48 protein-coding genes and 1 tRNA gene (1 of these 49 cut by a window edge) are annotated in these 55,131 nt (G+C 68.1%); 31 read left to right on the forward strand and 18 right to left on the reverse strand.

The features are described from left to right. From FHS74_RS26755 to FHS74_RS26775, 5 genes are all read right to left on the reverse strand, one after another. A protein-coding gene (locus FHS74_RS26755) for an ABC transporter permease (RefSeq protein WP_211106577.1) crosses the window boundary here: on the reverse strand, positions 1-1,026 show its 5' end (the start). Its footprint begins 1,431 nt before the window's first position; only the first 1,026 of its 2,457 coding nucleotides appear in the window; its start codon is at positions 1,024-1,026; the stop codon falls past the left edge of the window. Positions 1,027-1,039: 13 nt separating this feature from the next. Continuing rightward, entirely contained in the window at positions 1,040-3,496 is a 2,457-nt protein-coding gene (locus FHS74_RS26760) for an ABC transporter permease (RefSeq protein ID WP_184807321.1), read from the reverse strand. Between the two features lie 81 nt (positions 3,497-3,577). Next, positions 3,578-4,258, reverse strand: a complete 681-nt coding sequence (locus FHS74_RS26765; protein ID WP_184807322.1) for an ABC transporter ATP-binding protein — start codon at positions 4,256-4,258, stop codon at positions 3,578-3,580. A 52-nt stretch (positions 4,259-4,310) separates the two neighbouring features. Then, complete coding sequence (locus tag FHS74_RS26770; RefSeq protein ID WP_184807323.1) at positions 4,311-5,708, reverse strand: efflux RND transporter periplasmic adaptor subunit; 1,398 nt, start codon at positions 5,706-5,708, stop codon at positions 4,311-4,313. Beyond that, positions 5,708-5,896: a hypothetical protein gene (locus FHS74_RS26775; protein WP_184807324.1), complete on the reverse strand. Its 189-nt coding sequence runs from the start codon at positions 5,894-5,896 to the stop codon at positions 5,708-5,710. The genes FHS74_RS26770 and FHS74_RS26775 overlap by 1 nt, the downstream gene beginning before the upstream one ends. A gap of 315 nt (positions 5,897-6,211) precedes the next feature. Between FHS74_RS26775 and FHS74_RS26780 the strand changes: the two genes are divergently transcribed. The 4 genes from FHS74_RS26780 (at position 6,212) to FHS74_RS26795 (ending at position 10,529) form a co-directional block, all read left to right on the forward strand. Continuing rightward, positions 6,212-6,955: a 2OG-Fe(II) oxygenase gene (locus FHS74_RS26780; RefSeq protein WP_184807325.1), complete on the forward strand. Its 744-nt coding sequence runs from the start codon at positions 6,212-6,214 to the stop codon at positions 6,953-6,955. Continuing rightward, positions 6,955-7,683, forward strand: coding sequence for a 2OG-Fe(II) oxygenase (locus FHS74_RS26785; protein WP_246463393.1), 729 nt, complete (start codon positions 6,955-6,957; stop codon positions 7,681-7,683). Before FHS74_RS26780 ends, FHS74_RS26785 begins: the two co-directional genes overlap by 1 nt. 106 nt (positions 7,684-7,789) lie before the next feature. Then, positions 7,790-10,039 carry an ATP-binding protein gene (locus FHS74_RS31225; protein ID WP_184807326.1) on the forward strand — a complete coding sequence of 750 codons (2,250 nt, stop codon included), beginning with the start codon at positions 7,790-7,792 and terminating at the stop codon, positions 10,037-10,039. 127 nt (positions 10,040-10,166) lie between these two features. Further along, positions 10,167-10,529 carry a hypothetical protein gene (locus tag FHS74_RS26795; RefSeq protein ID WP_184807327.1) on the forward strand — a complete coding sequence of 121 codons (363 nt, stop codon included), beginning with the start codon at positions 10,167-10,169 and terminating at the stop codon, positions 10,527-10,529. A 73-nt stretch (positions 10,530-10,602) separates the two neighbouring features. Here FHS74_RS26795 and FHS74_RS26800 read toward each other — a convergent pair whose 3' ends face one another. Next, positions 10,603-11,100 (reverse strand): DUF6491 family protein, encoded by a 498-nt coding sequence (locus tag FHS74_RS26800; RefSeq protein WP_184807328.1) that lies wholly within the window; start codon positions 11,098-11,100, stop codon positions 10,603-10,605. A 247-nt stretch (positions 11,101-11,347) separates the two neighbouring features. Here FHS74_RS26800 and fliG point away from each other — a divergent pair, with 247 nt between their 5' ends. Further along, on the forward strand, positions 11,348-12,370 hold the full coding sequence (gene fliG, locus FHS74_RS26805; RefSeq protein ID WP_044563751.1) for a flagellar motor switch protein FliG: 1,023 nt from the start codon (positions 11,348-11,350) through the stop codon (positions 12,368-12,370). A 104-nt stretch (positions 12,371-12,474) separates the two neighbouring features. Next, positions 12,475-13,143: a DsbA family protein gene (locus FHS74_RS26810; RefSeq protein ID WP_184807329.1), complete on the forward strand. Its 669-nt coding sequence runs from the start codon at positions 12,475-12,477 to the stop codon at positions 13,141-13,143. A 32-nt stretch (positions 13,144-13,175) separates the two neighbouring features. Here FHS74_RS26810 and FHS74_RS26815 read toward each other — a convergent pair whose 3' ends face one another. After that, a complete protein-coding gene (locus tag FHS74_RS26815; protein WP_184807330.1) occupies positions 13,176-13,604 on the reverse strand; it encodes a hypothetical protein in 429 nt (142 codons plus the stop codon). 262 nt (positions 13,605-13,866) lie between these two features. Between FHS74_RS26815 and FHS74_RS26820 the strand changes: the two genes are divergently transcribed. The 12 genes from FHS74_RS26820 to FHS74_RS26875 all read left to right on the forward strand — a co-directional run bounded on the left by FHS74_RS26820 (position 13,867) and on the right by FHS74_RS26875 (position 28,046). Continuing rightward, the gene (locus FHS74_RS26820) at positions 13,867-14,646 is read left to right on the forward strand and encodes a fimbrial biogenesis chaperone (protein ID WP_184807331.1); all 780 of its coding nucleotides are present in this window, start codon (positions 13,867-13,869) and stop codon (positions 14,644-14,646) included. 13 nt (positions 14,647-14,659) lie between these two features. Further along, the gene (locus FHS74_RS26825) at positions 14,660-17,350 is read left to right on the forward strand and encodes a fimbria/pilus outer membrane usher protein (RefSeq protein ID WP_246463394.1); all 2,691 of its coding nucleotides are present in this window, start codon (positions 14,660-14,662) and stop codon (positions 17,348-17,350) included. Between the two features lie 131 nt (positions 17,351-17,481). After that, on the forward strand, positions 17,482-18,468 hold the full coding sequence (locus FHS74_RS26830; protein ID WP_184807332.1) for a spore coat protein U domain-containing protein: 987 nt from the start codon (positions 17,482-17,484) through the stop codon (positions 18,466-18,468). A gap of 124 nt (positions 18,469-18,592) precedes the next feature. Further along, on the forward strand, positions 18,593-19,111 hold the full coding sequence (locus tag FHS74_RS26835; RefSeq protein WP_184807333.1) for a spore coat protein U domain-containing protein: 519 nt from the start codon (positions 18,593-18,595) through the stop codon (positions 19,109-19,111). A 101-nt stretch (positions 19,112-19,212) separates the two neighbouring features. Next, on the forward strand, positions 19,213-20,175 hold the full coding sequence (locus FHS74_RS26840) for a peptidylprolyl isomerase (RefSeq protein ID WP_246463395.1): 963 nt from the start codon (positions 19,213-19,215) through the stop codon (positions 20,173-20,175). 187 nt (positions 20,176-20,362) lie between these two features. Continuing rightward, entirely contained in the window at positions 20,363-22,009 is a 1,647-nt protein-coding gene (locus FHS74_RS31045; protein ID WP_184807334.1) for a sigma 54-interacting transcriptional regulator, read from the forward strand. A 17-nt stretch (positions 22,010-22,026) separates the two neighbouring features. Further along, the gene (locus tag FHS74_RS26850) at positions 22,027-22,350 is read left to right on the forward strand and encodes a hypothetical protein (protein WP_184807335.1); all 324 of its coding nucleotides are present in this window, start codon (positions 22,027-22,029) and stop codon (positions 22,348-22,350) included. A 144-nt stretch (positions 22,351-22,494) separates the two neighbouring features. Further along, on the forward strand, positions 22,495-22,686 hold the full coding sequence (locus FHS74_RS26855; RefSeq protein ID WP_184807336.1) for a hypothetical protein: 192 nt from the start codon (positions 22,495-22,497) through the stop codon (positions 22,684-22,686). 27 nt (positions 22,687-22,713) lie between these two features. Further along, positions 22,714-24,288, forward strand: a complete 1,575-nt coding sequence (locus FHS74_RS26860; protein ID WP_184807337.1) for a hypothetical protein — start codon at positions 22,714-22,716, stop codon at positions 24,286-24,288. Beyond that, entirely contained in the window at positions 24,285-25,247 is a 963-nt protein-coding gene (locus FHS74_RS26865; RefSeq protein ID WP_184807338.1) for a hypothetical protein, read from the forward strand. Before FHS74_RS26860 ends, FHS74_RS26865 begins: the two co-directional genes overlap by 4 nt. 123 nt (positions 25,248-25,370) lie before the next feature. After that, on the forward strand, positions 25,371-26,912 hold the full coding sequence (locus FHS74_RS26870; protein WP_184807339.1) for a tetratricopeptide repeat protein: 1,542 nt from the start codon (positions 25,371-25,373) through the stop codon (positions 26,910-26,912). Between the two features lie 81 nt (positions 26,913-26,993). After that, positions 26,994-28,046, forward strand: coding sequence for a glycosyltransferase family 4 protein (locus FHS74_RS26875; protein ID WP_184807340.1), 1,053 nt, complete (start codon positions 26,994-26,996; stop codon positions 28,044-28,046). Between the two features lie 4 nt (positions 28,047-28,050). Here the strand turns inward: FHS74_RS26875 and rfbC are convergent, their stop codons facing one another. The 3 genes from rfbC to FHS74_RS26890 all read right to left on the reverse strand — a co-directional run bounded on the left by rfbC (position 28,051) and on the right by FHS74_RS26890 (position 29,695). Then, positions 28,051-28,605, reverse strand: a complete 555-nt coding sequence (gene rfbC, locus FHS74_RS26880) for a dTDP-4-dehydrorhamnose 3,5-epimerase (RefSeq protein WP_184807341.1) — start codon at positions 28,603-28,605, stop codon at positions 28,051-28,053. A gap of 74 nt (positions 28,606-28,679) precedes the next feature. Then, the gene (locus tag FHS74_RS26885) at positions 28,680-29,477 is read right to left on the reverse strand and encodes a methyltransferase (RefSeq protein ID WP_184807342.1); all 798 of its coding nucleotides are present in this window, start codon (positions 29,475-29,477) and stop codon (positions 28,680-28,682) included. Continuing rightward, positions 29,474-29,695 (reverse strand): putative signal transducing protein, encoded by a 222-nt coding sequence (locus FHS74_RS26890; RefSeq protein WP_184807343.1) that lies wholly within the window; start codon positions 29,693-29,695, stop codon positions 29,474-29,476. Before FHS74_RS26890 ends, FHS74_RS26885 begins: the two co-directional genes overlap by 4 nt. A gap of 201 nt (positions 29,696-29,896) precedes the next feature. Here FHS74_RS26890 and FHS74_RS26895 point away from each other — a divergent pair, with 201 nt between their 5' ends. After that, the gene (locus FHS74_RS26895) at positions 29,897-30,919 is read left to right on the forward strand and encodes a polyprenyl synthetase family protein (protein WP_184807344.1); all 1,023 of its coding nucleotides are present in this window, start codon (positions 29,897-29,899) and stop codon (positions 30,917-30,919) included. A 205-nt stretch (positions 30,920-31,124) separates the two neighbouring features. Here FHS74_RS26895 and FHS74_RS26900 read toward each other — a convergent pair. Continuing rightward, positions 31,125-31,201: transfer RNA gene (locus tag FHS74_RS26900), tRNA-Pro, on the reverse strand. A gap of 286 nt (positions 31,202-31,487) precedes the next feature. Between FHS74_RS26900 and FHS74_RS26905 the strand changes: the two genes are divergently transcribed. Next, a complete protein-coding gene (locus FHS74_RS26905; RefSeq protein ID WP_184807345.1) occupies positions 31,488-31,781 on the forward strand; it encodes a hypothetical protein in 294 nt (97 codons plus the stop codon). A gap of 111 nt (positions 31,782-31,892) precedes the next feature. Here FHS74_RS26905 and FHS74_RS26910 read toward each other — a convergent pair whose 3' ends face one another. Continuing rightward, positions 31,893-33,146: a pyridoxal phosphate-dependent aminotransferase gene (locus FHS74_RS26910; protein WP_184807346.1), complete on the reverse strand. Its 1,254-nt coding sequence runs from the start codon at positions 33,144-33,146 to the stop codon at positions 31,893-31,895. 52 nt (positions 33,147-33,198) lie between these two features. Between FHS74_RS26910 and FHS74_RS26915 the strand changes: the two genes are divergently transcribed. Then, entirely contained in the window at positions 33,199-34,821 is a 1,623-nt protein-coding gene (locus tag FHS74_RS26915; protein WP_184807347.1) for a M48 family metalloprotease, read from the forward strand. Between the two features lie 46 nt (positions 34,822-34,867). Here FHS74_RS26915 and FHS74_RS26920 read toward each other — a convergent pair whose 3' ends face one another. After that, the gene (locus FHS74_RS26920; RefSeq protein ID WP_184807348.1) at positions 34,868-35,866 is read right to left on the reverse strand and encodes a DUF3369 domain-containing protein; all 999 of its coding nucleotides are present in this window, start codon (positions 35,864-35,866) and stop codon (positions 34,868-34,870) included. A 311-nt stretch (positions 35,867-36,177) separates the two neighbouring features. Here FHS74_RS26920 and FHS74_RS26925 point away from each other — a divergent pair, with 311 nt between their 5' ends. From FHS74_RS26925 to aat, 6 genes are all read left to right on the forward strand, one after another. Next, entirely contained in the window at positions 36,178-36,945 is a 768-nt protein-coding gene (locus FHS74_RS26925; protein WP_184807349.1) for a DsbA family protein, read from the forward strand. 192 nt (positions 36,946-37,137) lie between these two features. After that, positions 37,138-37,596, forward strand: coding sequence for a type II 3-dehydroquinate dehydratase (gene aroQ / locus FHS74_RS26930; protein ID WP_184807350.1), 459 nt, complete (start codon positions 37,138-37,140; stop codon positions 37,594-37,596). 95 nt (positions 37,597-37,691) lie between these two features. Next, positions 37,692-38,144: an acetyl-CoA carboxylase biotin carboxyl carrier protein gene (gene accB, locus FHS74_RS26935; protein ID WP_184807351.1), complete on the forward strand. Its 453-nt coding sequence runs from the start codon at positions 37,692-37,694 to the stop codon at positions 38,142-38,144. 19 nt (positions 38,145-38,163) lie between these two features. After that, on the forward strand, positions 38,164-39,513 hold the full coding sequence (gene accC, locus FHS74_RS26940) for an acetyl-CoA carboxylase biotin carboxylase subunit (protein WP_184807370.1): 1,350 nt from the start codon (positions 38,164-38,166) through the stop codon (positions 39,511-39,513). 170 nt (positions 39,514-39,683) lie between these two features. After that, entirely contained in the window at positions 39,684-42,290 is a 2,607-nt protein-coding gene (locus FHS74_RS26945; RefSeq protein ID WP_184807352.1) for a DUF2339 domain-containing protein, read from the forward strand. Beyond that, a complete protein-coding gene (aat, locus tag FHS74_RS26950; RefSeq protein WP_184807353.1) occupies positions 42,290-42,940 on the forward strand; it encodes a leucyl/phenylalanyl-tRNA--protein transferase in 651 nt (216 codons plus the stop codon). Before FHS74_RS26945 ends, aat begins: the two co-directional genes overlap by 1 nt. On the opposite strand, the gene FHS74_RS30695 is transcribed toward aat, so the two are convergent. The 3 genes from FHS74_RS30695 to FHS74_RS26965 form a co-directional block, all read right to left on the reverse strand. Then, positions 42,874-43,548: a DUF2155 domain-containing protein gene (locus tag FHS74_RS30695; protein WP_246463396.1), complete on the reverse strand. Its 675-nt coding sequence runs from the start codon at positions 43,546-43,548 to the stop codon at positions 42,874-42,876. The genes aat and FHS74_RS30695 overlap by 67 nt on opposite strands. Beyond that, the gene (mlaD, locus tag FHS74_RS26960) at positions 43,545-44,099 is read right to left on the reverse strand and encodes an outer membrane lipid asymmetry maintenance protein MlaD (RefSeq protein WP_184807354.1); all 555 of its coding nucleotides are present in this window, start codon (positions 44,097-44,099) and stop codon (positions 43,545-43,547) included. Before mlaD ends, FHS74_RS30695 begins: the two co-directional genes overlap by 4 nt. Before the next feature lie 201 nt (positions 44,100-44,300). Then, positions 44,301-44,690, reverse strand: a complete 390-nt coding sequence (locus FHS74_RS26965; RefSeq protein ID WP_184807355.1) for an NADH:ubiquinone oxidoreductase subunit NDUFA12 — start codon at positions 44,688-44,690, stop codon at positions 44,301-44,303. Between the two features lie 291 nt (positions 44,691-44,981). Between FHS74_RS26965 and FHS74_RS26970 the strand changes: the two genes are divergently transcribed. Beyond that, positions 44,982-47,519 (forward strand): sensor domain-containing protein, encoded by a 2,538-nt coding sequence (locus tag FHS74_RS26970; RefSeq protein WP_184807356.1) that lies wholly within the window; start codon positions 44,982-44,984, stop codon positions 47,517-47,519. A gap of 18 nt (positions 47,520-47,537) precedes the next feature. Here FHS74_RS26970 and FHS74_RS26975 read toward each other — a convergent pair whose 3' ends face one another. After that, on the reverse strand, positions 47,538-48,656 hold the full coding sequence (locus FHS74_RS26975) for a putative bifunctional lysylphosphatidylglycerol flippase/synthetase (protein WP_246463397.1): 1,119 nt from the start codon (positions 48,654-48,656) through the stop codon (positions 47,538-47,540). A gap of 502 nt (positions 48,657-49,158) precedes the next feature. Here FHS74_RS26975 and FHS74_RS26980 point away from each other — a divergent pair. Beyond that, positions 49,159-52,908 carry a vitamin B12-dependent ribonucleotide reductase gene (locus FHS74_RS26980; protein WP_184807357.1) on the forward strand — a complete coding sequence of 1,250 codons (3,750 nt, stop codon included), beginning with the start codon at positions 49,159-49,161 and terminating at the stop codon, positions 52,906-52,908. A gap of 174 nt (positions 52,909-53,082) precedes the next feature. On the opposite strand, the gene FHS74_RS26985 is transcribed toward FHS74_RS26980, so the two are convergent. Then, entirely contained in the window at positions 53,083-53,319 is a 237-nt protein-coding gene (locus tag FHS74_RS26985) for a division/cell wall cluster transcriptional repressor MraZ (RefSeq protein WP_184807358.1), read from the reverse strand. Positions 53,320-53,742: 423 nt separating this feature from the next. On the opposite strand from FHS74_RS26985, the gene FHS74_RS26990 reads away from it, so the two are divergent. Beyond that, a complete protein-coding gene (locus FHS74_RS26990; protein WP_184807359.1) occupies positions 53,743-54,531 on the forward strand; it encodes a hypothetical protein in 789 nt (262 codons plus the stop codon). 56 nt (positions 54,532-54,587) lie between these two features. Further along, positions 54,588-55,076, forward strand: coding sequence for a hypothetical protein (locus FHS74_RS26995; protein WP_184807360.1), 489 nt, complete (start codon positions 54,588-54,590; stop codon positions 55,074-55,076). Positions 55,077-55,131 lie beyond the last annotated feature (55 nt).

Here is a 55,131-nt window from a genome sequence, read left to right on the forward strand (position 1 = left end):
CACCAGGAACTGCGTCACCAGCATCCCCCGCGGCGCGCCCAGGGCCTTGCGCACCGCCACCTCGCGCACCCTGAGCGACGAGCGGGCGGTGGACAGGTTGATGAAATTGATGATGGCGATGCCCATCACCACCGCCGCCACGGCGATGAAGCCATGCAGGACACTGAGCAGCGTGACGGTGGCGCCCGTGGGGTCGGTGTGGACATGTGTCAGGGCCGTCAGCACCAGATCCAGGCTGCTCTTGCCCGATCCGGGCGGGACGTAATCGGGGACATGGGCGGCCAGGAAGCCCCGGAAGCGGGCCGTCAGGGCGGCGGGATCGGTGCCCGGCTTCACCAGGATGTAGGTCTTGATGAAATTCATGGTCCAGCGCGAGTCCGTGCTGTCGAACCAGGTATTGAAGCTGTCGCCCAGGCGGGTGGTGATGGCGGTGATCAGGACGCCTGCCCGCAGGTGGGTGTTGGACGGCAGATCGCGGACGACGCCGCTGACCGTGAGGGGCACGCCGTTGGTCAGGGTCAGCGTGCGGCCCAGCACATCCACGCTGTTGAAATATTTGCGCGCCAGGCTTTCCGGCAGGACCACCGTGTTGGGCATGGCCAGCGCCGTGGCGGGATCACCCGCGATGAAGGGCTGGTCGAACAGGCGGAAATAGTCCCGGTCCACCATCTGGATCCGTTGGCGGAAGGGCGCGCCGTCGCGCGCCACCACCACCGTCTCGCTATGGACGCGCACCACCGCCTCGATCTCCGGGAAATCCTGCGAAAGCATCGGACCCAGTGGTTTGGGCGTGGAATCGTAGGTGATGGCCGCCCGGCCCGGCATATACTCCGTCTTGTCCACGCGGTAGATGCGCTGGGCGTTGGCGAAGAAGCCGTCATAGTGCGTCTCGTGCCAGACGTAGAGGCCCAGCATGCTGGCGGCGGCGATGCCGAAGGCCAGACCCGCCACGTTCAGCACGGTGTACAGGCGATCCCGCACCAGGATGCGCACCGCCACCGTCAGGAAACTGCCCAGCATCTTCATGGCATGGAACTCCTTACTCATACCGCAGGGCCACGATGGGCCTGGTCGCCGCCACCCGGGCGGCATGCAGGCCCACCGTCGCCCAGGCGACCAGCAGCGCCGAGAAGCCGGCCGCCAGGAACAGCAGCGGGTTCAGGGCGATGCGGTCGGCGAAGCCATCCAGCCAATGGCGCATGGCGTACCAGGCGACGGGCCAGGCGATCAGGTTGGCCACCAGTACCGGCTTGCTGAACTGCCAGACCAGCAGGCGCACGATGTCCGTCACGCCGGCGCCCAGCACCTTGCGCAGCCCGATCTCCTTGGTCCGCCGCTCGGCGGTGAAGGCGGCCAGGCCGAACAATCCAAGGCTGGCGATGACCAGGGCCAGGCCGGAGAAGGCCGCGAACAGATGGCCGGTCTTGGTCTCGCGCTCATAGATGCCTTGCAGCTGGGCATCCAGGAACACGCGGGGAATGGGCTGATCCGGTACCATCTGGCGCCAGGTGCGGTCGATCAGGTCCAGGGCGCCGGGCATGTCGCCCGGCTTCACCTTGATCAGCAGTTGGCTGAAGCGGTCGGGCGACAGCAGGAATATCCCCGGGGAAACGGCGGCGTGGACGCTGGCCTGGTGAAAGTCCTCGACCACGCCCACCACCGTGACCTGCACGCCGGGTCCCGTCCTGACCGGCAGGACCAGCGGCTGTCCCAGCGCCGCTTCCGGCGAAGCGAAGCCCAGGCGCTTGACGGCCGACTGGTTCAGGATGATGGCACCGTGGCGTGGCCGATCGGGGGCCGCCGGGTCCTCGACGGGAACGGCATCGGTCAGGTGCTGCGGGTCGAAAGGCCGGCCGGCCAGAAACCGTATGCCCAGGGTGGCGAAGTAGCTGTCGTCCACCGCGTCCTGGCGCACGACCAACGCCTGGTCATCGGTCATGCCCGGGCGGTGTATGCCGGTGTTGTTCTCGGTGGCGCTGCCGGGATAGGACTCGGCCATCGCCACCGAGGCGATGCGCGGGTCCTGGCGCAGCGTGTCACGCATGGTCTCCGCCTTCTGCCGCATCTCCGCGCCATACAGGTCGGTGACCACCACCAGGTTTTCCTTGTCGAAACCCAGCGCCCGACCCTGGGCGTAGGACAACTGGCCATAGACCACGCCCGTGGCGACCATCAGGCCGATGGAAATGGCGAACTGCATCACCACGAGGGCCACACGGAGCCGCCCGCCGCCGGTGCCGGCGGGCCCGCCCTTGAGTATGGGGCCCGGCTGGAAGGCCGACAGGAACACGGCGGGATACAGCCCGCCGACGCCGCCCACGATCAGCACCAGGCCCCCCAGCGCCGCCAGAACGCGAACATCGCTCAGATAATCGAAGGCCAGCGACGGCTTGCCCAGGAAGGTGGCGAACGACGGCAGCGCGATCTCGACCACCGCCACCGCCAAGATGAGGGCCAGCGCCGTCAACAGGACGGATTCACCCAGGAACTGGCCCATGATCTGGCCCCGACTGGCGCCCACCACCTTGCGCAGCGCCACTTCACGCGCCCGCAGGCTGGCCCGGGCGGTCGCCAGGTTCATGAAGTTGATGCAGGCGATGGCCAGCACCAAAACCGCCACGGCGGAGAAGATGGTGATCTCCAGCGGGCTGATGCCTACCACCTGGCCATTACGCGCGGGGTGCAGATGGCTCTGCGTCAGCGGCACCGGGAAGAAGCGGAGAATGTCACCGAAGCGGATCTCACCCGTGCTGGTCTTCAACGGCGGGATGGCCGCGCCGAATGCCGGCATGCCGGCGTCGACAACGCTGGGGGACGCACCCCGCGCCAGCTTGACGAAAGTCAGGGTCACCAGGCCGCCCCAATGCTCGCGCAGCCAGGACGGCAGTTGGTTGGCCGGACTGTCCATGGGCACCAGCAGGGCGAAGGCGAATTGGGTGTTGGCGGGCAGATCGGGCATGACCCCGGTCACATTCAGGGAGCGCCCGTCCACCAGCAGGGTCTTGCCGATGGGGTCGGCGTCGCCGAAATACTTGGTCGCCACCTTCCGCGTCAGCACGACCGAGGCCGGATCATCCAGGGCCGTCGCCCGGTCCCCGCGCAGGAAGGTCCAGTCGAACAGACGGAACAGCGTGGGGTCGGCCACGGCCACCGTCTCGGTGAACAGGGCGTCGTCCCGCTTGATGGTGGACGTTTGGCTGGCCAGCCGCGCCATCTCCTCCACCTCGGGGAACGCCTGCTTCAGGGCGGGGCCCGCGGGCATGGGCAGGCTGACGCTGTCTTCCGGCGCCCGGCCGGGAAGGGACGCCGTCACGAAGATTTGGGCGATACGGTCGGCATCGGTGAAGTTATGGTCGTAGGTCAGTTCGTTGCGCACGAACAGGCCGATGAGGATGGCGGCCGCCAGGCCCAGCGCCAAACCCACCACCGTGATGGCGGAATAGAGCTTGTGCTTGATCAGCGTGCGCAGCGCCACGGTGAGGTAGTTGGCGAACATGGGGCGGCATTCCCCCTTTCTGGCGAAGGGCGGCGGCGGGCGGCGTCAGGTGGCGAACGACGGCGGAAAAGGTGCCTGCGGTCAGGCGGCGCGCAGGTTCTCCGCCACCACCTGGCCGTCGAACAGGTTGATGATGCGCCGAGCATACTGCGCGTGGGGCATGGAGTGGGTGACCATGACGATGGTCGTGCCCTCGCCGTTCAGCTCGGTCAGCATATTCATGACCTCCTCGCCGTTGGCGCTATCCAAATTGCCGGTGGGCTCGTCCGCCAGCAGCATGCGCGGGCGGGAGACGACGGCGCGGGCGATGGCCACGCGCTGCTGCTGGCCGCCGGACAGCTGCTGCGGCAGGTGGCTTTCGCGGTGGGCGATATTGACCTTGGCCAACGCCTCCTTCACCCGTTCCTTTCGCTCCCGCGAGGGAATGTCGTGGTAGAGCAGCGCCAGCTCCACATTCTCGAACACCGTCAGCTCGTCGATCAGGTTGAAGCTCTGGAAGATGAAACCAATGTTCTTCTTGCGGATGTCGGCCAGGCGGCGCTCGCCATATCCCGCCACCTCCTCGTCCCCGAACCAGTATTGGCCGCTACTGGGGTTGTCCAGCATGCCCACGATGTTGAGCAGCGAGGACTTGCCGCAGCCCGACGGCCCCATGATGGCCACGAACTCACCCTGCTTGATGTGGATGTTCACCTGGTTCAGGGCCGTGGTCTCCACCTCTTCCGTGCGGTAGACCTTGGTCAGGTCGACTAGCTTCAGCATCGTGTCATTCCCCGTCTTATGACGCCAAATCAATGATCATTTCGATAACGGATCAGTTCAATTCTATGCGGTCCATGCGGGCGAGATCGCCGTAGGAGGAGACGATGACCCGGTCGCCCGCCGACAGGCCGTCGCGCACCTCGATCATCTGGGCGTTGCGCCGGCCCAGGTGCACGCGCCGCTTCTCGGCATAGGTGCCGCCCGGCTGCACCACGAAGATCCAGTCGCCGCCGGTATCCTGATAGAAGCCGCCGTTGGGGATCAGCAGCGCCGTGGCCGCCGCCCCCAGCTTCAGCCGCATCTGCAGGGTCTGGCCGCTGCGGATATCCTGCGGCGCGGCGCCCAGGAATTCCAGATCCACCTGGAACTGGCCATCATGGACCTGTGGGTAGATCTTGGCGACCTTCAGCTTGTACTCGCCCGAACCGATGGCGGCATCCGCCGTCTGGCCCAGTTCCAGGCGCGGCAGATAGAACTCGTCCATCTGGGCCTGGACCTTGAAGCCATCGTTGCGGTCGATGCGGCCCAGTCGCTCGCCCTTCTGCTTGGTCTGGCCGATCTCCACGTCCAGCGTGGTCAACTGTCCATCCACCGGCGATCGGACGACCAGGCTGTCCAGGTTCTTGCGCGCCATGCTCAGGTTCTCCTCCATCTTGCGGGTGGAGTCCTGCAACTCGGTGTACTGGCGGGCGCGCATCTGGTCGGTGGTGCGCATGGTCTCCAGCGTCAGCTCCCGCCGCCGCTCATACCACTTGATCTGGTCCTTGATGATGTCGATGTCGCGCTGCGAGGACGCGCCGGTCTTGATCAGCGCGGTCTTGCGCTCCAGGTCCTTCGACAGCCACGACACGTTGTAGTCGCATTCCGCCAGTTCGCGCTGGTTGCTGAGGCGGTTGGTCTCCAGCTGCAATTCGGTGTCGTGCAGGCGGTTGATCTGTTCCATCACCTGCGCCTCGCGCGAGATGATGTCCAATTGCAGCTGGGTGTTGGACAGTTCCACCAAGGGCTGGCCGGCGGTCACCTTCTGGCCCACCTCCACCAGCTTCTTCTCCACCCGGCCGCCCTCGATGCTGTCGAGGTAGACGCTGTTCAGCGGTTCCACCGCGCCGCGCACGGGAATGAAATCCTCAAACGTCCCTTCGGCCACCTTGGCCACGGTCAGGCGGGATTCCGCCACCCGCACCGTCTGCCCCCCTTGCGTCTGGGTCAGGACCAGGGCGGCGCCGGCAACGGCGACCAGGGCCACGCCCGCCGCCCACACACGCCTGTCCGTGCGCGCCCGGTGCACCAGGCCCCTCCAGCCCGTGGGCTTCTCCACCCGGCGGTCCATACCGGCCCCCATGGCGCCCGTGCCCAGGCCGCCGGCACCCGGGGACACCGGCGTCTTGACGACGTGCATGCCACCCGGGGCGACGGCACCGTCAACGCTGGGGGAACCCGGCGCGGCCATCACGCCAGCCCTCCCAGGCAGCGGATGGCGACCACCAGCACGGCGGCGACCAGCCACAGGTCCGGATTGACCGAGACCAGCGCATCCTCGATCCGCTCGATCCAGGGACGGCCTATCAGGGGACGCCCGATCAGGGGGCGGCTGCCGCCGTCGTCTTGCATGCCTGTCAGAACGTCATTCCGGACCATCGTGAACCCCATTTCCCTTTTTCTCACGCGGGGGGGCGCCGGAAGGGCGGCCCCGCCGGCGTCTTCCCGAATGAACGCCGCGACGTACCATTGGCAAGGGGTGTGCCAGAACCATATATTATTGTTTTTCAAATACTTGCTTGAGATTCCCGTGCGTCCGTTTGCGAACAGTGTCCGGATGCGGACACCTGCCCGCTGCCGAATCCGGACTCCGGCGCCGATGTGTGCGGCGGGATATCGCCTTGACCTGGATCAACGCCCCTTGGCCGCCAGGGGAGGAAAAGAGGCGCATTGCTGCTTCCGAGGTTTTCCTCCATGCCCGCCCTTTCCCCCTCCGCCCCGTCCGCCACCGCGCCATTCCCCGTGGCCCCCAACCGGACGGATGGCGTCCTGAACCTGGCCGGACTGCGCGCCACCCCGCCGGCACAAGAGCCCTTCCCCCATCTGGTGATGACCGGCTTCATCCCGCCGGCCGTGGCCGCCGCCGCCCGCCGCGACTTCCCCGACAGCCCGCATGGTGGCCTGGTGCCGGCCCCGTCCCGCGAGGATCTGGCCCGCGCGGAGCGGGAGCAAGGCGCCCTGGACGGCTTCACCCGGCTGCTGGCCGCCTTGACGGCGCCGGAGACGACGCAGGCCTTCGCCGATACCTTCAACCTGGAACTCGATCCCGACGCCCTGATGGTGACGGTGCGCAGCCGTTGCGTGCCCAAGGACGGGCGCATCCATACCGACAGCGTCACCAAGCGGCTGACGGCGCTGCTGTACCTGAATGAGGACTGGACGGCGACGGGGGGCCGGCTGCGCCTGCTGCGCAGCGCCGACGACATGAACGACATGCTGGCCGAGGTGCTGCCGGTGGATGGCACCCTGGTGGTGTTCCGCCGCACGGACAACTCCTTCCACGGCCACAAGCCCCATGATGGCGAACGTCGCTACATCATGCTGAACTGGATGGTGGACGCCGGCACGGCGCGGCGGGAGACCCTGCGCCACAGCATGACCGCCGGCCTGAAGCGCTTCACATTGGGCGGCGCCTTCTCCGGCAAGGGGAGCAAGTGATGAACGCCACCGCCTTCACCCCAGCCCACGCGCCCCTGCGCGATGCCCAAGCCTTTGACGCCGGCACCGGCGGCCATGTGCGCGCCTGCCTGGACGCGGCGGAGCGGGACGACCATCCCTACCGCCACTGGTACCTGACCGGCGTCTTCCCGGCGGTGGTGGCGGAGGCCCTGGCCGGCCTGCCCTTCGCGGCCCCGGCAATCGACGACACCCTGGGACGCCGGGAAACCAACAATTCAACCCGCACCTTCCTGGGCGCCGACAACCAGGCGATGTATCCGGTGTGCGGCGCCGTCGCCACCGCCTTCCAGGCGCCAGAGACGGTGTCGACCCTGTCGCGGCAGTTCGGCGTTGATCTCTCCGGGTCCTCGCTGCGCATTGAATATTGCCTGGACCGCGAGGGTTTCTGGCTGGAACCGCACACCGACATCGGCGCCAAGCTGTTCACCATGCTGGTCTACCTGACCACGGGGCCGGACGCGGAGAGTCTCGGCACCGATATCATGGACGGCCCGGGGGGCGGCCATGTCGGCCGCGCGTCCGGCCGCTTCAATACCGGCCTGATCTTCATTCCCGGCACCGACACCTGGCACGGCTTCGCCCGCCGGCCCTTCCGGGGCGTCCGCCGCACCATCATCGTCAATTATGTTAAGCCCGAATGGCGGGCGCGGCACGAACTGGCCTTCCCCGACCAGCCGGTGACCCCAGGTGACGCCGAGACGCGCTGAGTGCGTCCAGACGAAAGGGGTACGAATTAGCCGGCGGCGCCATTGGAGATTGCGTAAATAGGGTCATATGATCCAGCCTGGTGCGGGCTGGGACGCAAGGGCGGTCGTGACGGTCAATCCCCAAATCGAGACGCCGCCGCAGCGGGCGGAGAAGGGGGCCGCCCGCCGCCTTGACGCCCCCTCCTCCCTGGCGGCGCTACGCCTTCAGATGCTGGCCGGCGTGCTGATCCCCCTGGCCCTGCTGATGGCGGCCGGCCTGGAAAGCTGGCGGGACATCGTGGCCAACGCCGGCGACCGGGTGGAGTGGATCGCCACCACGGTGGATGAGCAAACCCAGAAGGTTGTCGAAAGCGACCGGCTGATCCTGGATCGGGCGGGGGACCTGCTGGCCCCTGCTGGACCGGATTCTGCCGTCCGGGACCCGGACGGCCTGCGCGCGGCCCTGGCCGGCATGGTCGCCGGCATCCCGCAAATACGGACCCTGTGGCTTTGGGATGCCGCCGGCCAGCCCCTGGCCGCCAGCCGTCATCCGCCGGCTGAGGGATGGCCCGACATCGCCGGCCACCCCGCCTATGCCCCCCTGCGCGCCGGCCAAACGGAACTGCTGATCCCCCCGGCGGATGGCGAGGGAGATGGCGACCGGCGCGCCTTCAGCCTGGCCCGCCGCCTGAGCCAATCGGACGGCAGCCTGGCCGGCGTGGCGGCCGTGTCCGTGTCACTGGGCTATTTCGAGGACTTCTACCGCCGCGCGACCGAGGATGGGCCTGCCACGGTGGTCAGGCTGATCAACCGCGACGGCACCATCCTGGCCAGCCAGCCGATGATGAAGGGCGGCGCCAAGGCCGACCCCGCCTGCCTGGACACGCGCGCCACCTGGCGCCCATCCCCCCCGGACGGCCTTCGGACCTGGAGCCTCAACGGCAGGGCGGCGCTGACCGCCTGCCGGTTGGTGGCCAACGCGCCCCTGACGGTGACGGTGGCGATGGACCAGGCCGAACTGGACGCGCGGTGGCGGCGGCGCCTGGGCTGGTTGGTTCTGCTGACCCTGCCGGTCATGGGGGTGTTATGCGCCACCACGGCGCTGGCCATGCGCCGGGCGCGACGGGAACACCGGGCGACCGGGGCCTTGCATGCGGCCGAAGCACGACGGGACCATGCGGAGAACACGCTCCTGCGCACCCAGCGGCTGCAGGCGCTGGACCAGATCACCGGCGGCATCGTCCACGACTTCGCCAACCTGCTGATGACGGTGCGCAGCGGGGCGGAGGTGCTGCGCCGCCGCCCCCATACCGAACCGCAGCGCGAGGTCATCGACGCCATGCTGGAGGCGATATCCTGGGGGGAGCGACTGACCCACAATCTGCGCACCTTCAGCCGCCGCCCCCGCCTGCACCTGGACAGGGTGCGTCTGTCGGACATGGCGGATGACATCGCCCAGCTTCTGCGGCCGGCCCTGCGCGGGGATATCCAGCTGCAAACCATCCTGCCGGCCGGGTTGTGGCCGATCAGGGTGGACCGGGCGGAGTTCGAGCTGGCGCTGCTGAACCTGGCCGTCAACGCCCGGGACGCCATGCCCCGGGGCGGGGTGCTGCGGCTGGCCGCCGCCAACGTGCACATCGACCCCGGCAGCCGGGAAAGCGAACGCACCGGCGGCCTGATGGGCGACTTCATCCGCCTGACGGTCGCCGATACGGGCACCGGCATTCCCCCCGACATCCTGGATCGCATCTTCGATCCCTTTTTCACCACCAAGGGGGACGGCCAGTCCACCGGTTTGGGACTGGCGCAGGTTCACGGCCTGGCCCGGCAGGCGGGCGGGGCGGCCATCGCCGACAGTCTGGTCAGCCCCGACCCCGGCCACCCGCCCGCCACCGGCACCACCATCACACTGTACCTGCCCCAGGCGGTGGAGGAGGAATGGCCAGACGACGGATCAACCGACGGCCCGCCCCTTCCGGCGGACGCGGCCGCGTCCATGACGGGAAAGGGGCGGCAGATCCTGATGGTCGAAGACAATCCGGCGGTCGCCAAGGTCATCCGTGGCATGCTGGAGGAAATGGGGTTCCGCGTGCAGGCGGCGGTCACGGCGGACGCCGCCCAGTCGCTGTTGACCGAACGGCCCGACATCTCGCTGGTCCTCAGCGACATCATCCTGCCCGGTGGCCGCAACGGCCTGGAACTGGCCCAGGCCGTGCGCGCCCTGCATCCAGGCCTGCCCATCCTGCTGGTCAGCGGCTATGGCGACCGGGTGGCGGAAGCGGAAAGCCTGGGTTTCATCATCGTGCCCAAACCGCTGGACAGCTGGCACCTGCGCCAAGCGCTGCATCGCTGCCTGTCCTTCGCGGGCGGGGCCTGACATCCCCCAATCGATAGAGCGTTCCCGCCCCGCTGTCGCGCCGGGTTTCGCGAAACGGCCGGCGCTGCTATATCTTAGCCGCAGACCAGTCGTCGGCGGGATGATGCCGGCGCAATGGAGGACGGGTGTGACCAGACACGAGGAACGGGTTTTCCGCTCCGCCAAGCCGAAAACGGACCTGGCGACCTTGCGCAATCAGTTGCAGCGCCTGAAGGGCGACCTGGAACAATATTTGGCGCGCAACCGCAGCAGCCCGATGATCGCGCCTTTGAAGGAGCGTATCCGCGAACTGGAAGGCACCATCGCCGCCGCCGAGGAGCGCAGCGCGCGTCCAAGGGCGTCAGGCTGGACGGGTGCCATCGACGGCGCCGCGGCCCAGCGGGCGGAGGCGGCACCGCGCCCCAGCGGCGGAGCCGCCCCCGGGGAGCGATTCCCGCCCCGCCGACGGGCCGCGCCTGGCGCGCCCGGGGATGGCGAGGGGGAAGAGTAAGGTGTGACTGCGGGGCCCGGCCAATGCCGTCGGCCCCGCTTTCATGTCCTGGTGGTCCGCCCCGCGCGGCGCGTCAGGCGCCCGGCACCGGCGTGTCCTTGGGCGCGCCCTCCTTGACAGCGTCGTCCTTGCCGTCCTTGGGCGGCGGCGGCACGGCGATGATCTCGCGCACCGGCACGCGCAGATGCAGCGGCTCGCCGATGATCTCGATGTCCATGGGGGAGCAAACCCAGTCCGACGCCCCGGGCTTGGTCACGATGGCCAGGTGCAGGCGGGTGCTGAGGTCGGGCTGGGGCATGAAAAGCTTCAGGTCATAGCGCCGGTTGACACCCACCCGAATTCGCACCGTGTAGGGATCGATGCTGTTCCAGCCGTCGATATCCCGGGTGAAGAAGCAGGGCGCTTCCTGCGCCTTGGTCTTCTCCGTCCCCTTGCCGTCCGCCACGGCGGACGCGCCCCCTGCGGCCGTGTCCGCCGGCGTGGACTGGCAGCCGGCCAGCAGCCCCGTCAGCATCAGCGCCAGGGTTGCCAGCGGAGCGGCCCCGCGCCGCCTGGCGCGCCATTTGATCATCGCCCATCCTCCCGTATAGCCCGAAATAATCGGCAAACCCGCCCTGGAAGGGGACGGGCCCATCCCCCTTATACGGGGAAGGCCCGCCCCAACCCGCTTGCGACAAAAATTCTATCCTGCCGCCAGGGCCGGGTGTACTTTCCCGGAGTGTACTTTACCTAGTGGTTCAGGCGCGCCGGCATGACTAAAGCCCGCCCTTCCGGAACAATCCGGCGGATGCGGACCGCCGGACAGGAGACGATGATACATGGCGATCCGGGTACGTGAAGATTACCGGGGTCTGACGGGGCCTGAAAAGGCCGCCGTGCTGATGCTGGCGCTGGGCGAGGAACACGCCAGCCGCCTGTTCGCCCTGATGGCGGAAGACGAGATCAAGGAACTGTCGCAGACCATGGCCAATTTGGGCTCGGTCAGTTCCAACATCGTCGAGCGCCTGTTCGTCGAGTTCGCGGAACAGATCAGTTCCACCGGCTCCCTGGTCGGTACCTTCGACAGCACCGAACGCCTGCTGATGAAGGTGCTGCCCAAGGAAAAGGTCGACACCATCATGGAGGAGATCCGCGGTCCCGCGGGTCGTACCATGTGGGACAAGCTGGCCAACGTGAACGAGCAGGTGCTGGCCAACTATCTGAAGAACGAATACCCGCAGACCGTCGCCGTCATCCTGACCAAGATCAAGGCCGACCATGCGGGCCGCGTGCTGCAGCTGCTGCCCGAAAGCTTCGCCATGGAAGTCATCATGCGCATGCTGCGCATGGAGTCGGTGCAGAAGGAGGTGGTGGACGATATCGAGCGCACGCTGCGCACCGAGTTCATGTCCAACCTGGCCCGCACCAACCGGCGCGACGCGCACGAGATGATGGCGGAAATCTTCAACAGCCTGGACCGCAGCACGGAAAGCCGCTTCATCGCCGCCTTGGAGGAACGCAACCGCGACAGCGCGGAGCGCATCCGGGCCCTGATGTTCACCTTCGAGGATCTGGGCAAGCTGGACCCGTCGGGCGTGCAGTCGCTGCTGCGCTCGGTCGACAAGTCCAAGCTGGCGACCGCGCTGAAGGGCGCCTCGGAAACCCTGAAGGATCTGTTCTTCACCAACATGTCGGAACGCGCCGCCAAGATCATGCGCGAGGACATGGCCGCCATGGGCCCGGTGCGCCTGCGCGACGTGGACGAGGCGCAGATGTACATGGTGCAGCTGGCCAAGGACATGGCCGCCCGCGGCGAGATCGTCATCGCGTCCGGCAAGGGCGACGACGAACTGGTTTACTGATCCGCCGCCGATTCTGCTCATCTGTGACCGTGGCCACGGCGAGGGCGGCGCTTGCCGTACATGCTGGGCTGGTCTCAATCCGCCCCCAGGAAAGCCCCACCCCCGTGACCAAGCGCCTCACCATAGACTTCGTGTCCGACGTTTCCTGCCCCTGGTGCGCCATCGGGCTGAAGGGCCTGCAAGCGGCGCTGGCGCGGCTGGACGGCGTGGTTGAGGCCGACATCCATTTCCAACCCTTTGAGCTGAACCCGCAGATGGCGGGCGAGGGCGAGAATCTGGACGAGCATATCGGCCGGAAGTACGGCGCCAGCGCGGAGCAGCTGGCCCAAACGCGGGAGATGATCCGCACCCGCGCCGCCGCCGTGGGCTTCACCATGGCGTCAACCGGAGCGGGCGGCACGCCGCGCCGGATCTACAATACCTTTGACGCCCACCGCCTGCTGCATTGGGCGGACGGCCAAAGCCCCGGGGCTCAACTGGCGCTGAAGCTGGCCCTGTTCGAGGCCTACTTCACGCGGGGGCTGGCCCCCTCGGACACCGCGGTCCTGCTGGACGCCGTATCAGAGGCCGGCCTTGATGTGGAGGAGGCCCGGACCATCCTGGCCAGCAACCGTTACGCCGACCAGGTGCGCGAGGCGGAGCGGCTGTGGCAGTCGCGCGGCATCCAATCCGTGCCCGCCGTCATCGTCAACGGCCGCTACCTCATCTCCGGCGGCCAGCCGGTGGACACCTACGAAGACGCCCTGCGCCGCATCGCCGCCGAAGCGGCCTGATTTCCGCCCTCAGGGGCCGCCTGCGGCGGCACTTATTCGCTCGCCGCCTGCGGCGGCTGGGCGAAGGTGATCAGGTAGGTGGCGTAGTCGGCGACCTTCAGCTTGAAGTCCAGGCTTTCATTGCCGGCCATGGCGCGCGCGATGATCATGTGGTTGCCCACCGTCGTGGGCGTCAGCTTGAAGATGCCGGCCGCCCCCTTGAGGCGGGGGTAGTAGTTGGGATCGACGGGCTTTTCCTTGGCGCCGAGGCGCAGCAAGGCCTCTTCCTCCGTCCAGTCGCCGACCTCGACCTTTTTCACCAGGGTCCAGTCCTTCTCCGCCGCCCAGCCGGTGGCCAGCGCCGCGGCCACGGCATCGGCGCCCCCCTGCACCACCCCCACCTTGAAGATGTTCTTGGGCAAGCCGACGTCGGACGCCCATTTCGACAGATTGGCGCTGCGGGCGACGAACAAGGTGGCCATGACAAAAACCGGTCTGTTGTTGAAAAACCGTCTCAACGTCTACCCCAGGCCGTCCGCCGTGACCAGATTTAGCGGCCATGACATGGCCAGTTCTGTCGGAAATCGCCCCAACAGGGAACGGAAGCGGATGCAAGCCGGCGCACATCTGGGTATGGTGGGGCGGAAAACGCCCCGTCCTGGGTTCCAGGCGCCGTGGGTGGGCGCCCAGGAAGACATGAACACTGTCCTCAAAGAACGCTGTCAAAGAGTCGGGCGATCATCCATGTCGGCATTACACCGGTTTTTCTTCCACGGCCCCCGGCGCGTCCTACGGCCGGTCCTGGCGGGCGTCCTGTTGGGCACGCTGCTGGCATCGGTCACCGCCCAGGCCTCATTCCGCCTGATCCCGATAGAGATGGATATGGAGCCCAGCGGTCGCGGGGCCACCCAGATCTTCCGGGTGGAGAATGATGGCAAGGATCCCGTGGCTATCGACGTCAAGGTCATGACCCGCACCATGGACCAGGATGGCCAGGACGTGCTGACGGATGCGGAGGACAGCTTCGCCATCGTGCCGGAGCAGATCATCCTGCAACCGGGCGAGAACCAGTCCATTCGCGTGCAATGGTCCGGCGACCCCAAGCCTGCCAAGGAACTGCCCTTCCGCCTGGTGGCCGAACAGCTGCCCATCGACCTGGGCGGCGCCCCGGTGCAAGGCGGCCAGGTGAAGCTGCTGGTGAAGTATGTGGCCTCGCTCTACGTCGTGCCGGAAGGGGCCAAGGCCAAGCTGGTCGTGGTTTCGGCCACGCCCAAGCCTGCCACCCCGCCCGCCACCGGCACGGTGATGGAAGTCGTCGTGCGCAACGACGGCACCTCCCGCCAGGTCATGCGCGATCTGGAGCTGACCGCCCAGGTCAATGGCAAGACCGTCACCCTGCGCAAGGAGCAGCTGACCGGCATGGTCGGTGAAAACGTCCTTGCCGGAGTGAGCCGGCGTTTCCATATCCCCTGGCCGGCGGACCTGCCCCAGGGCCCCGCCACAGTGACCCTGTCGGTGCCCTGACCAGAGGACGGCATTGCGCCTGTCGTGCCTGAATACCGGGACCCGTCCGCGAAACGGTGTCCATTCTTCTGACCGCCCCGGCCGCCCGCGCCGGGGCGCGTTCGTCTGTGCCCTGCTGTCGGCGCTGATCGGCGCGGTCCTCATTTCTCCGGGCACGGCCCACGCCCAGTCCGCCCCGCCGGCGGGGCAGAACACTGACGCCCTGTTCGAGAAGGCCTTCGGCAAGAAGAAGAAGGCGGAGAAGGCCACCGCCCTGGACCTGCCCGTGAAGGTCGAGGGCCGGGAAATGGGGCAGATTCCGGCCAAGGTGGCGCCCGACCCCGCGGACACCCAGGTGGACCTGAACCGCCTGGCCCTGCTGTTGCGTGATTTCGTCCAAGCCAAGGCATTGAGCGAGCTGACGGCCCTGGCCGGCCCCGACGGGTATGCCAAGCTGAGCGCCCTGCCCCAGAGCGGGCCTGGAAGCGGGATCAGCATGAACCTGGATCCCAAGGAACTGATCCTGACGGTCAAGGTGGCGCCGCAACTGCGCGCCGTGCGCAATCTGACGGTGGTGACGCGCGCCAACGCCGCCAACGGCTATCAGGTGCTGGAACCGGCGGACGCCGCCGCCTATGTCAACCTGCGCACCGCCCAGGTCTTCCTGGCGCAGCCGGCCACCGACAGCGGCAACTACCGCCAACCCCTGAACCTGAGCCTGGACGGCGGCGGCAATATCGACGGCTGGTCCTTCGAATGGCAGGGGGAGTACCAGGAACAGTACACCCACCATTTCATGCGCGGCCCCGCCCGCCTGATCCGCGATTTTCCGGATGACGCCGTGCGCCTGCAGGCGGGCGACCTCGACTATTCCATCACCGGCATCCAGACCAGCCGGCCCCTGACCGGCCTGTCCATCGCCCGCAACTTCACCCTGCAGCCCTATCGCGCCATCCAGCCCACCGGCAGCCGCGACTTCGTCCTCGACTCGCCCTCGACGGTGGAGGTGCTGGTCAACGGCCGCCCCACCCGCACCTTCCGCGAGGATGCCGGCCCGGTCTCGCTGTCCGACTTCCCCGGCACCTCGGGCACCAACGACGTGCAGGTGCGCATCACCGACGCCTTCGGCCGCACCCAGACCATCGACTTCCCCTTCTTCTTCGATTCAGAGTTGCTGGCCGCCGGCGTGTCGGAATTCAATTACACGGTGGGCGTGCCTTACAGCACCGGCACCGACCGCCTGAGCTACGACCGCAGCCGCCCCACCCTGTCCGCGTATCACCGCCAGGGCATCACCGACGACCTGACCCTGGGCGCCAGTCTGCAGGCGGACAAAAGCCAGCAGGTCATCGGGACGGAGGTGCTGTTCGTCACCGGTGTCGGCACCATCGGGCTCAACCCCGGCGCCAGCCTGGGCGCCTCACGCGGGGCGTCGATGGACCTGACCTACCGCAACTACACCAACGATGAGCAGTTCTATCAGCAGCGCACCCTGACGGCCCAGGGCAGCTGGCGGTCCGGCGGCTATGCCAGCCTGGGCACCCTGGCCCCCCGCAATACCGTCTCCTACGATCTGGCGGCGCGCTATGGCCAACCGCTGGACGAGGACCTGACCGCGACCCTGAGCGGCCGCTATCAGTTGGTGCGCGACCCCAGCCAGATCGACGGCTATTCGGTGGATCTGGGATTCCGTCGCCGCTTCGGCCGTCACGCCACCCTGGAACTGACCTTCAGCCGGGCGCGCAACACGGTAACGCGCGAGGCGGACAACAGCGGCTACCTGGCCTTCCGCTACACCTTCGGTGACGGGGTGCAGTCCGCCGGCTTCACCATGGATACCCTGAGCCGCCAGCGGGAGATCGACTGGCGCTACCAGGACCCCTGGCCCACCAATGCCTGGAACCTGGCCGTGGACGCCACCAACACCACCGGCACCTATCAGGCCAACGGCGCCATCGGCTACACCATGGACCGGTTCGAGGCGTCCGTGCGCCATGACTACAGCCAGCGGCTGTCCACCATCGATGGGCCGCTGCAGAATGATGAGCGCACCACCCTGAACTTCGCCACCGGCCTGGTCTTCGCCGATGGCCATGTCGGCGTCACCCGGCCTGTGACCAACAGCTTCGCCCTGGTGGTCCCCCACCCCCGCATCGCGGATGAGCAGGTGGGCGTCGACCCCGTCAACGGCCATTACCTGTCGTCCAGCGACTGGCTGGGCCCGCCGGTGGTGCCCAACATCTCCGCCTATCTGGTGCGGCCACTGTTGCTGGACGTGCCGGACGCGCCCATGGGGTACGACATCGGCAACGACCGGCCGGCCGTGGTTCCGGGCAACCACACCGGCACCCTGGTGCCCATCGGCACCGACGCCACCGTGTCGCTGGAAGGCGTGTTGCTGGACCCCGACGGCAAGCCGGTGCCGCTGGCGGCCGGTATCCTGCTGCGGGCGGACGGCAAGACCGCCAAGGCGGTCAACGCCAGGGACCCCAAGGCCGGCATGGAGGTGCAATTCTTCACCAACCGCAAGGGCCGCTTCCGCGTGGAAAGCGTGCGCCCGGGCGACTGGCGGTTGCAGCTGACCGGCGTGCCGCACAAGCCCATCCCCGTGACGGTGCCACGCGACGCCGAAGGCCTGTTGCCACTGGGCACGCTGAAGCTGGAGGCCTTGCCCGGCCAGACCATCAACCTGGCGCCCAAGCCGGTGGAGGGGGCGAAGCCATGAGGTCGGACGGGCGGGCCCCCGCAGCGGAACGATTCTTGCTAGAAGGCACGGTATCGCCCGACGGCCCCCGCCGCCGGGCCCCTCCTCTTGGCCGGGTGCTTCCCGGTCAGGATGCCGTTACCCTGGATGCCATGCAAAAGTCGCCCGCCTTAGACCCGGCCCTCGCACACCGTGGCCGCGCGCCCCGTCCTTGGGCCCTGCATCCCTGGGCCCTGCTGGCGCTGGCCCTGCTGATGATCCTGGCGGCCCTGCCCGCCCGGGCGGCACAGAGCTGTTACGCCCAGTTGAGCGGCCTGTCGCAGGTGACACCGGTCAGCAGCTACGACCCCTTCGCCAGCCTGTTGCCGCCCACCTACAACACGGTGACGGTGCAGTACCTGGGCGGCAGCAACTGCACCTTCGGCATCGGCATCGACAGCGGCCTGTGGGGCGGCACCCGGCGCATGCTGGGCCTCAGCGGCAATTGGCTGAGCTATGACCTGTACAAGGACGCGGCGCTGACACAACGTGTGGGCGACAGCGGCACCGGCAACGTCAGCAACCTGATCACCGGCACCGTCAGCAATGGGCGCAACAGCCAGACGGCCACCATGGGCTTCTATGCCTCGGTGCCGTCCGGCCAGTTGGTCGGATCCTCGTATTACTTCGATCAGGTGACCGTGACGCTGTACCAGCTGAACAGCGCCGGCAACGTCGTCGCCATCATGGACACCGCCATCGTCCAGGTGCGCGCCACGGTTCGCACCTCCGTCTCCGCCACCGTCAATGTCGGCGGCTTGCGCACCTCGCTGGGCGCGTCCGCCGCCAATGTGGATTTCGGCGAACTCACCACCGGCGCCAGCCGCAGCTTCGACCTGGAGGTCTCGGGCAACACCGGCTACAGCGTCACCATCCAGTCGCAGAACGGCGGCCAACTGGTGAACAGTGGCGCCAACACCCGCATCCCCTACACCATGACGGTTGACGGCAGGGGCGTGCCCTCCAGCGGAACCACCCTGAATTACTACAGCTATTCCAGCCTGGACCGGCACACCTTCATCATCCTCGTTGGCGATGTCACCAAGGTCATCGCCGGCACCTATACCGATTATCTGCTGATGACGGTGACGGCGAACTGACGTAGGATCTGGACCAGCATATCGGATCACCCATCTGATCCAGCGCAAGGCGTCGCACAAGGTGGCGCCTACTATGAACGACAGATGGCGTCGGGCCCGTCCGGCCCCGCCCTTGGAGACAAAAATGTCCCAGCATCTGCCCGATAGGCCGCAGCGTCCGGTTCACGGGGTTTGCTTTGCCCTGACTGTCGCCGCCACCTTGGTCCTCGCCTCGACCGCCCTGCTGGGCAGTGGCGCCTGGGCGGCCAGCGCCACAGGCAGCATCCATGTCGGCGCCGCCGTTCCCACCGTGTGCACCGTCGCGGTCAGCGACAGCAACGCCACCCTTGATCTGGTCAATGGCCAGAACGCCCTGACCGTGGGCTCGGTGACGGAACAGTGCAACGCCGGCAATGGCTATACCGTCTCCGTCAGTTCGGCCAACAGCGGCACCCTGCGCAGCAGCGGCACCGGCACCAGCGCGGTGGCCTACAGCCTGAGCTACGACCAGACCACGGCCGGCAAGAACGGCGCGTTGAGCACCGACCGCGCGGCATCGCCCCAGGGGCGGCAGAGCAACCTGGCGGTCAGCCTGCCGGGCAACGCCCAGGCCGCAGCCGGCCAGTATCAGGACACGGTCACCATCTCGATCGCGGCCAAGTGACGACCTTCCCCTCTGAAATCGCTTGCCCTTTACCAGGCGCGGGATTGATCCTTCGGCCCTGCGCGGGGGCGTCTGCCACCGCAGAATAAAGAGGGGAAGCGATGCGTCGTTCCATGGTACCCGCCCGGCTGGCGGCGGCCGCTTTGCTGTGTCTATCCATCACCGCCCACGCCGCCGATGGGCCCAAGCCCGCGACCAGCGCGGCGGCGAAACCGGCCCCAACCTCGGCTGACGTGCTGGCAGCCGCGAGCGCGACGGACTGGCGACAGCCCGATCCGGAAAACCTGCTGTACATGGACCTGGCCCAGGGCCGGGTGATCATTGAGTTGGCCCCCGCCTTCGCCCCGGCGCATGTGGACAACATCCGCAAATTGGTCCGCGAGGGATGGTTCGACGGCCTGGCCGTGGACCGGGTGCAGGACAATTACGTCACCCAGTGGGGCGACGCCGACAATAGCCGCACACCGAAGACAGCGCAGACCAAGCTGGCGCCGGAATTCGTCGTGCGGGGCGCCGCCGTGGCCAAGTTGCCCTTCACCCCGCTGCCTGACAAGGATAATTACGCCCCCGAAACGGGATTTGCCGATGGCTTCCCCGCCGCGCGCGACCTGAAGGGCCAGCAGGCCTGGCTGGTGCATTGCTACGGCATGGTGGGGGTGGGGCGTGACATGGCCTTGGACAGCGGCAGCGGGGCCGAGCTGTACGCCGTCATCGGCCAGGCGCCACGCCATCTCGACCGCAACATAACGGTGGTGGGCCGGGTGCTGCGCGGCATGGAAATCCTGAGCAGCCTGCCCCGCGGCAAGGCGGCCATGGGATTTTATGACAAACCCGAGGACCGCATCCCCATCACCCAAGTGCGTCTGGCCGCCGACCTGCCGGCCGACCAGCGCGAGAATCTGGTCGTGCTGCGCACCGACACGCCCACCTGGGCCGCCTATGTCGAGGCACGCCGCAACCGGCGGGAGGAGTTCTTCCCGGTTCCGGCGGGGCATATAGACGTATGCAATATGCCCTTACCCGTCCGTACGATGGAGTCGGCGCAGGCTAAGCCCTTACGGTAGGGGAAATAGATGGTCCTGGTCGGGGACCCTAACCTAAAGAACAGCTGCCGGGCATTGCATCCTGCAAGGTCCGCGTTGACAGCGCGGGCTTATTATTTGAAATACTGCAAGCTGCAATGCCCGACGCAGACTCCGCATTCCTATGCGGGCGCGTCGGGTCGCCAGTCCTCGTGAAAGCCTGCGCCCCATGGAAACCCGCCCGCGCCGTGTCCTGATCGTCGAACCCACGCCGTCGCTGGCCGCCGCCTATGGCCAGGCGCTGCGCAAGGACGGCCACGCCCTGCAGGTGGTGGACACGGCCGCCGCGGCCCGCCGCGCCCTGGCGGAGGCGCCAGCCGACGTGGTGCTGCTGAACCTGCAGTTGCCGGGCGGCAGCGGCCTGGACCTGCTGAAGGAATTGAAGGCCGACGCCAAGGCGCCGCAGGTGGTGGCGCTGACGGCGCAGGGTTCGGTGCAGTTGGCGGTGGACGTGATGCGCGCCGGCGCGGTGGACGTGCTGCTGCTGCCTGCCGGGACCGAGCGCCTGCGTCAAGCCATGGCGACCGCCTTGGCCGAGCGGGAAAAGGTGCTGGAGGCGGCACCACCCGCCGCCCTGGTCGAGGATCCGCTGGGCTATCTGGGCTTCGTCGGCATCTCTCCCGCCATGCGCGGCGTCTACCGCATGATCGAGGCGGCCGCCCCCTCAAAGGCCACGGTGTTCATCACCGGCGAAAGCGGCACGGGCAAAGAGGTCTGCGCCGAGGCCATCCACCGCCGCAGCCCCCGCGGCGGCCGGCCCTTCATTCCCATCAACTGCGCCGCCATCCCCAAAGACCTGATGGAAAGCGAGATCTTCGGCCATGTGAAGGGCGCCTTCACCGGGGCCACGACCGATCACGCCGGTGCCGCCCTGCAGGCTGACGGCGGCACGCTGTTCCTGGACGAAATCGGTGAGATGGACCTGTCGCTGCAGGCCAAGCTGTTGCGCTTCCTGCAGACCGGCATGGTCAAGAAGGTGGGCAGCGAGAAGGCGGAGGCGGTGGACGTGCGCATTGTCTGCGCCACCAACCGCGACCCCTTCGCCGAGGTGCAGGCCGGCCGCTTCCGCGAGGATCTGTTCTATCGCCTGCAGGTCATTTCCATCGAGCTGCCCCCCTTGCGCGACCGGGGCGAGGATATCCTGCTGATCGCCCGGGAGTTCTTGGCCAAATACACGCAGGAGGAGCGCAAATCCTTCACCGGCTTCAGCGAGGAGGCGGAGGAGATCATGCGCACCTACGCCTGGCCGGGCAACGTCCGCCAGCTGCTGAACGTGGTGCGCAACGTGGTGGTGCTGAACGACGGCGCCGTCATCCAGCCCTTCATGCTGCCGCCGCCCCTGAACAAGCCCACCATGATCGTCCCCCCCATGCTGAACGACCCGCGCTGGTCGGCCATGGCGGGGCCCATGCCCTTCCCCTTCAGCCCGCCGCCCGCCGCCAACCTGGCCGGTCCTGCGACGCTGGGCGTGGCGCCCACCGGCTTTGGCATGCCGCCATCCGCCCCCGCCCCTGTCCCGGCCCCCGGCGGCCTTTCCATGGGCGGCGCCCGTATTCCCGGAAACAACGGACCGGGGGTCAACAGCTGGACCACCCCCATCCCCCTGGATGAGGCGTCGGGCGCGGCCTTCAACGGCGCCCCCGACATCGACCCCAATCCCGAGCGCCGCATCCGGCCGCTGTGGATGGTGGAGGAGGAGACGATCGAGGACGCCATCCGCCTGTGCCAGGGCAACATCACCCGCGCCGCCGCGCTGCTGGAGATCAATCCCTGCACCATCTATCGCCGCCGCCAGAAGAAGCGCGCCACGGCCTGAAGTCCAAGGAAACGGTCATGATCACAGAAATCCGGCACATCATTTTTTCCAATGACGAGCTGAAGCTTGTCTTTCAGACGGTGCCGCTGGAAGGCTTCGACGCCAGTCGCCGCATCGTCGGCATCCAGGTGGTGGAGGGGCCGCCGCCCACGGTGAAGCTGGCCAGCGACCTGGCCGGCGGCGGCGGGCGGGAGGAAATCCAGGTGGAATCCTATCAGCTGGCGCGGCTGATCGTGGCCTACTGCCAGAAAAAACGCATCCCCCTGCCCAAGGACGCGCTGAAGACGCTGCACGCTCAGGGCGACCAGTTGTGCTTCAGCATCATGAGTTCGCTCAGCTGAATCGGCGCTGGCGAGTCTGGCCCTGGCGAGTCTGCTTGAGCGGCCGGCCGATCGGCGCGATACTGCAAGCATCAGGCCGCCGTTCGGCCCCTTACGTCCCATGCGATGGGCCATGCCATGGGCCTGGTCCCGGAGTAGTTCGCGATGCAGATCGATAGCCAGGCCGCCGCCGCCACCGCCGCCACCCTGCTGCAGGCCAGCACGCAGTTCCAGGTGAAGGCGTTGAAGCAGACGACGGATGCCCAGGCCGCCGTGGCGACCGAGCTGTTGACTGGCCAGAGCGCCGGCCCGGCCCCCAGCGATGGACGCGGGCAGCTGGTCGACATCAGCGCCTGACCACCCCTCCCGAACGGCTGGTGAGCCATGGCCGGTGACGGCATGTCCCTGGCGCAGGCGCTGTCCACCGCCGTCGGCCATCATGGCGCCGGCCGCCTGGATGAGGCCGAGTCCCTTTACAACGCCATCCTGGTCCAAGTGCCCGACCAGGTGGACGCCCTGCATCTTCGGGGCGTGCTGACGCTGCAGCGTGCCGGGACCGACACCCAACACCTGGAAGCCGGCGTCGCGTTGATCAGACGGGCCCACGCCCTGCCGGCGGCCCGATCCGTTCCCGACATCGCCGCCAACCTGGCCCGGGGCCTGGCCGCGCTGGCCGAGGCCCGGCAGCGGGCCGGCCAGCCGGGGCGGGCTTTGGAAGCCTGGCTGGAGATGGACGCGCTGGGGACGCCCCTGCCACCGCACGTCCGACTGGCCCTGGCCGACGCCCTGGCCGGCATCGGCGCGGCGATCGAGGCGGAGGGCCACTACCGCGCTTTGGCGCAGATGGAACCGGTCGCGTTGCCGGCGCGGACTGGGTTGGCCCGCCTGCTGGCCCGGCGCGGCCAGGCCGGCGCCGCCCTGGCCGTCCTGGATGCCCTGCCCCCCCTGGGCGCCGCCAGCGCCAGCGCCCATCGCCTACGGGCCGAACTTTTGGCCCCAGGGGCGCCCGACGTGGCCGCCGCCTTGCTGATCGTCCTCGACGCCACCGTCGGCGCCGACGCCGACACGCACCACATCTGGGGCCGGCTGTTCCAGGCGCGGGGCGACATCGCCGAAGCCCGCGCCCGTTACGCCCAGGCCCTGGCGTTGGACCCCGCCCATGCGGCGGCGCGCCTGGCCCATGCCGTCGCCTGCCTGCGCCTGGGCGCCTGGCGCGACGGCTTCGCCGACCTGGCCTGGCGCTGGATGCGGCCCGCCACCACCCGCCGCCATGGGGCCATCCCCCTGTGGGAAAACGCATCCCAGGACATCGCCGGCCGCCGCCTGCTGGTCTGGGACGAGGTGGAGGAGGACGCCCTGCCCCATCTGGCCCGCTTGCTGCCCCTGGTCCGCGACCGGGGAATCGACGTGGTGGTGGAGGTGCCGCCCGGCTGGGCCGCCCTGCTGCCCACCGGGCCAGGCCAGGCGCTGGCGGGCATCGCCGTCGCCACCCGGGGCAGGGACGCCGTGCGCGCCGATTTCCAGGTGCCGCTACAGGAACTGCCGGATCGCCTAGCCCTGTGGGACGCCACCGCCTTCTGGGCCGGCCCCTATCTGGCCGCCCCGGCCGGCGCGGCATCCATCCCGGCCGGTCGGACCGTGGCGGTGGCCGATACCCACCCCCGCCCGCCCCTGCCCACCGGAATCATCCCCGTGCCCCTGGCCCCCCCGGCCCCGGACGCCCCGCAGGGATGGGCTGAGCTGGCCGCCACGCTGACGGCCGTGGACGCGGTGGCCCTGCCGGCAGGGATGCTGGCCCATCTCGCCGGCGCGCTGGGTCGCCCGGGTATCGTGCTGGTGCCACCCGATGCCGACTGGCGCTGGCCGGCGGCGGGGCCGCGCAGCCCCTGGTACCCGACGCTCCGCCTGGTGCACGGGGTGATCTGGCCCGCGACGCTGGACCTGGAATCGCCGGCATGAGCGGTATCCTTTATGTCACCGGTGCCGACCGGCGTTACTTCGCCACCACCCTGCTGTTGCTGGAAAGCTTCGCGCGACGGTTGCCCGAGGACGCGCTGATGGTCTGCGACTACGGCCTCACGCCGGGGCAGCGGGCCTATCTGGCGGAGCGCGGACAACTTCTGGACCGGCCGGGGAGCGTGCCCGAGACCCTGCATCCCTATGCCAAGAAGGCCGCCATCCTGGACTATGTCGGTGATCGGCCCTGGCGGGGCCTGTGCTGGATCGACGCCGACATGCTGGTGGCCGGCTTGGACGCGGATCTCATGACCCGGCTGTGGGGGCGGATGGAGGCAGCCGGCGCCGAGATCGCGCTGACCACCGATATCAACGGCATCAGCCTGCAGGACGTCGCCGCCCTGGATGAGGGCGGCACCGCCATGGCGCCGTTCCGCGCCCTGCTGGCGGACAGCGGCGCCGACCGCACCGCCCCCTATCTCAGCGTCGGATTCTGGCTCTGCCGGTCGCGCGCCCTGCTGGCGGAGTGGGATCGCCGCAGCCGGGGGCTGGTGCCCCATCCGTTGTTCGAACAGAACGTCATGGCGCTGCTGGCGCATGGCGGTCATTGGGGTCATGCCGGTCGGGCGCTGCTGCTGGATCCCGTGGAATGGCAGCCGCAGAACCACCTGCTGCCCCTGATCCGGCCCCAGGACACCGGAGCGGCCGGCGATGGCTATGTCGTGCGGGGGCGGCCGGTGCGGCTGATCCATTGCACCGCCAGCCGCCACTGCTTCATGGATGTCTATGACGGCCATGTGCAGCTGGGCCGCCAGGCGCTGGCCGGATACTTCCGCATCCTGCGCAACCCGGCGCTGCGGGCCTTCCAGACGGGGCTTTTGCATGACCATGTGGCGCGCCACGGCGACGCCCTGGTCCGACACGGGCTGCTGCAAGGGCCGGTGGCGGCGGGAAATCCCTGAAATGGCCAGTGAATCCGCCGCCGATGGGCCTATCTTGCCTCTGTTCAGCGGCGGCGGCGCCCCCTATCCTGCACCTGAGAGAAGCAAGGCTGGATCCTCGAAGGGTCCGCCGGCGGAGGAAGCATGACCGACACCACCGACAGCACGCCCGCCACGCCCGAAGAGGCGGCCGCCCTGACCCTGCAGGCGGAAGGCCTGGCGGCCCTGGAAAGCGGCGACGGCGCCCACGCGGTGACCCTGTTGACGCAAGCGGTGGGCCTGCGCCCTGACGACGCCGTCCTGCGGGCCGATCTGGGCATGGCGCTGGAACAGCGGCAGGACAACGAGGGGGCCAAGGCCGCCTATGCCATGGCGGTGGCCCTGGATCCCGAAAACCCCATTTACCGGTTCAACCTGGGCGCCGCCTGCCAGCGCCTGGGGCACGGGCACGAGGCCGCCACCCATTATCTGGACGCGCTGGAGCGCGAGCCCATGCTGGCGGAGGCCTATTTCAACCTGGCCACGCTGTTCCAGGATGTCGGTCATCTGGACATCGCCGAGCAGCACTACCGCAACGCCCTGAAGGCGCGGCCGGCTTATCTGGAAGCCGCGGCCAATTTGGGCCTGGTGCTGCGCCGGCTTGGCCGGCTGGACGAGGCGCTGGACTATCTGGGGGCGTCCGCGCAGGCCCAGCCGGACCTGGCGCAGGCGCATTCCAACCTGGGCCTGGTCCTGAACGAGGCCGGGCGCCACCAGGAAGCGCTGGCCGCCTTCGACCGGCTGGCCCTGCTGCGCCCATTCGAGGCCGCCCCCCATGTTGGCCGGGCGGTGGCATTGCGCGGGTTGGGCCATCTGGCCGAAGCCGCGGCCGCCATCCTGCAGGCGCTGGACCGCCCGGAAAAGACCGTTTCCGCCGAATTGGAAGCGGCACAGATAGCGGCATTGTTGCAGGTTGGCGGCAACGGCACCGCCGCCCAGGCGCTGGTCGCCAAGTGGCGCGCCATCGGGTCGACCCCCATCCTGCGTCATACGGAGGCGGCGTTGGGTCTGGCGCCCACGCCCCCGCGGGCGGACCCGGCCTATCTGGAACAGCTGTACGACGCCCAGGCCGCCATGTTGACCGAGCAGGCGGCGGCCAGCGTCGCGGCCCCCCTGATTCCCCCCTTGACCTCCGCCCTGGCCCGCCATCTGGGCCCCGCCGCCGGGACCCTGGAGGTGTTGGAAATCGACTGCGGCGTCGGCACCCTCGCCGCCTTGCTCAAGCCCTACGCCGCCGATCTGGTGGGCGTGCACCCCTCGTCCGCCGCCATTCAGGCGGCGGCGCGCGGTGGCCTCTATGACCAGTTGGTGCATGGCGACTACGCCATGCCCCTGGAACGGTCGGCCGATGGCGTCAACCTGATCCTATCCACCGACATCGCCAACCAGGTTGGCGACCTGGCCCCGCTGGCCGCCGGCATCGCCGGGGCCCTGGCCCCGGGCGGAACGCTGGCCCTATCCCTGGACGCGGCGGAGCCCTGGTCCCCCGCCGTCACGCTGAAGGAAAACGGCCGCTACCTGCACCGCCGCGACCATGTGGAGTCGGCGCTGCGCCAGGCCGGCCTGACGGTGCTGGAGGTGGTGTCCATTCCGCCAGCGGGCGGCACGGCGCCCGAGCGCCTGCTGGTCATCGCCCGCAAGGGCTGAGCCCCGCCCCCTTCATCCCTGGTGACCATGTCCCCACCGCCGCCTCCGCCCCGGAACCACCGTCCGGGGCGCGTCCTGGCCTTGCCCCGCTATGACCGCCTGGGGGCCAGCAGCCGCCTGCGCTTTTTCGATCCATTGCCCCATCTGACGGCGGCGGGCCTGGATGTCACCGCCGCCCCCTTTTTCGATGACGCCTATCTTCAGCGTTTGTATGCCGGCCAGCCGGTGAACGGCTGGGCCTTGGCCGGGCGTTACCGCCGGCGCCTGGCCGCCCTGGCCGGGGCCAGGTCCGCCGACCTGCTGTGGATCGAGAAGGAGGCGCTGCCCTGGTTGCCGGCCGATTTTGAACGGGGGCTGTTCCGTGGCCGGCCCTATGCGCTGGATTTCGACGACGCCTGGCACCTGCGTTATGCGGGCCACCGCCGGGCCGCGGTGCGCCGCCTGCTGGGCGCCAAGCTGGAACGGCTGGTGTCCGGCGCGGCCCTGACGGTGGTCGCCAACGACGTCCTGGCCGATTGGGCCGATCGCGCCGGCGCCCGCACCCTGCTGCGCCTGCCCACGCCGGTTGATCTGGCCCGCTATCAGTCGGCGCCGACACCCCCGGGCGCGACAGGGGGCTTCCGCGTGGGGTGGATCGGCACGCCCTCTTCCATCCGGTATCTGGAGGCCCTGGCCGGGCCGCTGGCGGCACTCGCGGCCAGCGGCCCGCTGACCTTGGTCACCATCGCCTCGCGCCCCGCCAACCTTCCCGGCGTGCCGGAGGATTTCATCCCCTGGAGCGAGACGGGGGAGCACGCCGCCCTGGCCAGCATCGACGCCGGCGTCATGCCCCTGCCCCACACCCCGTTCGCGCAGGGCAAGTCGGGTTTCAAGCTGCTGCAGTACATGGCGGCCGGCAAGGCCGTGGTGGCGAGCCCGGTGGGCGAGAACCGCCGTATCGTCAGCGACGGCGTCAGCGGCCTGTGGGCCGATAGCCCACAGGAGTGGGTGCGGGCGTTGGCCGCCCTGCGGGACGATGCGGACTTGCGCCACCGGCTGGCGGCCGCCGGCCGTGACCTGGTGGCGCGCGACTATGACCTGGCGGTCCTGGGCCCCCGCCTGGCGGCGGCCCTGGCCCGCATCGCGGGGCTATAAGTCCTTATCGCGGGAAGGGATTGCCAACCTCGGCCAAGATCGGCAGCTTGCCATCCTTGTCCGACAGCACGGCGCCGGCGAAGTCCGGCCACGGGATGCCCAGCGCGGGATCGTTCCACAGCAGGCCGCGATCATGGGCGGGGCTGTAAGGCGCCGTCACCTTGTAGGCGATCTCCGTATCGGGGACGAGGGTGCAGAAACCATGCGCGAAGCCCACCGGCACCCACAGCTGCCAGCCCTCCTCGGCGTCCAGTTCCACGGCGACGTGGCGGCCATAGGTGGCGGAGCCCTCGCGCAGGTCCACCGCCACGTCCAGGATGCGGCCGCGGATGACCCGCACCAGCTTGCCCTGCGCCGCCGGCTGCAACTGGAAGTGCAGCCCGCGCACGGTGCCCTGCACCCGCGACAGGGACTGGTTGTCCTGGACGAAGGGCCCGGCGATACCGGCCTCGGCGTGCTTCTCCGCGTTCCAGGTCTCGCTGAACCAACCCCGTTCATCGCCGAAACGGCGGGGCTTCACCATGACCAGACCGTCGATCTCGAAGCGCCTAACGTCCATGCTGAGGTTCCATCCTGTGCCAGTGGTGCGATGCCGCCCGGGATACCCGGCCCTCGCACGGAAGTCCAGGCCCCCTACAGGTCCAGCGCGCCGCCATCCCGCAGCACCGCGTCCGCCGCCGCCGTGTAGCGGCCGCCCTCGCCATGCAGCACCAGGCCGGGCAGCAACCGGGCCGGGCTTCGGGCCCCGAGACGCGCCCGCACGATCACGCGCTTGGCCTCCACAGTCGCGCGGGGCCACAGGGGAAAGACGGACACGGCGCCGAAGCGTCCGGTCAGGCGGGCCAGGATCTCGTCCACCCGGTCGGCGCGGTGGATCATGGTCAAGGTGCCGCGGGGCGCCAACAGGCGGGCCGCCGCCGCGATCCAGGTGGCCAGATCGGCCGTGCCCTCGCCATGGGAGGTGGCCTTGCCCGGCCGAGGGGACCGGGTGTGCCGCCCGCCGGGATGGAAGGGCGGGTTGGTCATGACGTGGTCGAACCGCCCGGCCACCAGATCCGGATCCCCCCCCGGCGGCAGATGGCCGGGGGCCTGGGTCAAATCGGCCAGGGTGATGCGCACACGATCGGCGACCCCGTTCAAAGCGGCGTTGCGGCGGGCCAATTGCACCGCGGCCGGTTGCAGCTCCAGGCCCGTGACCCGCACCCCGTCCACCCGGGCCGCCAGGCAGAACGCGGCGGCGCCCGCGCCACAGCCCAGGTCCAGGACGCGATCGCCCCCAGCCGCCGGTGTGGCGGCGGCCAGCAAGACCGGATCGATGGCCGCGCGATATCCGTGCGCCGGCTGCAACAACCGCACGCGCCCATTCAGCAGGCGATCCTCGGTGACCTCGCCATCCTCGGTCCCGTCCGGGGGGGCGGACTCGAGAATCACGGGGCGGGTTCCAGGCCGGCCCGGGCCACGGCCAGGGCGGTGGTGGCGGCGGTCAGGGCGTCGTCCGCCACCATCAGGCGCCTGGGGATGGCAAGAATGCTGCCCTCGGCCGCCGCGGTGTACTCATCCAGCAGCACCGCCTCGATACCGGCGTCGGCCAGCACCGCCTGCGCCCAGGATAGTTCAACCGGGTCATTGCTACGCAGGATGGGTTGCATGGGGGCCAGGACCTCCTTCGGGATGCGCCGGTTGGGGATAAGCGGGCCACGCGGTGGCGCAGGCGCCATAGATGGGAGGCGGCGATGCGGTCTGCCAGCTTGACCAGGGGGGTTGCGCCGGTATGCTCGCTGTCCTATCCAAGGACGTCAACTGATCTGCGCTCCGGCAGCCGTTGGCCCCCATTGGCAGGAGTTCGTTTCGTGGCCGTCGTCACCCCCCTCGATCCCAAGCGCCGGAAGGCCGGCACCGATGCCCTGGAGGCGCTGGTGGAACTGGTGGCGACCGATCTGGCCGCGGTCAACGACATCATCGTCCGCCGCATGCATTCCGACGTGGAGATGATCCCCCAACTGGCGGGTTACATCGTGGCCAGCGGCGGCAAGCGCCTGCGCCCGGTGCTGACCCTGGCCGCCGCCCGGCTCTGCGGCTATCAGGGGGACCGCCACCAGCCGCTCGCGGCCTGCGTGGAGTTCATCCACACCGCCACCCTGCTGCACGACGACGTGGTGGACGAAAGCGACCTGCGCCGTGGGCAGCCCTCGGCCAACGCCGTCTTCGGCAACAAGGCCAGCGTGCTCGTGGGCGATTTCCTGTTCTCCCGCGCCTTCCAGGTGATGGTGGAGGACGGCTCGCTGGACGTGCTGCGCATCCTGTCCAACGCCTCCGCCGTCATTTCCGAGGGCGAGGTGCTGCAGCTGATCACCGCCAACGACACCACCACCAGCGAGGAAGCCTATCTGGAGGTCATCCGCGCCAAGACGGCGGAGCTGTTCGCCGCCGCCTGCCGCATCGGCGCGGTGGTGGCCGACCGCCCGGCGGTGGAGGAAGAGGCGCTGCGCGGCTACGGCCTGAACCTGGGCATCGCCTTCCAGCTGGTGGACGACGTGCTGGACTATTCCGCCGTGCAGGCCCGCCTGGGCAAGACCATCGGCGATGACTTCCGCGAGGGCAAGATCACCCTGCCGGTGGTGCTGGCCTTCCGCCGCGGCGATGACGAGGAGCGCGCCTTCTGGCGGCGGACGCTGGAGGATATCGACCAGCGGGACGGCGACCTGGAACACGCCCTGGCGCTGATGCAGCGGCATAACACCCTGCGCGACAGCGTGGAACGGGCCCGCCATTACGGCGCCGTCGCCCGCGACGCCCTGGGCCTGTTCCCCGCCAGCCCCATCAAGCGGGCCCTGCTGGACGTCATCGACTTCGTCGTCGACCGGGATTTCTGAGGCCTCACCACCCCAGTCGTTCCGTGAAAGGCGCGCCCTGACCGGCGCGCCTTTTTGTTTGGCGCCGTCGCGGCCAAGCCCAATCTCGCGAACCAGATATGAAGTTGGTGGATCTGGCGTTCGGCCGATGGCCACCGGGATGGCCTGGCCCCGAAAGCGAAACGGCCGGCTTCTTGCGAAGCCGGCCGTTTTTGCGTCCCTGGGATGGTCGGAGAGAGAGGATTCGAACCTCCGGCCCCTGCCTCCCGAAAGCAGTGCTCTACCAGGCTGAGCTACTCTCCGTCCCGGGGTGGGCGGGTATATATCGACATCCGGCGATCGCTGCAAGCCTTCTCTTTCATCAAATCGACTTCCCTCGCTGCATGGGTGTCCCGCTGGCCGTCCGGACGGGAACGCGGGGTGGTGTTGCCCAAACGCCACAGGGGGACGGGAGTCTGCAGGTGCCCTGGGAAGTTCCGGTTCTCGCCATGGTTCCGCCACGGTTGGCCCCGAGTTTCAGACCCACGCCCATCCGTCATTCGGCCTAACAGAAACCGCCGAGGGCCGACCGTTACAAGGAGGTGGACCTATGCCGACCGCACGCACCCTGCTCACCAGCCTGTTCCTGGGCCTGCCCTTCCTGGTCGCCCCCGCCATCCTGTTCGCCGCCCCCCGTCCCGACGTGCCGGCGGTGGCGGACGCCCGGCCCATGGGCCCCGCGCCCACGGCCACGCTGGCGGCCTCGCCCTCCGGCGCCCTGAAGATCATCCCGGCGCACCTGACGGCCCCGGCCGCCAGCGCCGTGCCCTGCAAGGCGGAAGGCGCGGTGGTCAAGGCCCATGCCGGCCACGGCCTGCCCCGCCAGCTGATCGCCCTGAACTGAGACGTGCCCGGCGAGGACCGACACCCAACGATCGGCCCGCCCCAGAACAAAGTCCTTGAGGAAGGTTGAAGCGACAAGGGCCGGCCGGTGGCGACACCGGCCGGCCCTTCGTCATTCCCGCCCGGATCCCCGCCCGGATCCCCGCCAGGCCTTCAGGCGGCGGGCGGCTTCCACCATTTCCGCCTCCGCCCCGGCGAAACTGATTCGCACGGTGTGGTGGCCGCGCACGGGATCGAAGTCCACACCAGGCGTCAGGGCCACGCCCGTCTCGTTCAGCAGACGGGTGCAGAAGGCCTGGGCGTCGTCCGTGCGGTCGGAGATATCGGCATAGATGAAAAAGGCGCCATCGGCCGGCGCCAGGCGACCGAACCCCGCGCCGGGCAGCAGGTTCAGCAGGATGTCGCGGTTGCGGCGATAGCGGGCGACATGCCCCTCCAACTCCTCCACGCAGTCGAACGCCGCCACGGCGGCGTGCTGCGACAAGGTGGGGGGCGAGATATAGACGTTCTGCGCCAGACACTCCATCGGCCGCACCAGACGCTCCGGCACCACCGCCCAGCCCAGCCGCCAGCCGGTCATGGAAAAATATTTCGAGAAGCTGTTGATGGTGATGGCGCCCTCTCCCCCCTCATAGTCCAGCGCGGTGGCGGCCGGCACGGTGCCGTATTCGATGCCATGGTAGATTTCGTCGGAGATGAGCCAGACCCCGTGCCGCCGGCACCAGTCGCCCAGCGCCGCCATGCCCATCGCGTCCAGCATGGTGCCCGTGGGGTTGGACGGGCTGGCCACGATCAGGCCCCGGAGCGGCCCGCCGCCCCCGTCACGACCATCGGCGGCCAGCAGCGCGTCCAGCAAGGCGGGCGTGGGCTGGAAGCGGGTCTCCGGACCGGTGGACAGTTCCACAGGCACCAACCCCGCCGACTTCAGGATGTTGCGGTAGGCGGGGTATCCGGGGGCGGCCAGGGCCACCCGGTCGCCCGGATCGAACGCCGCCAGGAAGGCCAGAAGAAAGGCGCCGGACGATCCGGTGGTAACCACCACGCGCCGCGGATCGATCACCGCCCCATGGCGATCTTGGTACCAACGTGCTATGCCCTCTCTCAAGGCTGGCAAGCCCAGCGCATCGGTGTAGGCTAGGCGATCAGCGGCCAGGGCGTGGGCGGCCGCGGCGATCACCCCTCTCGGTGCCGGGGTCGATGGCTGGCCTATTTCCAGGTGCAGGACGTCGCCTCCGGCGGCCTGACGGGCGTTGGCGGCCCGCAACACCTCCATCACCATGAAGGGAGAGATGGTGCTGGAGCGTATAGCGACAGCCGGCCGTACCGCCGCGCGTGGAAATTCATCCTTAGAGTAGGTAGGGGTCATGCCTTACTGCTCGTTTGTTCGGGTATCGACGGCACCGCCGATGGAATCGACTATGTTCTTGCGACCGCGCCGCCTTGCCCGCCTGATACTGGTCAGCGTGCTGTCCACGATTTTGGCGGTGGAACCGGTCATGGCCCAGGACCGCGGCATCAGCCTGGTGCGTGACGCGGAAATCGAACACACGTTGCGCGTCTTCGCCACCCCCATCTTCCGCGCGGCCGGCATCGTTCCCGACGCGGTCACCCTGGTGCTGGTCAACGACGACGAGCTGAACGCCTTCGTGGCCGGCGGACAGAACATGTTCGTCAACACCGGCCTGATCATGGCGGCCGACACGCCCGAGCAGTTGATCGGCGTCATGGCCCACGAAACCGGCCACATGGCGGGCGGCCACCAGGTGCGGTCGCGCGACGCCATCGAGAACGCCGTCATCTTGTCGACCCTGGCGACGCTGCTGAGCGTGGCGGCCGCCATTGGCGGCACCCGGCGGGGCGACGGTGGCGGGGCCGCCATGGGCGGCATCGCCGGCGCGCAGGAACTGGGTGCCCGCTCCTTCTTCGCCTTCAGCCGCGCCCAGGAAGCCTCCGCCGACGAGGCCGGCCTGTCCTACATGGAAGCCAACGGCTATTCGTCCAAGGGCATGCTGGAGTTCATGGAGAAGCTGCACCGCCAGGACGCCGGCCTGCCGCAAAACAAGCAGGTGGAGTTCCTGATGACCCACCCGCTGACCAAGAACCGCATCGAGTACATCGAGAATTTCGTCGAGCGCATCTCGAAGTTCACCAACGCCAAGATGCCCTCGGCCTATTACGACATGCACCAGCGCATGCGGGCCAAGCTGTATGGCTTCATCCATCCCGATCTGGCGCTGCGCAAATACCCGGAAAGCGACACCAGCGTGCCCGCGCGCTACGCCCGGTCCATCGCCTATTACCAGGTGGGCGACATCAACAAGGGCCTGAAGATCGTCGACGGACTGATCGAGCAGGAACCGAAGAACCCCTACTTCTATGAGCTGAAGGGCCAGATCCTTTTTGAGAATGGCCGCGCCAAGGAGGCGGTGGAGCCCTACCGCAACGCCGTCAAGTACGCCCCCGACAGCGCCCAGCTGCGCATGGCGCTGGGCCACGCCCTGCTGGAGGCTGGCGACGACAAGCTGGTGCGGGAGGCCATCGAGGTGCTGCGCGCCTCCGCCCGGGACGAGCCGCTGGTGGAACTGACCTGGCTGCTGCTGGCCTCGGCCTACGCCCGCGCCGACATGGCGCCGCAGCTGGCCTACGCCCGCGCGGAAGAGGCCCTGGCCCGGGGCGATATCCGCGCCGCCCGCTATCACGCCGACCGGGCGGAGCAGATGCTGCCCGCCGGTTCCCCCGACTGGGTGCGGGCGCAGGACATCCGTGTCCTGGTGGAAAGCCGCCTGCCCCACAACATGCGCCCGCAGCTGGCCCCCAGCAGCGGCCTGGTGCCGCCCGACACCCCCATCATCTCCACCGGCCGCATGCCGGAGGACGCGCTGTCCACCAGCGGTGTTTCCGCCATCGGCTCCGGCTTCCCCAATGTCACGTCCAGCGGCAACACCATCGGCGCCGGCCCCACCGGCCTGGGCACCTTCGGCACGTCCGGCGGCATGGGGGGAATGGGCGGCGCCCGGGGCGGGCCGTCCGGCGGCCGCTGATTCTTCCTCGCCTTGAAGCGCGCCGGCCCCCTCAGGAAATGGCGGGTCAGGTGGGGTCGCGCACCTGTTCCAGCGCCCAGGCGGTGACCAGGGCATCGGCGATGCGCATCATCATCAACAGGGCCAGCCGGCGCGCGATCTCGTCCAGCGGCCGCACCAGGTGCAGGTGCAGCATGGCCACTGCTCCGGCCTGCTGGCCGGACGACTGCGCCGCCAGCGGCCAGACCAGGGTCATGGCATCGTCGGTGAACTCATGCCGCAACTCCCCCGGGGCCCGCAGCGCCGTGGCCAGCGGCCCGGTGTCGGCCACCGTCGCCAGGGGATGGCCGGCGGTATCCTGGTAACGGCCCCGGCCGGCCAGAATGCGGGCGGACAGGCGATCCGTGCCATAGATGACGCAGAACAGGCCGTCGGCCGGCTGTTCCAGCACCTCGGCCATCTGGTCGAGGGCGGCACCCGCCGCCGCCGAGGAGCCCGACAGGGCCATCTGGCACAGACCCAGGCCCGCCACCCGTTCCATACCCTGGCAAGACCGTTCCAGGGTGCGGATATGGTGATAGGCCCGCAGCGCCGTGATGGTGGCGGTGACCAGCTTGCGCGCCGTCAGTTCCGTTTTCGCCTTGTAATCATTGACGTCATATCCCGCGATGACGTCGTCCTCCGGCGCTTGGCCCGGCTGGCCCGTGCGCAGGATGATGCGCACCGCCCGGTTGCCCAGCTCATCACGGATCTGCGGCACCAGTTTCAGGCCGGCATCATCACTTTCCATCACCACGTCCAGCAGGATCATGGCGATGTCGTGGTCGCCCCGCATCACCGTCAGCGCCTCGGCGGCGGAGTAGGCGGAGATGAAGGCCAAGCCCCGCCCCTGGAAAGCGAACTTGCGCATGACCAGACGGGTCATGGCGTGGACCTCGGGATCGTCGTCGACGATCAGCACCTGCCAGGGCGCCAGGCCCGGCACCAGTTCCGAGCCCTCGTCCGAATCATCCTCGTCGTCCTCATCCTGGAACAGGAAGTCGTCGTCGTCATCCGCCATGGTCATGGCCACCCCACCTTCGTCCCCGGGCACGAAAACGCGACCCCGTCAGCGTCTTCCCCGCACCAGCCCTAAGGGCCCCCTCATGACCGCACAGCGCCGACGTCCTTGCAAGGGCGACAATAGGCGGCGCGTCGGCGTGCCGGTCAATGGACACATCCTACGAGGGTAGGAGGCCATGGGCCAGCACATGACGCCGCACCTGTGCAAACGGCGCAGTCTGCGGGATTGCGCCCTGGTGGCTGCTGGTCCATGCTGCCCCTCCTTCGCCGTCGCCCCGCAAGGGGACGTTAGGGCCGTAAACCGGAGTTGTCTCGATGTCGCGTAGCTTTGCCGCCACCCTATACGCCACCGTGGCGCTCGCGGGCTTGGCCGCCGCCGGCCCGGTCTTCGCCGCCGACAAGCCGGTGGCCGACAAGGGCCCCTATGACAAGGCGCAGGTGGAGCAGATCGTCCACGATTACCTCCTGGCCCACCCTGAAGTCATCACCGAGGCGGTCCAGGCCCTGCAGGACAAGGCGGAGGCGGAGGAAGCCAAGGCCGCCGCCGACGCGCTGGTGAAGCACAAGGACGAACTGGTCGCCTCCAAGGCGTCGCCGGTGGGCGGCAACCTGAAAGGCGACGTGACGCTGGTCGAGTTCTTCGATTACCAGTGCGGCTATTGCAAACACACCCAGCCGGAGCTGGACGCCGCCGTGAAAAAGGACGGCAAGGTCCGCATCGTCTACAAGGAGTTCCCCATCCTGGGCCCGGCATCGGTCGTCGCGGCCAAGGCCGCCTTGGCCGCCAACATGCAGGGCAAGTATGACACGGTGCATGCGGCGCTGATGGCCGCCACCGGTAAACTGGACAAGGATCGCATCCTGTCCATCGCCAAGGACGCCGGCGCCGACACCGACCGTCTGGCCAAGGACATGGAGTCTCCGGCCGTGCAGAAGGAGATCGACGCCAACCTGGCGCTGGCCGACACCCTCAACATCCACGGCACGCCGGGCTTCGTCGTCGGCAACACGGTGGTCCCGGGCGCCATTGGCGCCGATGCCTTCAAGGACCTGTTCGCCAAGAGCCGGGGCGCCAAGAGCTGACCACATCGGCAGTAGACGTCAGGCCGGTTCCAGACGCCGGGGGACACTCGGTCCGCCGGCGTCGATGCGTGTGAATTATTGCCCCCGCCGCCGCCCGTGTTATAAAGCGCCCTTCGACGGACGCCGCGCGGGGCACACATACCCCCTGGACGTTCGGTTTTTGAGACGTACGTACGCAAAGGCGATACACCCTTGGCCATCGCGCCCTCCGTCCTGATCCTGAACGGACCGAACCTCAACATGCTGGGGATTCGCGAACCGCACATCTATGGCGCGGAGACGCTGGAGGATATCGAGAACGCCTGCCAGGAGACGGCCGTGCGCCTGGGCCTGGAGATCGATTTCCGCCAGTCCAACCATGAGGGCGAGCTGGTCACCTGGATCCAGGACGCACGGGGCGAACACGATGCCATCGTCCTGAACGCCGGCGCGTACACGCATACATCCATCGCCATCCACGACGCGCTCAGCGCCGTGGGCCTACCGGTGGTCGAGGTGCATTTGAGCAACATCTTCCGGCGCGAGCCGTTCCGGCATCACTCCTACGTGTCGCCGGTGGCGCGCGGTGTCATCTGCGGCTTCGGCTCACAGGGCTACCTGTTGGCGCTGCAGGCGGCAGCTCGCCTGATCGACAGCCCGCCGCCTGCGTGACATCGGCCCGGCCCCCCCGGGGCTGACCGGCCCATCCATGAAATCGATCGACCCATCGGCGGCTTAACCGCAGCCCAGTACCCAGGATCATGACAATGGCGACCTTCGAACTCGATAACGAATTCGTCCGCAAGTTGGCCGAGCTTCTCGGCGAGACCGGTCTTACCGAGATCGAATACGCGGAAGGCGAAAAGCGCATCCGCCTGTCCCGCGCGGCCCCGGCCGCCGCCATGGTGGCGGCCGCCCCGGTCGCGGCGCCCGTGGCGACGGCGCCCGTGGCCGCCCCCGTGGCCGCCGTGCCCCCGGCGCAGCACCCCGGTGCGGTGAAGTCGCCCATGGTCGGCACCGCCTATATGGCGCCGGAACCGGGCGCCCCGGCCTTCGTGAAGGTGGGCGACACGGTGAAGGTGGGGCAGACCCTGCTGATCATCGAGGCCATGAAGGTCATGAACCCGATCAAGGCGGCCAAGGCCGGCACCGTGACCCAGATCCAGGCGGGCGACGCCCAGCCTGTCGAATACGGCGAAGTCCTGCTGATCATTGAGTGAGGGTCTGACCATGGCCGGCCTGTTCGAGAAGGTCCTGATCGCCAATCGCGGCGAGATCGCGCTTCGCATCCACCGCGCCTGTCGCGAGATGGGCATTAAAACCGTGGCGGTGCATTCCACCGCCGACGCCGACGCCATGCATGTCCGTCTGGCGGACGAAAGCGTGTGCATCGGCCCGCCCTCGGCCAAGGAAAGCTATCTCAACATCCCGGCCATCCTGTCGGCGGCGGCGATCACGGGGGCGGACGCCATCCACCCCGGCATCGGTTTCATGTCGGAGAACGCCCAGTTCGCCCAGATGGTGGAGGAGCACGGCTTCGCCTGGATCGGCCCGTCGCCGGAACACATCCGCATCATGGGCGACAAGGTCACGGCCAAGCGCACGGTGCTGGATTTGGGCCTGCCGGTCGTCCCCGGCTCCGACGGCCCGGTGGAGACGCCGGAGGTGGCGCTGATCAACGCCGCCCGCATCGGCTATCCCGTGCTGATCAAGGCGGCCGCCGGTGGTGGCGGCAAGGGCATGAAGGTGGCCTGGAGCGAGGGCGAGCTGCGCGAGGCCTACCAGCTGGCCCGGGGCGAAGCGCGCGCCGCCTTCGGCAACGACCAGGTCTACATGGAAAAGTACCTGGCCAAGCCCCGCCACATCGAAATCCAGCTGCTGGGCGACCATCACGGCAACGTCGTGCATTTCGGCGAGCGTGACTGCTCGATCCAGCGCCGCCACCAGAAGGTGGTGGAGGAGGCGCCGTCGCCGGCGCTGAACGCCGAGGAGCGGGCCTTCATCGGCAGCCTGGCGGCCAAGACGGCGGCGGCCTTCGGCTATCGCGGCGTCGGCACGATGGAGTTCCTGTACGAGAACGGGCAGTTCTACTTCATCGAGATGAACACCCGCCTGCAGATCGAGCATACGATCAGCGAGATGATCACGGGCATCGACCTGGTGCGTGAGCAAATCCGCGTGGCCACCGGCGCGCCGCTGGGCTATGGCCAGGACGACATCAAGTTCAACGGCCATTCCATCGAATGCCGCGTGAACGCCGAGAACCCGGTGACCTTCGCCCCAAGCCCCGGCAGGATCGATGGCTACCACGCCCCGGGCGGCCTGGGCGTGCGTGTCGACAGCGCCCTGTACGACGGCTATCGCGTGCCGCCCCACTATGACAGCATGATCGCCAAGCTGATCGTCCACGGCAACAGCCGCAACGAATGCCTGATGCGCCTGCGCCGCGCCATCGAGGAATTCGTCATCGGCGGCATCGACACCACCCTGCCCCTGCACCAGCGCATCATCGCCCAGCCGGACTTCATCAACGGCGACTATGACATCCGCTGGCTGGAGGAATGGATGAAGAACCAGCCGGCCGGCTGATCCTTCCCCTTTGGCAGCGCCTTCCACGCCCAGGCCCGGGATCGACCTCACGGTCGGCCCCGGGCCTGTCGCTTTTCCGGGAACCCGGACGGCGACGCGCCCGGATAGCGACTGCGCGTCCGCGGGAAATGCTCTACCTTTCCCCCATTGAGCGCGACCTTGGGACCGGCATGGCCTTCCTGATCTTCATCGTCCTTCTGGTGGCCCTGTGGGCCCTGCTGCGCGCCGAGAAGGCGGAGCAGCGCCTGCGCCAGCTGGGCGCCCAGTTGGACACTGTGAGCCAGCGGCTGGCGGTGCTGGAGGGCGGAAGGGCCGCACCGCCCGTGCCGGTCGCCCCGGCGGGCCCGGTCCTCCCGGAAAGCGTCGAGCCTCCCCCGCCGCCGTCTTCCATCGTCCCGCATCCAGTCTCCCCGGCCCCCCTCCCGGTGGCGCCCACCCTGGAGCAGACGCTGGGCACACGCTGGCTGGTCTGGCTGGGTGCCCTGGCTGTCGCGCTGGCGGGCGTTTTCCTGGCCAAGTATGCCGTGGACCAGGGCCTGCTGGGCCCAGCCGTGCGCCTTAGCGTGGGGGTGCTGTTCGGCGTCGGCCTGACGGCGGCGGGCGACCAGTTGCGCCGGCGGAGCCCGCAGGGGGGCCAGGCCCTCCACATCGCCTCCATCCCGGCGGCGCTGACCGCGGCGGGCCTGGCGATCGCCTTCGCCTGCATCTATGCCGCCCACGCCTTGCATGGCCTGATCGGCGCTGGCGCCACCATCGCTGGCTTGGCCGCCCTGTCAGCCGCCGCCTTCCTGCTGGCGCTCAGCCATGGTGGCAGCGACGGGCGCCCCGCCGGCGCCTTCATCGCCCTGCTGGGCCTGGGCGGCGGCCTCGCCGTGCCCGCCCTGGTGCCCGCGGAGCATCCATCGGCCTGGGCCTTGTTCGGCTATTTGGCTGTGCTGAACACCGCCACCCTCGCCGTGGCCTGGCGCCTGCCCACCGCCTGGCTGGGCCTGCCGGTACTGGGAGGGGCGGCCTTGTGGGTCGCCACCACGCTGGGCCATGACGCGGAAGCGTTGCCCATCGTCCTGTTCCTGATCGCCCTGGCGGCGGCCGGCCTGGGCTTCGGTCGCCTGATCCTGCGCGATGGAACCCCCAGGACCGCGCTGACGGACGCGTGGCTCGCCACCGCCATGGGCGCCGTGCCGCTGCTGCTGGATTGGCTGGTGTTGACCGCCACGGACTATGACGCCGCCGGCATCGCCGGGCTGGCCATCCTGTCCCTGCTAGCCGTCGCCGCCGCGCGCCTGGCCCCCGTGACCGCGGTGATGGAGGGCCTGGCGCCCATCGCCGCCGGCATCGTCACCCTGGCACTGGCCCAAGGCTATACCGCGCAGGGCGCCGCCCTGCCCTATGGCGCCCAACTGGGCGTGGCCGGCGCCCTGGGCCTGGCCCTGGCGATGGCCGGGCTGAGCGCCCTGGGCGCCCAGGGTGGCAACCCGACAGCCCATCGCCCCGCCCTGTGGGCCTGGACCGCGGCGGCCCCCCTGACGGCGCTGGCCTGGGCCGGGTGGACATTCGACCGTGGCACGCTGCCGGACGGCGCCTGGGTGGCGGTCGCCACCGCGCTGGCCGGCGGCGCGGCGACGGCGGCGGCCTGGGCGGGGGCCGAGGCACGGCAGCGCCCCGTGCCCACCGCCTTCGTCATCGCCGCCCTGGCCCTGGCCGGGCTGGCGTTGGCCACCCTGCTGCGGCAGGCTTGGCTGACAGCGGCCTTGGCACTGCTGGTGCCGGCCCTGGCGTCGCTTGAAACGCGGGTGAAGGCCGGGCCGCTCGGCGACGCCCTGCGCCGCGGGGCCTTGGTGGTGGCGCTGGCGGTGGCCATCCGCCTGACGCTGAACCCCTGGGTGCTGACCTATCCGCTGAACGGCGCCTCCCCCCTCAACTGGTTGCTCTGGGGGTACGGCCTGCCGGCGCTGGCTTGTGCCGCCGGCGCCTGGCTGCTGGGCCGCCGCCGGGATGACCGGCCGGCGCGAGGGCTACAGGCGATCGGCCTGGTCCTGGGCCTGCTGTTCGCCTGCCTGGAAATCCAGGTGATGCAGACCGGCACCCTGACCAGTGATCCCTTCGCCCTGCTGCCCACCAGCCTGCGCACGGCGCTGTTCCTGGTGGTGGCCCTGGCGCTTGCCGGCCGGCCGAGCGGCGGCGGGCCGGTGGCGCGCGTTGGCGCCCGCCTCCTGGTGCGGGTGGCCGCGGTCCAGGTGGTTGCGCTACACCTGGGCCTGCTGAACCCGCTGTGGTCGAGCGAAGGGGTGGGGCCGTGGCCGGTGCTGAACCTGCTGCTGCTGGTCTACGGCCTGCCGGCCCTGCTGTTCGCCCTGGTCGCCTGGCGGCAGGAAGCCGCCCCCGCCCGCCGCGCCCTGGTCATCCTGGTGCTGGTCCTGGCCTTCGCGCTGCTGTCGCTGGAGGTGCGCCAGGCCTTCCACGGCACGCGGCTGTCGGGCGGGCCCCGCACGGACGCGGAGTGGTACAGCTATTCCGCCGCCTGGCTGGTCTACGCCTTGGCGCTGCTGGGCCTGGGGGTGCGCACCCGCCGGGCGGATCTGCGCTACGCTTCGCTGGCGGTGCTGTTGGTGACGGTGCTGAAGGTGTTTCTGTCCGACATGGCCGATCTGACCGGCCTGCTGCGCATCCTGTCCTTCCTGGGCCTGGGCCTCTGCCTCATGGGCATCGGCTATGTCTACCAGCGGGTGGTCTTCGCGGCCGCCCGGACGCCCGCGACCGGGGAGCCCGCCCCCTGATGCGCCTGACACCGGAATTGCTGCTGCGCGCCTATTCCATGGGGGTCTTCCCCATGGCGGAGTCGGCCGACGATGACGAAATCTTTTGGTTCGATCCGCCGGAGCGGGGGATCCTGCCGCTGGAGGGCTTCCACGCCCCCCGGCGCCTGCTGCGGACCGTGCGCCAGGGTCGCTTCCAGGTCAGCGTCGACACCGACTTCGCCGGGGTGATGCGGGCCTGCGGCGAATCCACCACCGACCGGCCCGAAACCTGGATCAATGCCCAGATCCTGGAGGCCTATGTCGCGCTGCACCGCCAGGGCCGGGCCCATTCCGTGGAATGCCGGCGTGACGGCCATCTGGTGGGCGGGCTGTACGGCGTCTCGCTGGGCGGAGCCTTTTTCGGGGAAAGCATGTTCTCGCGCGAGACGGACGCCAGCAAGGTGGCGCTGGTGCACCTGGTGGCCCGGCTGCGGGCCGGCGGCTACAGCCTGTTGGACACCCAGTTCGTCACCACCCACCTGTCGCAATTCGGGGCCATCGAAATTCCCCGGGCCCGCTATCGGGCCCTGCTGGCCCAGGCGCTACCCCAGCCGGCGCGCTTTCACTGCGGCTTGGGGGAAGCGGCCTTGGTCGCGGGGTTTTTGCAGTCCACCACCCAGACGTCGTAGACGGGGTCTTCCATCGCCGACAAGGCGGGGCTGGAGGCGAACATCCAGCCGGTGAAGACCTTGGCGGCCGGGTCGTCGGGCTTCGCCTCGACAATGTCGAGGAACGCGGCCGACTCCGGCTCCTCGATCGGCGTGGTCTTGCGGCAGGCCCGGGCCGCCACCGTCAGCTGGCCGAAACGGCCGCTCTGCCCCACCGGGATTTCCACGGTGGAGACGCGGCCCGTCACCTTGTCCAGACCACCGAGCACGGCGATCTTCATGTCCTCGAACGTCCGGGGTGCCACCGGCTGCGGCGGCAACGGGGGCAGCGGCGTCACGGGGGAGGCCGCCCCTTCCACCGGGGGGGTGGCGCCCTGGGCGCCTGCGGCCGCCTGATCCGCCGCCCCCTGGGCCGGAGTGGCCTGGCCGGCGGCGGCGGGGCCGGTCACCGGCTGGCTGGTCGGCGGCTGTTCTTCCGGCGCCTGGTCAGCGGACTTCACGGTCGGCGGTACGGGCGGCGTGCCGGGTATGGTGGGCGCGCCGGTGCTGGCGCCCTGGGCCCAGGCGCCCGCCGCGACGGCCAGCGCCAGACACGCGGCCGCCGCCGACAGCAGGCGCCGCTGGCTCATTTCCCGCCGCCGTTGAGCAGGCCCTTGGACGGGTCGGCCTTGGGCGCTGCGGGCTGCGGGTCCGCCTTGGGGGCCGGCTGAGCGGCATCGCCGCCCTTGTTGCCACCGCCACCCGCCGCGCTGAAGATGAAGCGGCCGAGCAAGTCTTCCAGGTTCACCGCCGACTGGGTGTACTGGATGCGACCGCCGGGCTTCAGCATCTCTTCCTCGCCGCCGGGCTGCAGATTCAGGTAACGGCCACCCAGCAGGCTTTCAGAGGCGATGCCGGCGCTGGTGTCCACCGGCAGATGGATTTGATTGTCGATCTGCACCTCGACCACCGCCTGATAGGTCTTCGGGTCCAGATAGGCCTTGGTGACCGAACCGACCTTCACACCGCTGATGCGCACGTCGTTGCCGGTGGCCAGGCCCCCGGTGCTGGCGAAACGGGCCTGCAGGGCGTAGCCCGACACGGCGCGGACATTGGCCGTGGTGTAGGCGACGTAGAGGAAGAACGCCGCCACCACCAGGACGACGGCCCCCAGCACGGTTTCGATCACATTGCTGCGCATTCTCTTCCTCTGAAAACCCTAGAAATAAGACAAGTCCCACCCAACGCAAGCCACCCTGGGCTGAGCCCGAGGGGGCCTTGGCCGACAGCGTCGACGGGGGGGGCCGGGTCCCGGGGACCCGATCCCCGCCCCGATCTGACACGTGAAGGAGCCACGGGCGCCGTCGGTCCGTAAAAGGCCGGCGACGTCAGCCGCATCCCCTTACGCGGGCGTCCAGGGCTCGTAATCGCCGGTGGCGGCGGCACGGTGGCCGCCTTCGTAGGTGTGCCCTGGCGGCCGGTAGGCGGCCACGGTGCCGGTGGGGTTGGCCTCATGCGGCTTCACCCACGGCTTGTGGTAGGCGCTGTTCTCCGGCAGGGGCTGTTCCATGGTGTAGTGCAGCCAGCCATGCCATTCCGCCGGAATGGCCGAGGCCTCCGGTTCACCGGCGAACAGCACCCAGCGGCGCACCTTCATGCCCGGCCGCGCCTTCTTTTCCCGGAAGTAGCGGTTGCCGAACCGGTCGGTGCCCACCAGCTCGCCCCGCCGGGAAATCAGCAGGCGGATCGACATTTGGGACAGCCAGGTCAGGAGGGAGATGCGTTGGGTCATGGGCGAAAACCAGGAAAGTGTGAACGGAGCCAAGCGCCTGCCAGCGGGCCCCCCGGAACAAACCGGGCGGACTATGGCAGTTTCAACACGGGACGTCCATACGCTGACGCCCCACGGCGACGCTGGGGGGTGGCATGGCAGCTCCCGAACGGAAGGACGTGGCCACGCGGAAGGATAGCCCCCCTGTCCCACCCCCCCTAAAGGAATATTTTATCCCATTGACGTTGGGAAAGCGGACACGTGGGCGTGGGTGGAAGGCGTGGTACGGATGCGAAGCGTGACGGGTGTGCGATGAGGCAATCGACAGGTGACGCCCTGCGGCCGGCGTTGATCCTCCGCCCCCTGCCCCCGGCGGTCCCGGTGATGTCCGTCCTGCTGGAAGCGTTGAATGCCGTTTCCCAGGGCGTGCTGGTGGCCGGGGCCGACTGCCTGATCCGCTTCTGCAACACCGCCTTCACCTCCATGACGGGCTATGGGGTGGCGGACGTGCTGGGGCGCGGCTGTGACCTGCTGTGCGGGCCGGACACCGACCCCGCCACGGTCCGCGCCCTTAGCGACTGCATGGACCAGGGCGTGCCGTTCACCGGTGACGTGCTGAATTACACCAGGGACGGCCAGCCGTTCTGGAACGAGCTTTCCGTCACGCCGGTGCGCGGCCCGGACGGCGCCGTCAGCCATTTCATCAGCGTCCATCGCGACATCAGCGCCCGCAAGAGGGCGGAGGATGCGCTGCGCGACGCGGCCCAGCACCACCGCTTCCTGCAGGACCGTGTGCTGGCGGGCGTCATCGTCCGCGCCGCCGACAGCCGTCTGCGCTACGCCAACGCCACCGCCTGCCGCCTGCTGGGGCTCAGCGAGGACGCCGTCCTGGGGACCTACGAGACTGATCCACGCTGGCGCTTCGTGCGTGAGGACGGCAGCCCGGTTCCCGCGGAGGACCTGCCGGGCAGTTTGGCGCTACGCGGCCGCGTCGATGTCCAGAACGTTCTTCTGGGGCTGGAAAGGGATGTCGGGTCCTCCCCGATCTGGTTGATGTACAACGCCTATCCCGTGCTGGACGGCGCCGGGCGGCCGGTCGAGGCGGTCATCAGCTTCACCGACGTCACCGACCTGAAAAAAGCCCAGCAATCGCTGGAAAAGTCGGAGGAGCGGCTGCGGCTGGTGCTGCGGGGATCCCAGGATGCGCCCTGGGACTGGGATCTGCTGAATTCCGTCCTTTATTATTCCCCCCGCTGGTGGGAGATGATCGGCTACCAGGATGGCGAGCTGTGCACCGACCCCAGCCTGTGGGAGACCTTGAGCCATCCGGAGGACCGGGAGGCCTGCCGGGCGGAGTTCCACGCCGCACTGAAGAGCGGTCAGGAAAGTTATGAGATGGAGTTCCGCCTGCGCCACAAGGACGGCCACTACGTGCCGATCCTGTCGCGGGGCTTCATCCTGCGCGACGGCACCGGCCGCCCCGTGCGCGTCTCCGGCACCAATACCAACCTGACGGAGCGCAAGCAGGCGGAAGCGCGAATCCACCAGTTGGCCTTCTATGACACGCTGACCGATCTGCCCAATCGCAGCCTGGTGATCGAGCATCTGCGCCGGGCGCTGCTGTCGGCGAAGCGGGGGGCCGCCCAGGGCGCCCTGCTGTTCATCGACCTGGACCATTTCAAGGTTCTGAACGACACGCTGGGCCATGACAAAGGCGACGAGTTGCTGCGCCAGGTGGCCACCCGCCTGCGCGGCTGTGTGCGCCCATCGGACATTGTCGCCCGGTTGGGCGGCGACGAATTCGTCGTCATGCTGGAAAACCTGGATGCCACGGCGAGTCAGGCCGCCTTGGCGGCCAGGACGGTGGGCCGGAAGGTCATGGCGCTGTTCGACACGCCCTTCCCCTTGGACGGCGATAGCCACCGCACCACGGCCAGCGTCGGCATCGCCCTGTTCGGCCCGGAGACGGACGGGGTGGACTGCCTGATGAAACAGGCCGACCTCGCGATGTACACGGCCAAGGCGGGCGGGCGGAACACGCTGCGCTTCTTCGACGCCTGCATACAGTTGGCGATGGATAAGCGCCTGGCCTTGGAAAAGGACCTGCGGGAAGGGCTGGAACGCGGTCAGATGGCCATCCACCTTCAGCCCCAGGTGAACCAGGCGGGGAAAGTGGTGGGCGCGGAAGTCCTGCTGCGCTGGTACCACCCGGAGCGCGGCCCGGTTTCCCCGACGGAATTCATCCCCCTGGCCGAATCCACCGGCTTGATCCTGCCGCTGGGCAAATGGGTGCTGAAGGAGGCTTGCGCCACGCTGCGCCGGTGGGCCGACCACCCGGCGCTCTCCCGGCTGACGCTATCGGTCAATGTCAGCGCCCGCCAGTTCCTCGAGTCGGACTTCGACCGCCAGGTGCTGGACATCCTGGCCGCCAGCGGCGCCAACCCCTGCCACCTGAAGCTGGAGTTGACGGAAAGCCTGCTGGCCCACGACGTCGCCGACATCGTCGAGAAGATGGGCACGCTGCGGGAAAGGGGCGTGCGCTTTTCCCTGGACGATTTCGGCACCGGCTATTCGTCGCTGGGATATTTGCAGCGCCTGCCCCTGGACGAGCTGAAGATCGACCGGATGTTCGTGTGCGACGTGCTGTCCAACCCCAATGACGCCAGCATCGCCCGCATCATCCTGTCCCTGGCCCAGAACCTGGGGCTGTCGGTGACCGCCGAAGGGGTGGAGACGGCGGGACAGCTCGACTTCCTGCGGGCCAACGGCTGCCGCCAGTATCAGGGCTTCCTGTTCGGCCATCCGGTTCCCGTGGCCGCGTTCGAGGCGGGCATCCCGGCCCCCCTGTAGTCGGGACCGGCGCCCGGTTTATCGCTGGCGGGCCCGCCAGCGGCGCCAGGCGGCGACCGGACCATGGTCGGCCCGGATCTCCCAGATGAACAGCAGGACGCCGGCGAAGACCAGCGGCAGCACATAATAGAGGAAACGATAGGCCAGCAGGGCGCCGATGGCGCCCCCAGCGGGCCCGTGGCCACGCAGGCCCAGCAGCAGGATGGTCTCGAACACGCCCAGCCCGCCCGGCACGTGACTGACGATGGCGATGGCCAGACCGGCGCAGAACAGGGCGGTGAACTCCATGAAGCCCACGGCCACCTCCGGCGGCAGCAGGGTCCACAGCGCCGCCGCCGACAGCAGGATCTCCATGGAAGCGATGACGATCTGCGACAGCATCACGCCGGAAGACGGCAGGGCGAAGGACCAGCGCCACAGGCGCACCGGCTTGTGGGTCACCGCCGCCGCCACCGTCATGGCGCCCAGGCCCACCAGCACCAGCGCCGCGATGCCCTGCAACAGCCAGGCGGGCACGTTCAGCATGTCCGCCCCTACCTCCGGCCCGATGGCCACGCCCAGCGCGCCGGTGAAGGTGATGCCCAGGGTGAAGGTGGTGGTGGAGAAAACGACGATCTTGGCGATATCCGCCGCCGACAGCCCCGCCACGGAATAGACGCGGTAGCGCACCGACCCGCCGCTGATGACGGCGAACCCCACATTGTTGGAAATGGCGTAGCCGGCGAAGCTGCCCAGGCCCACGGTGCGGTAGGGCAGTTTGATGCCCAGATATTTGAGGGCGGAAACGTCGTACAGCGTCATCACCAGATAGGCTGACGCCACCAGTCCCGCCGCCTGCGCCACGGAGGCCCAAGGCAGCAGCCGGACATAGGCCCACACCTCCGCCGGGCGGAAGTCACGGGCGACATGGCGCACGGCCAGGGCCACCAGCCCCAGCAGAACCAGGGCGGTCACCAGGGTGGTGATGCGCTTCGTCCAGTTGGGCTTCGACGCCGTCTCCTCCATCACCGCTTTCCCGGGGCCGGCGGTATCGCCCTGGCCCCTGCCCGCCGTGCCGCGCGCCGCCGGATCGATGACCACTGGATGATGATAGGCCGGGCGATTGGGGCGCTGGTCGGGGCTGCGCTCAGGGGACATTCGGTACGGGGTTCTCGGGAGATAAGCAGGGAGCCGGTGTGCCAAGGGGGGCACCCTGCCATCTTCCAGGGGGGTTGGAAACCCAAAAGCGCGGGCGCACCCACCGCCCCCCCACACCTGGGCACGCCCCCACGCCCGCCCCAAACCGGGAAGTCGGCGGCCGGGGGCATTCTTCAGTTGGCGAACGAAGACCCCGCTGAACGGCCGTAACGGCGGCGGCGCGCCAGAATCGCCCCCTGTCCGAAGAGTCAACCACAACCCGTAGACACCTGCCCGTTTGGCACCACAAAATGTCGTTGATGGTCGAAACATGGTGGCATACGCTTTTCCTACATACAGCATCTTGGGGTGCTGTCGCGGCGCGAGCACCGGGGGCCGGCCCAGGTTTTGGGGCGGTTTCGCCTGTTTCCAGGGCCCTTCCTTACCGGGCAACGATCCCCGGAATCGGACGTGCCCCCGCGACACCCACCCCTTTCACCAGGAACTCAAAGGTCGGGGCACCATGCGCATCGAGAGACGATTCACGGTCGACGGTCGGGACGCTTACGAGGGGATCGCCTTTCGCACGGCGACCAGCGAGATCCGCAACCCCGATGGATCGGTGGTTTTCCAGGCCAAGGACATCGAGGTGCCGGCGGACTGGAGCCAGGTGGCGTGTGACATCCTGGCCCAGAAATATTTCCGCCGCGCCGGCGTGCCCGCCCGCCTGAAGAAGGTGGAGGAAAACGACGTCCCGTCCTTCCTGTGGCGCCATGTGGCTGACGGGGAAGCGCTGGCGGGCGTCGCCGCCAAGGAGCGCACGGGCGGTGAGACGTCCGCCCGCCAGGTGTTCGACCGCCTGGCCGGCACCTGGGCCTATTGGGGCTGGAAGGGCGGCTATTTCGATGGCGAGGCCGATGCCAGCGCCTATTTCGATGAGATGCGCCACATGCTGGCCCGCCAGATGGCGGCGCCCAACAGCCCTCAATGGTTCAACACCGGCCTGCACTGGGCCTATGGCATCGACGGCCCGGCCCAGGGCCACCACTATGTCGACTTCAAAACCGGCGATCTGGTGGCCAGCCAGTCCGCCTACGAGCATCCGCAGCCCCACGCCTGCTTCATCCAGTCCGTCGCCGACGACCTGGTGAACGAGGGCGGCATCATGGACCTGTGGGTGCGCGAGGCCCGGCTGTTCAAGTACGGCTCCGGCACCGGCTCCAACTTCTCCGCCCTGCGCGGCGATGGCGAAAAGCTGTCGGGCGGCGGCCGTTCCTCCGGCCTGATGAGCTTCCTCAAGATCGGTGACCGCGCCGCCGGCGCCATCAAGTCCGGCGGCACCACCCGCCGCGCCGCCAAGATGGTGACGGTGGACCTGGACCATCCGGACATCGAGGCCTACATCGACTGGAAGGTGACCGAGGAGCAGAAGGTCTGTGCCCTGGTGGCCGGGTCCAAGATGGCCAACAAGCACCTGAACGCCATCATGGCGGCGGCGACCGAGGGCATGGGCCCGGATGCCGAGCGCCTGGACCCGACGAAGAACAAGGCGCTGAAGCGGGCGATCATCGACGCCCGCAAGTCCATGATCCCGGAGAACTACATCCAGCGGGTCATCCAGTTCGCCGGCCAGGGCTACACCCAGATGGAGTTCCAGACCTATGACACGGACTGGGATTCCAGCGCCTACCTGACCGTGTCGGGCCAGAACTCCAACAACTCGGTGCGCGTGCCCGACAGCTTCATCCGCGCGGTGAAGGACGACGCCGACTGGAACCTGATCCGCCGCACCGACGGCAAGGTGGCCAAGACCGTCAAGGCCCGCGACCTGTGGGACAAGATCGGCCACGCCGCCTGGCAGTCGGCCGACCCGGGCGTGCAGTACGACACCACCATCAACGACTGGCACACCTGCCCCGAGTCCGGCCGCATCAACGCGTCCAACCCCTGCTCGGAATACATGTTCCTGGACGACACCGCCTGCAACCTGGCGTCCCTGAACCTGATGGAGTTCCGCCGGGCCGACGGGTCGTTCGACACCGACGCCTTCCGGCATGCCTGCCGGCTGTGGACGGTGGCGCTGGAAATCTCCGTCCTCATGGCGCAGTTCCCCTCCAAGGAGATCGCGCGCCTGTCCTACGAGTACCGCACCCTGGGCCTGGGCTTCGCCAACATCGGCGGCCTGTTGATGGCCGCGGGCATCCCCTATGACAGCGCCGAGGGCCGTGCCATCTGCGGCGCCATCAGCGCGCAGATGACCGGCGTCGCCTATGCCACGTCGGCCGAGATGGCGGGCGAGCTGGGCCCCTTCCCCGGCTACGCCCCCAACGCGAAGGCCATGCTGCGCGTCATCCGCAACCATCGCCGTGCCGCCTATGGTGCCGGCGAGGGCTATGAAGAGCTGTCCGTCAACCCGGTGCCCCTGGATGCCGAGGACTGCCCGGACCAGCGGCTGATCGCGGCCGCCCGCCGCGCCTGGGATGAGGCGCTGGAACTGGGTCAGAAGCACGGCTACCGCAACGCCCAGGCCACGGTGGTCGCCCCCACCGGCACCATCGGCCTGGTGATGGATTGTGACACCACCGGCATCGAGCCGGACTTCGCCCTGGTGAAGTTCAAGAAGCTGGCCGGCGGCGGCTACTTCAAGATTATCAACCGCGTGGTGCCGGAGGCCCTGTCCCGCCTGGGCTATTCCGCCACCGACGTGGCCCGCATCGAGCGCTACGCCGTCGGCCACGGCACCCTGAAGGGCGCGCCCGGCGTGAACCATGAGACGCTGGCGGCCAAGGGCTTCGGCCCCGCCGAACTGGAGAAGGTCGAGACGGCCGTCGCCAACGCCTTCGACATCAAGTTCGCCTTCAACAAATGGACCTTCGGCGAGGCCTTCCTGACCGGCCCCCTGGGCGTGCCGGCCCACAAGCTGGAGGAATTCGGCTTCGACCTGCTGGCCCATCTGGGCTTCACCAAGGCCGAGATCGAGGCCGCCAACGTCTATTGCAGCGGCGCCATGACCCTGGAAGGCGCCCCGGGCCTGAAGGCGGAGCATCTGCCGGTGTTCGACTGCGCCAGCCCGTGCGGCAAGATCGGCACCCGCTACCTGTCGGCGGAAAGCCACATCCGCATGATGGCGGCGTCCCAGCCCTTCATCTCCGGCGCCATCTCCAAGACCATCAACATGCCCAACCACGCCACGGTGGAGGCGTGCAAGGACGCCTACATGCTGTCGTGGAGCCTGGGCCTGAAGGCCAACGCGCTCTACCGCGACGGCAGTAAGCTGTCCCAGCCGCTGAACGCCCAGGTGCTGGAGGAGGATGACGAGGACGATTTCGGCGAGACCACGCTGGAGCGCGTGCTGGAAGCCCCGGCCGCCACCCGCGTGGAGGTGGTGACCGAGCGCATCGTGGAAAAGGTGGTGGAGAAGGTGGTGCGCGCCCAGCGCGACCGCCTGCCCCACCGCCGCAAGGGCTATACCCAGAAGGCCATGGTCGGCGGCCACAAGGTTTACCTGCGCACCGGCGAGTACGAGGACGGCAAGCTGGGCGAAATCTTCATCGACATGCACAAGGAGGGCGCCGCCTTCCGCTCGCTGATGAACAACTTCGCCATCGCCATCTCGCTGGGCCTGCAATACGGCGTGCCGCTGGAGGAGTATGTGGAGGCCTTCACCTTCACCCGCTTCGAGCCCGCCGGCATGGTCCAGGGCAACGACGCCATCAAGATGGCGACGTCCATCCTGGACTATGTGTTCCGTGAGCTGGCCATCAGCTACCTGTCGCGCACCGACCTGGCGCACGCCACGCCGGAGGACATGCTGCCCGACACCATGGGCGGCGGCGTGAAGCAGAGCGACCTGCCGCCGCACGCGGCCGAGGTGGCGGAAGAGACGCTGAACGCCGTGGCGCGCATCACCTCCACCGGCTATGTCCGCAACAACCTGCCCAACCTGCGGGTCCTGCCCGGCGGCCAGGCCGGCCGCGCCGTCGCCGCCTTCCAGACGGCCACCACCACCAGCGTGGAAACCCACGTCGCCACCGGCACCCACGGCGCGCCCCAGGCGTTCTCGTCCTTGACCCGCGCGGAAAAGGTGGTGACCGGCACCAGCTACGGCGGCGCCATCGCCGGCGGCGGCGACGCCCGCTGGGAAAAGGTCAAGGAAGCCCGCGCCAAGGGCTATGAAGGCGACCCCTGCCCCGAGTGCCAGAACATGACGCTGGTGCGCAACGGGACGTGCCTCAAGTGCGATACTTGCGGCAGCACGACGGGGTGCAGCTGAGGGGGCTGAGCGCTGTTATTATGAAATGCCACATAAAATGACTCAGGACACCCATAGCCTGACTCAGATCTAAGAAATTGAGCCCGCCGCAGATCGTCTGCGGCGGGCTTTTTCTTCCCTCAATCGCCTAATTCTAAACCTCTTTAAGATGTCGCATTCCGATTGCCGATGTCGTCAGGAAGCATCGGTCGGTAAATGGTTTTTACGAACCGCTTCTAGGGCATCAACTAAATCCTGGAAGCGCCCCATCTGCCGAGCCTGCCAGTGTTCTTCTGACCATAGCCACAACCTCCCATCACGAGCCACGAGTCGCACAGCCGACGCATCAATTGCTTGAAGATGCGATAGCAAATTTGCCGGCAAAACAATCCGACCATCTGCGTCCAGAGTAAGCCTGAGGTAGCGATCCATTGCCGCCAAAGCCAGCTCGGTACGCCGAGGCTCAGGCGTCACAGAGAGTAGCCTTTCCAACTCATTAGTGAGTTGGGCGCCTGCTGGCGCCCATGGCGTGATCTCAGCCGATCTGTCCGCCTCCAACGTCCCGAGCAAAGCGATCGAACCCGATTGCTCCCACTTAAGTCGTCTCCGTAACGACAGTGGCAGAGGCATCCGGTCCTTTGAGGACAGCAGCACGACTTCAGACCACGCAGACGCATGGACCTTGGCGAACGGGTTCCAGGAGGAGGGGCGGCCACCAGACATGGGACGATTTGGGATTAATTGCCAAAAGTTGTCCAAGAGTTATCACCAGCTATATCCACAAAGACCAGCGCCGTCGACAGCGGAATACGTTGACCGCTGCCCTGAACCTGCTACTGTCCTGGGAATAATTAGGTGACCTCGATGTACGCTTACCCCCTTACCAACTTTCAGCCGGCCGCTGTTTCGTCCCCGCGTGAGCTGACGGAAATTATCTGCTGGTCCCGGATGCAGGCCGAAGCCGGTCAGGACCTAGCGTCAATCGTTTCGCGCAAGGAATTGGAACGTTCGGCGGGAGATGGTGTTTTTTGTTGGGGGGTAGGGAACGCCGCGTCACGCGCCGTCGCCTTCCATGCAAGAGACGCGTCCGAAATCGATGTCGTGTTTTCGATTATGAAGTCACGACCGAAACAGATAGACGTGGCACCGACCCAGGTGCTGATATGGCGATCGTATTTTGACCACAACGGTACCGAGCGTTCGTTGCCAGCGAATTCACTAATCACCAGCCGCGGCGGGAATGGGGCGCGAACTAAGGAATCCCATTATGCCCTCATGTGCCGCTCTGAAACTCCCCTTGAGCTAGGGGATTTCGGACCATTTGATCCTGCAGCCTATCGGAATGTGTCGGCTACTGGCGCACCAATAGGTGCTTCGCAAGTTACCGCACTGTTGCGAAGGGTCAATACGGAGTGCTCAAACGGCGCCTATCGTATAAATTTGCGTGCTAAATTCACCAAAAGTTATTGGGTGAAATTGAGCGATCCTATTGATTTGTCTCATTCCAAACAGGCGCTTTTAAAGCTGAGCCTTGCTGACATCAATTCATATTCAGTTGATGATTGGTTGGATCTAATATCAGAACTACGCGCTCACTCCGGCAGAACTATTGTAAAAGCTAGAGAACAGCTTTCCTTATTCTGAATGACGGGGCGCATAAAGATAGTAATTTGTTTTAAGCACCTGCGGAGACAAACGACGTGGACGCTAGGAGCATCGAACTCAAGAAAAAACTAAAGAAGGCAGGTCTCAGCGACCAGGTCGTAGAAGCTGCTTGGCCGGCTTGGTGGAGTGACGAAGCTGCAGATTCTATCTCGGCTCGCGCAGAACTTCGATTCGGCTTATCGCGAAAGCTTGGTATTTCTCCGAAAGCTTTGTCAGAAGATAGAGTGGAATTCGTTTGGCGAGATGCGGCGCGCTTTAAGCATTTGAGTGGCGAAGATTTAACGCAACGTGCTGCGCTAGAATCATTTGGCATTTCGGTTGCCCGCATTATCTTTCAGGGTTTTCCGGAAGAGAATACCTTCGACATTCCTTCGGCTAAGGAGCTTCGCTCCGCCGTCCTAATGAATAATCGATTTGTTGACCTATCCTCTTTGATTGCTCTCTGCTGGGGCTTAGGCATTCCCGTCATCCACTTGCGCGTATTTGTGAATCGGCGTGGAATAAGGACCCCGTATGAGGGGTGATCGGCGTCCAATCGGGACCCCTTTTGTGCGGGTTCATACTGGCTCCCATGGCAAT

It is taken from the genome of Nitrospirillum iridis (assembly GCF_014205765.1).
Classification (GTDB): domain Bacteria; phylum Pseudomonadota; class Alphaproteobacteria; order Azospirillales; family Azospirillaceae; genus Nitrospirillum; species Nitrospirillum iridis.

Coding starts and splice junctions, on each gene's coding strand:
- FHS74_RS26760 (WP_184807321.1), bottom strand. CDS start 3,496: ATGTTCGCCAACTACCTCACCGTGGCGCTGCGCACGCTGATCAAGCAC.
- FHS74_RS26765 (WP_184807322.1), bottom strand. CDS start 4,258: ATGCTGAAGCTAGTCGACCTGACCAAGGTCTACCGCACGGAAGAGGTG.
- FHS74_RS26770 (WP_184807323.1), bottom strand. CDS start 5,708: ATGGCCGCGCCGGGTTCCCCCAGCGTTGACGGTGCCGTCGCCCCGGGT.
- FHS74_RS26775 (WP_184807324.1), bottom strand. CDS start 5,896: ATGGTCCGGAATGACGTTCTGACAGGCATGCAAGACGACGGCGGCAGC.
- FHS74_RS26780 (WP_184807325.1), top strand. CDS start 6,212: ATGCCCGCCCTTTCCCCCTCCGCCCCGTCCGCCACCGCGCCATTCCCC.
- FHS74_RS26785 (WP_246463393.1), top strand. CDS start 6,955: ATGAACGCCACCGCCTTCACCCCAGCCCACGCGCCCCTGCGCGATGCC.
- FHS74_RS26800 (WP_184807328.1), bottom strand. CDS start 11,100: ATGATCAAATGGCGCGCCAGGCGGCGCGGGGCCGCTCCGCTGGCAACC.
- fliG (WP_044563751.1), top strand. CDS start 11,348: ATGGCGATCCGGGTACGTGAAGATTACCGGGGTCTGACGGGGCCTGAA.
- FHS74_RS26815 (WP_184807330.1), bottom strand. CDS start 13,604: ATGGCCACCTTGTTCGTCGCCCGCAGCGCCAATCTGTCGAAATGGGCG.
- FHS74_RS26820 (WP_184807331.1), top strand. CDS start 13,867: ATGTCGGCATTACACCGGTTTTTCTTCCACGGCCCCCGGCGCGTCCTA.
- FHS74_RS26830 (WP_184807332.1), top strand. CDS start 17,482: ATGCAAAAGTCGCCCGCCTTAGACCCGGCCCTCGCACACCGTGGCCGC.
- FHS74_RS26835 (WP_184807333.1), top strand. CDS start 18,593: ATGTCCCAGCATCTGCCCGATAGGCCGCAGCGTCCGGTTCACGGGGTT.
- FHS74_RS26840 (WP_246463395.1), top strand. CDS start 19,213: ATGCGTCGTTCCATGGTACCCGCCCGGCTGGCGGCGGCCGCTTTGCTG.
- FHS74_RS31045 (WP_184807334.1), top strand. CDS start 20,363: ATGGAAACCCGCCCGCGCCGTGTCCTGATCGTCGAACCCACGCCGTCG.
- FHS74_RS26850 (WP_184807335.1), top strand. CDS start 22,027: ATGATCACAGAAATCCGGCACATCATTTTTTCCAATGACGAGCTGAAG.
- FHS74_RS26855 (WP_184807336.1), top strand. CDS start 22,495: ATGCAGATCGATAGCCAGGCCGCCGCCGCCACCGCCGCCACCCTGCTG.
- FHS74_RS26860 (WP_184807337.1), top strand. CDS start 22,714: ATGGCCGGTGACGGCATGTCCCTGGCGCAGGCGCTGTCCACCGCCGTC.
- FHS74_RS26865 (WP_184807338.1), top strand. CDS start 24,285: ATGAGCGGTATCCTTTATGTCACCGGTGCCGACCGGCGTTACTTCGCC.
- FHS74_RS26870 (WP_184807339.1), top strand. CDS start 25,371: ATGACCGACACCACCGACAGCACGCCCGCCACGCCCGAAGAGGCGGCC.
- rfbC (WP_184807341.1), bottom strand. CDS start 28,605: ATGGACGTTAGGCGCTTCGAGATCGACGGTCTGGTCATGGTGAAGCCC.
- FHS74_RS26890 (WP_184807343.1), bottom strand. CDS start 29,695: ATGCAACCCATCCTGCGTAGCAATGACCCGGTTGAACTATCCTGGGCG.
- FHS74_RS26905 (WP_184807345.1), top strand. CDS start 31,488: ATGCCGACCGCACGCACCCTGCTCACCAGCCTGTTCCTGGGCCTGCCC.
- FHS74_RS26910 (WP_184807346.1), bottom strand. CDS start 33,146: ATGACCCCTACCTACTCTAAGGATGAATTTCCACGCGCGGCGGTACGG.
- FHS74_RS26915 (WP_184807347.1), top strand. CDS start 33,199: ATGTTCTTGCGACCGCGCCGCCTTGCCCGCCTGATACTGGTCAGCGTG.
- FHS74_RS26920 (WP_184807348.1), bottom strand. CDS start 35,866: ATGACCATGGCGGATGACGACGACGACTTCCTGTTCCAGGATGAGGAC.
- FHS74_RS26925 (WP_184807349.1), top strand. CDS start 36,178: ATGTCGCGTAGCTTTGCCGCCACCCTATACGCCACCGTGGCGCTCGCG.
- accB (WP_184807351.1), top strand. CDS start 37,692: ATGGCGACCTTCGAACTCGATAACGAATTCGTCCGCAAGTTGGCCGAG.
- FHS74_RS26945 (WP_184807352.1), top strand. CDS start 39,684: ATGGCCTTCCTGATCTTCATCGTCCTTCTGGTGGCCCTGTGGGCCCTG.
- aat (WP_184807353.1), top strand. CDS start 42,290: ATGCGCCTGACACCGGAATTGCTGCTGCGCGCCTATTCCATGGGGGTC.
- FHS74_RS30695 (WP_246463396.1), bottom strand. CDS start 43,548: ATGAGCCAGCGGCGCCTGCTGTCGGCGGCGGCCGCGTGTCTGGCGCTG.
- mlaD (WP_184807354.1), bottom strand. CDS start 44,099: ATGCGCAGCAATGTGATCGAAACCGTGCTGGGGGCCGTCGTCCTGGTG.
- FHS74_RS26965 (WP_184807355.1), bottom strand. CDS start 44,690: ATGACCCAACGCATCTCCCTCCTGACCTGGCTGTCCCAAATGTCGATC.
- FHS74_RS26970 (WP_184807356.1), top strand. CDS start 44,982: ATGAGGCAATCGACAGGTGACGCCCTGCGGCCGGCGTTGATCCTCCGC.
- FHS74_RS26975 (WP_246463397.1), bottom strand. CDS start 48,656: ATGTCCCCTGAGCGCAGCCCCGACCAGCGCCCCAATCGCCCGGCCTAT.
- FHS74_RS26980 (WP_184807357.1), top strand. CDS start 49,159: ATGCGCATCGAGAGACGATTCACGGTCGACGGTCGGGACGCTTACGAG.
- FHS74_RS26985 (WP_184807358.1), bottom strand. CDS start 53,319: ATGGATCGCTACCTCAGGCTTACTCTGGACGCAGATGGTCGGATTGTT.